The sequence below is a fragment of the Vallitalea maricola genome (genome assembly GCF_036985595.1).
In the GTDB taxonomy this organism is placed as follows: Bacteria; Bacillota; Clostridia; order Lachnospirales; family Vallitaleaceae; genus Vallitalea; species Vallitalea maricola.
In genome coordinates this window covers 1-57,671 of sequence record NZ_BTPU01000032.1, presented here as the reverse complement: position 1 = coordinate 57,671, position 57,671 = coordinate 1, and the positions used below count along the sequence as shown (strand labels likewise).

At 30.4% G+C, this 57,671-nt stretch carries 33 protein-coding genes (1 of these 33 running past the window's edge); 1 reads left to right on the top strand and 32 read right to left on the bottom strand.

What is annotated here, in order from left to right; genetic code table 11:
* The 18 genes from AACQ14_RS11105 to AACQ14_RS11020 all read right to left on the bottom strand — a co-directional run.
* Window positions 1–6,599, bottom strand: partial view of an amino acid adenylation domain-containing protein gene (locus tag AACQ14_RS11105; protein ID WP_339363661.1) — the 5' portion only. It extends 103 nt beyond the left edge of the window; only the first 6,599 of its 6,702 coding nucleotides appear in the window; it begins with the start codon at window positions 6,597–6,599; its stop codon lies off the left edge, out of view.
* Between the two features lie 27 nt (window positions 6,600–6,626).
* On the bottom strand, window positions 6,627–13,781 hold the full coding sequence (locus tag AACQ14_RS11100; RefSeq protein WP_339363660.1) for an amino acid adenylation domain-containing protein: 7,155 nt from the start codon (window positions 13,779–13,781) through the stop codon (window positions 6,627–6,629).
* A gap of 13 nt (window positions 13,782–13,794) precedes the next feature.
* Complete coding sequence (locus tag AACQ14_RS11095) at window positions 13,795–16,794, bottom strand: type I polyketide synthase (protein ID WP_339363659.1); 3,000 nt, start codon at window positions 16,792–16,794, stop codon at window positions 13,795–13,797.
* Between the two features lie 15 nt (window positions 16,795–16,809).
* The gene (locus AACQ14_RS11090; protein ID WP_339363658.1) at window positions 16,810–20,091 is read right to left on the bottom strand and encodes an amino acid adenylation domain-containing protein; all 3,282 of its coding nucleotides are present in this window, start codon (window positions 20,089–20,091) and stop codon (window positions 16,810–16,812) included.
* A 25-nt stretch (window positions 20,092–20,116) separates the two neighbouring features.
* Window positions 20,117–21,670 carry an amino acid adenylation domain-containing protein gene (locus AACQ14_RS11085; protein WP_339363657.1) on the bottom strand — a complete coding sequence of 518 codons (1,554 nt, stop codon included), beginning with the start codon at window positions 21,668–21,670 and terminating at the stop codon, window positions 20,117–20,119.
* Entirely contained in the window at window positions 21,667–22,941 is a 1,275-nt protein-coding gene (locus tag AACQ14_RS11080; protein WP_339363656.1) for an ACP S-malonyltransferase, read from the bottom strand. The genes AACQ14_RS11085 and AACQ14_RS11080 overlap by 4 nt, the downstream gene beginning before the upstream one ends.
* A 70-nt stretch (window positions 22,942–23,011) precedes the next feature.
* Window positions 23,012–24,142, bottom strand: a complete 1,131-nt coding sequence (locus AACQ14_RS11075; protein ID WP_339363655.1) for an acyl-CoA dehydrogenase family protein — start codon at window positions 24,140–24,142, stop codon at window positions 23,012–23,014.
* Between the two features lies 1 nt (window position 24,143).
* A complete protein-coding gene (locus AACQ14_RS11070; RefSeq protein ID WP_339363654.1) occupies window positions 24,144–24,398 on the bottom strand; it encodes an acyl carrier protein in 255 nt (84 codons plus the stop codon).
* The gene (locus AACQ14_RS11065; protein WP_339363653.1) at window positions 24,391–25,239 is read right to left on the bottom strand and encodes a 3-hydroxyacyl-CoA dehydrogenase family protein; all 849 of its coding nucleotides are present in this window, start codon (window positions 25,237–25,239) and stop codon (window positions 24,391–24,393) included. Before AACQ14_RS11065 ends, AACQ14_RS11070 begins: the two co-directional genes overlap by 8 nt.
* 24 nt (window positions 25,240–25,263) lie before the next feature.
* Entirely contained in the window at window positions 25,264–32,433 is a 7,170-nt protein-coding gene (locus tag AACQ14_RS11060; RefSeq protein WP_339363652.1) for an amino acid adenylation domain-containing protein, read from the bottom strand.
* Window positions 32,434–32,462: 29 nt separating this feature from the next.
* A complete protein-coding gene (locus tag AACQ14_RS11055; protein ID WP_339363651.1) occupies window positions 32,463–33,626 on the bottom strand; it encodes a pyridoxal phosphate-dependent aminotransferase in 1,164 nt (387 codons plus the stop codon).
* A gap of 15 nt (window positions 33,627–33,641) precedes the next feature.
* A complete protein-coding gene (locus tag AACQ14_RS11050; RefSeq protein WP_339363650.1) occupies window positions 33,642–34,844 on the bottom strand; it encodes a 7-cyano-7-deazaguanine synthase in 1,203 nt (400 codons plus the stop codon).
* Between the two features lie 2 nt (window positions 34,845–34,846).
* A complete protein-coding gene (locus tag AACQ14_RS11045) occupies window positions 34,847–35,560 on the bottom strand; it encodes a thioesterase II family protein (RefSeq protein WP_339363649.1) in 714 nt (237 codons plus the stop codon).
* Between the two features lie 31 nt (window positions 35,561–35,591).
* Window positions 35,592–36,257, bottom strand: coding sequence for a DUF4332 domain-containing protein (locus AACQ14_RS11040; RefSeq protein ID WP_339363648.1), 666 nt, complete (start codon window positions 36,255–36,257; stop codon window positions 35,592–35,594).
* A gap of 128 nt (window positions 36,258–36,385) precedes the next feature.
* Window positions 36,386–37,921, bottom strand: coding sequence for a serine hydrolase domain-containing protein (locus AACQ14_RS11035; RefSeq protein WP_339363647.1), 1,536 nt, complete (start codon window positions 37,919–37,921; stop codon window positions 36,386–36,388).
* Between the two features lie 60 nt (window positions 37,922–37,981).
* Window positions 37,982–42,469 carry an amino acid adenylation domain-containing protein gene (locus AACQ14_RS11030; protein WP_339363646.1) on the bottom strand — a complete coding sequence of 1,496 codons (4,488 nt, stop codon included), beginning with the start codon at window positions 42,467–42,469 and terminating at the stop codon, window positions 37,982–37,984.
* A complete protein-coding gene (gene loaP / locus AACQ14_RS11025) occupies window positions 42,466–42,990 on the bottom strand; it encodes an antiterminator LoaP (RefSeq protein ID WP_339363645.1) in 525 nt (174 codons plus the stop codon). The genes AACQ14_RS11030 and loaP overlap by 4 nt, the downstream gene beginning before the upstream one ends.
* Before the next feature lie 519 nt (window positions 42,991–43,509).
* Complete coding sequence (locus AACQ14_RS11020) at window positions 43,510–43,914, bottom strand: hypothetical protein (RefSeq protein ID WP_339363644.1); 405 nt, start codon at window positions 43,912–43,914, stop codon at window positions 43,510–43,512.
* 447 nt (window positions 43,915–44,361) lie between these two features.
* Here AACQ14_RS11020 and AACQ14_RS11015 point away from each other — a divergent pair, with 447 nt between their 5' ends.
* Window positions 44,362–45,054 (top strand): hypothetical protein, encoded by a 693-nt coding sequence (locus AACQ14_RS11015; RefSeq protein WP_339363643.1) that lies wholly within the window; start codon window positions 44,362–44,364, stop codon window positions 45,052–45,054.
* Between the two features lie 198 nt (window positions 45,055–45,252).
* Here the strand turns inward: AACQ14_RS11015 and metA are convergent, their stop codons facing one another.
* The 14 genes from metA to AACQ14_RS10945 all read right to left on the bottom strand — a co-directional run bounded on the left by metA (window position 45,253) and on the right by AACQ14_RS10945 (window position 57,416).
* Complete coding sequence (gene metA, locus AACQ14_RS11010) at window positions 45,253–46,179, bottom strand: homoserine O-acetyltransferase MetA (RefSeq protein WP_339363642.1); 927 nt, start codon at window positions 46,177–46,179, stop codon at window positions 45,253–45,255.
* A 124-nt stretch (window positions 46,180–46,303) separates the two neighbouring features.
* Window positions 46,304–49,927, bottom strand: a complete 3,624-nt coding sequence (locus AACQ14_RS11005) for a chondroitinase family polysaccharide lyase (protein WP_339363641.1) — start codon at window positions 49,925–49,927, stop codon at window positions 46,304–46,306.
* A 544-nt stretch (window positions 49,928–50,471) separates the two neighbouring features.
* The gene (locus tag AACQ14_RS11000) at window positions 50,472–51,653 is read right to left on the bottom strand and encodes an iron-containing alcohol dehydrogenase (RefSeq protein ID WP_339363640.1); all 1,182 of its coding nucleotides are present in this window, start codon (window positions 51,651–51,653) and stop codon (window positions 50,472–50,474) included.
* A gap of 18 nt (window positions 51,654–51,671) precedes the next feature.
* On the bottom strand, window positions 51,672–52,124 hold the full coding sequence (locus AACQ14_RS10995; protein ID WP_339363639.1) for a hypothetical protein: 453 nt from the start codon (window positions 52,122–52,124) through the stop codon (window positions 51,672–51,674).
* Window positions 52,125–52,382: 258 nt separating this feature from the next.
* Window positions 52,383–52,604 carry a hypothetical protein gene (locus tag AACQ14_RS10990; RefSeq protein ID WP_339363638.1) on the bottom strand — a complete coding sequence of 74 codons (222 nt, stop codon included), beginning with the start codon at window positions 52,602–52,604 and terminating at the stop codon, window positions 52,383–52,385.
* 23 nt (window positions 52,605–52,627) lie between these two features.
* Window positions 52,628–53,224, bottom strand: a complete 597-nt coding sequence (locus tag AACQ14_RS10985; protein ID WP_339363637.1) for a hypothetical protein — start codon at window positions 53,222–53,224, stop codon at window positions 52,628–52,630.
* A gap of 124 nt (window positions 53,225–53,348) precedes the next feature.
* Window positions 53,349–53,699: a hypothetical protein gene (locus tag AACQ14_RS10980; protein WP_339363636.1), complete on the bottom strand. Its 351-nt coding sequence runs from the start codon at window positions 53,697–53,699 to the stop codon at window positions 53,349–53,351.
* 31 nt (window positions 53,700–53,730) lie between these two features.
* Window positions 53,731–54,237 carry a hypothetical protein gene (locus AACQ14_RS10975; protein ID WP_339363635.1) on the bottom strand — a complete coding sequence of 169 codons (507 nt, stop codon included), beginning with the start codon at window positions 54,235–54,237 and terminating at the stop codon, window positions 53,731–53,733.
* Window positions 54,238–54,280: 43 nt separating this feature from the next.
* Window positions 54,281–54,937, bottom strand: coding sequence for a class I SAM-dependent methyltransferase (locus AACQ14_RS10970; protein WP_339363634.1), 657 nt, complete (start codon window positions 54,935–54,937; stop codon window positions 54,281–54,283).
* A gap of 14 nt (window positions 54,938–54,951) precedes the next feature.
* Complete coding sequence (locus tag AACQ14_RS10965) at window positions 54,952–55,644, bottom strand: hypothetical protein (protein ID WP_339363633.1); 693 nt, start codon at window positions 55,642–55,644, stop codon at window positions 54,952–54,954.
* A gap of 35 nt (window positions 55,645–55,679) precedes the next feature.
* Window positions 55,680–56,096, bottom strand: coding sequence for an NUDIX hydrolase (locus AACQ14_RS10960; protein ID WP_339363632.1), 417 nt, complete (start codon window positions 56,094–56,096; stop codon window positions 55,680–55,682).
* A gap of 32 nt (window positions 56,097–56,128) precedes the next feature.
* Window positions 56,129–56,647: a dCTP deaminase gene (gene dcd, locus AACQ14_RS10955; protein WP_339363631.1), complete on the bottom strand. Its 519-nt coding sequence runs from the start codon at window positions 56,645–56,647 to the stop codon at window positions 56,129–56,131.
* 32 nt (window positions 56,648–56,679) lie between these two features.
* Window positions 56,680–57,051, bottom strand: coding sequence for a hypothetical protein (locus AACQ14_RS10950; RefSeq protein WP_339363630.1), 372 nt, complete (start codon window positions 57,049–57,051; stop codon window positions 56,680–56,682).
* Window positions 57,052–57,125: 74 nt separating this feature from the next.
* Window positions 57,126–57,416, bottom strand: coding sequence for a hypothetical protein (locus AACQ14_RS10945; RefSeq protein WP_339363629.1), 291 nt, complete (start codon window positions 57,414–57,416; stop codon window positions 57,126–57,128).
* Window positions 57,417–57,671 lie beyond the last annotated feature (255 nt).

Sequence of the window (57,671 nt, the reverse complement as noted above, 5' to 3'; positions counted from 1 at the left end):
TTGTTAGTATTCATATAATCAGCTAATAATCGTATAGTAGGATATTTAAACAAATCAATTAATCGTAATGTATCATATCCCATTTCTTGTAGTCTATTAAATATCTGAATAATTGAGATTGAATCGCCTCCTTGGTCAAAGAAACTATCAATAACGCTCACTTTCTCCACCTGAAAAATATCTTGCCATATTGCTGTCAATGTATATTCCATTTCATTACGAGGAGCCTCATATTGTAGAAGTTCTTTATGTAACTTTGGCTGTTTTAATTTCTGTAACTGTTTATAATCTATCTTGCCATTACTTGTGATAGGAAATTCATGTACCCTATATATATCAGAAGGAATCATATATGAAGGTAAATGCATAGCTAGATACTCTTTTAATTGTATTTCTAATGAATGGTCATTAACTGTATTTTGCTCTTTCATAGAGTGGATACTATGCTCATAACGTCCCAATTCTTCCATAAAACCATCTTTTCCTATTTGATCTAAATCTATATTTCCACCTAATAGACAATGTAAATACACATGTGATTCATCCAGTTGGAAATGTTTTCTAATCTTATCAAAATCAATAGAACCTATCTGGCATAACCCTATATTATAATCAACAGAAGTCATTTCTAATAACTGGGTCATGATACCAGCTTCTAAATTCATAAATGCAAAACTCTCTTTTTTTCCATACATAGGAACAATGGCTTTTTCTTCACCAATTAAAAATAGTGAAAAAGCTGATTGTTCGAATATAGCTTGATTTCGTTCTACATGAACCTCTGGCTCTATTATTGTATCTGCAAGAGATACAAGCATATGATCTTTTGGATTATAATAATAAATACCTCCTGCTAAGTTTTCAATACGATTATTTTTTACATAAAGATATAATTGAACTGGATATAACCCTCCACTTGAACCGTACATATATTTATTGCTATGTTTATCCCCATCTGTTATTAATGACATACTTTCCATGAAGTGACTAAATGTATCAAATGATATAATGTTTTCACTAAATGTACGATAGCTTCTTCTCTTGAAAAAACGTTCATTATTATAAAACCGTTTCAATGGTATACTTGATTTATCTTTAGCTTGTCTAATTTGATGTTCACATAATTTAAACTCAAAGCGTTTAACAGGATCTACAATAATATCATCAGGTAACTGTACCTTGTCATCGTTTGTTTTGACATAACTTACGATCTTCTTCTTACCTGCATCCTCTACAGCAAGTGCAATCACGTCTTCTACAGATTCATGTTTTTTCAGAATTGACTCTACTTCTCCTAATTCAATTCGATACCCATTAATTTTCACTTGATTATCTTCTCTGCCTAATAATTCAATTGTACCGTCTGGTAGATATCTACCTAGATCTCCTGTATGATATAATCTCTCTCCTGTAACAGGATGTATTATAAATTTCTCTTCTGTTTTCTCATTATCCTTAAAGTAACCTATTGCAAGACCTTTTCCTCCTATATATAAATTGCCATATACCCATGTTGGACATATTTCTAACTTATTATTAAGAACATAAACACATTGGTTAACCATAGAATAACCATAAGGTATACGCTTCCACTGTGGATTCATCTCCTTAATAGGATATATAATAGACCAGATAGCTGCTTCCGTAGCTCCTCCTAAACTGACAACTTCTATATCATTATTTAATCTATGAATCTTATGAGGTAATGATATAGGAATCCAATCACCACTAAGCATAACTAACCGTAATGTAGGACATTCCATCTTTTTCACTTTCATACCTTCAATAAATAATTTCATAAATGCAGGTACAGAATTCCATACTGTTATGTGGTGCTGTTGTATAAGCTGATACCATTCCCAAGGATCCTTTTTCTGCTCTAAGTCTGGTATAATGAGTGTACCACCAGCTATCAAAATACCAAAGATATCATACACCGATAAATCAAAGCTCAAAGAAGATAATCCCAATATTCTATCTTCACAATTAACAGAAAAACGTTTATTAATGTCTAACAGTGTATTGATTACTGCTATATGGCTCATCTCAACTCCTTTTGGTTCTCCTGTTGAACCGGATGTAAAGATAATATACGCCAAACTATCAGTATTTGATGTTTGTACTACTGTCTTATTATAGTTATTATCTAAAAATGATTTATTAATTGTTACAATTGGTAATGGTATAGGCAATATGGTATCTTTATTTGAAGTATCTTGTATAATAACACATTGTACTTCACTTAATTTCAATATATACTCTATCCTATTTTGGGGTAATGACTTGTCTATTGGAAGATAAGCAGCACCTATCTTTAATATTCCACAAGCGGCAACAATCTGTTCCCAACCCTTATCCATGAATATACCTACAATATCGCCTTCTCTAACACCTTTATCCATAAGTTCTATAGCTACTCTGTTTGATGCCTCATCTAATTGTTTATAGGTAATATGGAGATCCTGATAAATAATAGCCGTTCTATTTGGTTGTCGTACTACTTGTTTATTTACCAAACCATGTAATGTATTTGATTCTAACAATTGAACATCCTTATGCTTATTTAATGTTTCAACCATACTTACGTCAATACATTGCAGAAGTCTATTACTATTCCATTGGGTACTATCTAAAACAAGTTTTTCTAGTAATTGACTATAAGCAGCAAACATATTATCTATTAACTTATCAGGGAATATATTTTCTAGAACATCCCAATTCAGATAAAGTGAATCCTCTCTTTCAATCACTTGATGATCTAACCATACTTGAGGTGTTTGTGATATAACAAAAACATCCTCTTCATTATTACTGTTTCCTAGATCAATCCCATCCTTTTCTTGATTATCTACATTTAACAGACTTGTAAAAACAATGGGTATAATAGCATTTGAGGGATCATTTGTCTTCTTAATAAGTTCACGTGTTACTTCTACGCCATTAAAATAACGATTATCCATATCTTGCCACAGCTGATTTTGAATCCTTGCAGCTCTTTCATTAAAAGTATCATCTAATCTGTTATTAATTTCTAATAACGTTAAGGATGTAAAATCTCCAACGATATTATTAATATGTGGATGAATTGGTAAACGGTTAAACACGGTCAAATTAATCAAAAAATGTGGATCACTAACCCATCTCCCAAGAATTTCAGAAAATGCTGTAATAAGAATACATGTTGGAGTAATATTTAATTTTTTCCCTTCTGCTTTTAATTGTGTCCACTTGCTTTTGTCTAATAGTTTCTCATATCTTTTAAAACGAGGCGTTTTAATTTCACTAGGTTTTGTATCAATAGGTAGTTGAGGTGCAGGTGGCAATATATCTATTCTATTTAACCAATAATCCCTAGACCTTTTATATAAATCAGTTTCTTTTATAGCCTCAAGAGCTTGAATATAATCTCTATAAGATAACTCTAATGGCGGTAATTGATGCTTAGGATAATTATATAATGTCATAAACTCTTTCAATAATAATTCTAGACTCCAAGCATCTGTAATGAGCAAATCAAAACTTATATGTATTCTTGTTTTGTCAGAACTTATTTGACTAAGACAAATATCAAATAAAGGCCACTTGTCAGTTGATATCATTTGGTGAGACATGGTATCTCTTATTTCTTGTAGTTTAGCATCCCTTACTTCTTCTTGAGCGAACTTTAGATTATGGATTCTCATATCATACTTAGGTACTTCCTTTAATACAACCTGCTTACCCTCTGGTAGAATAATGGCTCTTAGCATATCATGCCTTTGAATCAATTGGTTAAGAATGTGACTAAATGTATGATGATCCAACTGGGAAATATCTTTTTCAAAATATATGTGTGTGGATACATTCCCTAGCTTCATCCCCTCACTTCTACCTATCCAATAAGCCTTTTGTACATCAGTTAAATTAAAGGGCTGGTATCTATTTTCCTCGTCAATGACCAAACTAGGTATGTAACTATTTTGGACTTCTTCCTTATCTTGATGTTCTAATTTTGACCATATGCTATTAGAAAGTCCTTCAATAGATGGTTGCTCTAAAAAGCTCATAAGAGATATATCTACTTTAAATATTTCTTTTAGAGTAAAAAGTATCTGTGTAGCTAATAAGGAATGTCCTCCTAGGTTAAAAAAACTATCCGTATCATGTTCAATTTTAACACCCAATGCTTTTTCCCATACAGATTTAACCCTTTGATGTATTGAAAAGATACTATATTTTTCAGGAGATATTAGATCAATATCTTTCTCCTTATTAGATTGGTCATCACTTCCTGTTACAGGTGGATTGACCCAATGTCTTTTTCTTTCAAAAGGATATGTTGGTAAAACTATACGTTTCCTATGACTATTAGCATAGTACTTATCCCAATCTATAATACATCCCTTAAGCCATGTTTTACAAAATACATCAATTATTTCTTGGCTTGCATTGCTATTACTTTCTTCATCACTAGAACTTCCTGTACTATATATTCTAAGAGCCCCTATATCTATAGCTAAAGATTGTGAATTTAGAAGCCAATCCTTATTGCAGCTCATAATATTACAATTACAATTCTTTATTGTCTCTTCCCAATAATTAAAATTTCCTATAGAATCAATAGATATTTTTTCATGTGTACACCATGATATAACAGGTATTTTTCCATTACCCGCTTCTATATTTTCAACCTTATGAGGTAAATATAACCTTTCTATACATTCTCTCAAAGATAAAACAGAAGCAATTGCAGCCGCAACAAATAGACCTATACCATCTCCAACTAATGTTGATGGACATAAGCCCTTATCCATTAATCCTTTTGCTATAGCATATTGTATTATGAATGATTTGAGATGTAGATATTCCCTACTCACTTCATTCAATAATATATCCTTGAGATTCACACCATAATTATCCATCATCAATCTATGACAATTATCTATATGCTTAGAAATCTCCAAATTATTGTTACATAATTCTCTAATTTGATCATGACTTAATGAAAGTGTGGGTCCAAATACAAAATTCACCTTTGTATTTCGTGAATCTGATTTACACATATACTGAGGATAATCCTGAATATTTTCCAATATATGTATAATTGATTTACGCGTTTTAATAGGAATAGCACACTTATAACTAAATCTCTTTCTCCCCCTATTAAAAGTATAGGCTACATCATTTAGATGATGTTCTTCGTGTTCTTCTAAATGTTTGCCTAATTTCTCACAATATTTGTATAACGAAGTTTCTGTTCTAGCGGATATTGTTATCATATCTTTGTTCTCTTTTTTTATTCCCTCTTCTTTTATGAAGATAGAGGGTGGCTGTTCAATAATGATATGTGCATTATTTCCGCCAAGTCCAAAAGAGCTTACTCCAGCCCTTCTAGGACCCTCATCTGTATGCCATGGTTGTAAGAATCCATTGACATAAAATGGACTATTTTGCCAATCAGTATCAGGATTAGGTTCTTGAAAATGAAGACTTGGAGGGATTACACCATCTCTAACACATAAAGCTGCTTTTATAAGTCCTGTAACACCAGATGCCATTTCTAAATGACCAATATTGGACTTAACAGAACCTAACGCACAGTAACCTTTTCTATCTGTATAGTAACTATATGCTTGTGTTATGGCCTCAATTTCAATAGCATCTCCCATTGGTGTACCTGAACCATGAGCTTCAACATAACCTATTGAGTCAGGATGTATCTGAGCTACTTCAAGAGCTTCTGATATTACCGAACATTGACCATTAACACCTGGCGCTGTATAGCCAACTCTATCTGCACCATCATTGTTTATAGCCGAACTTTTAATAACAGCATGTACAGTATCCCCATCTTCAATTGCATCATTAAGACGTTTTAGAACGACAACACCTATGCCATTACTATATACTGTTCCAGTTGCATGAGTATCAAAAGGACGACAATACCCATCTTCTGAAACCAATCCTCCTGACTTATATTGATAACCCTCTTGTTGTGGAATCTTTAGAGTGACACCTCCAGCAATAGCTATATCACACTGACCATTAAGTAAACTTTCGCATCCTAAGTGTACAGCTACTAAGGAAGTTGAACATGACGTCTGAACCGTCATACAAGGTCCCTTCAAATTAAGTTTATATGCTGTTTGAGAAGTAAGATGATCCTTATCATTACTAATCATGACTTGAATATCTCCCAAGGATTGTATCAGTTCCTTATTTGGCAATAAATTATTAATAAGATATGAGCTTGCATTACATCCACCATACAAACCAATCGTTCCACTATAGTTTTCTGGGTCATATCCAGCTTTCTCTAAGCTTTCCCAAACACATTCCATAAAAAGTCTATGTTGTGGATCCATAATCTCTGCTTCACGTTTTGAATAATCAAAAAAATCTGCATCAAATAAATCAATGTTTTCTAATTGGGTCTTTACCTTAATTAATCCATCTTCATTGGTATTTCTTGATATATCCTCCCCTTTAGTAAAGTCAACACCATGCTTAACCTTATCCCAGAATATCTCTACTGTATCAGCACCTGCATACCTTCCATTCATGCTAATAATTGCAATATCATTTTCGTGTTCTTCTTTTACCCAATTATTCCTCTCCATCTTATCACCTCATTTCAAAAATATTATTTATCGTCGTGTTCTTCTTTTGGATAAGCGTAATTGAGCACGATTCATGCTTACCTTATGATTATTCGTTTTATTTCCCTCAAGATATCCAGCTAGACTATCTACTGTAGGATATCTGAATAAATCCACCACTTTGATGTTCATACCAAGTCTTTCCTCTAATTGACTATGAACCTGTACTATTAACAGTGAGTCACCTCCTAAATCAAAAAAATTATCGTAAGGATGGATATCTTCTAAATGAAAAATCTCCTTCCATATATTTATAATAGTATTACCTACTGGGGTTAACTCATTATTTAAAGGTTCTTTTGGTCTAGTTTTGTTTTTTTCATATGTTTTACCTAATGCTACCCGATCTATCTTTCCGTTAGGTGTCAATGGTAATTCATCCATTATGATAAAAGATGTTGGTATCATATAAAATGGAAGCTTTTTGATCAACATTTCCCTTATTTCATTAATATAGTCATTGATTTTATTTCTACTATTATAAGGGGTATATTGTCGAAATTCATTTAATAAACCTTCTTTTGTAGCCAATTGATTACTAATTTTCCCTCCCAATAAATGATGAAGGTACTGGGTATTCTCATTTAATTGAAAGTTATGAGAAATTGCTTCAAAATTAAAAGCTCCTATTTGACATAACCCTATATTATAATCTGGTCCTATCATCTCTAATAATTGACTAATCGCTCCTGCTTCCATTAAGCAGAATTTTTCCCCATGTTCTCTACCATACATAGGTTCAATTGCTTCCATCTGTGCAGCTAGAAAAATAGAGAATGCTGAATTATCATATATTGATTGATTTTTCGTTACATAAATACTACTATCCATTCTTTCCCTAGAAAGAAGTACAAGAGATTTTCTCTGTGGATTATAATAATAATAACCCATAGGTATATTCTCAATAGTTTTATCCTTAATATAAAGATAAACTTGTACTGGATATAAACCGCCACTTGATCCATATAAATATTTTGGAAATGTAAGATTTTCCAAAGTTATCTGAGATAGATGATTCAAAAAATGGCAAAAATCTTTATAGGTAATAGTGTCCGACTCAAATTTTCTGTAGCTTCGTCTTCTCATATAAATATTTTGTTCTGGTTGATATGCCAAATCAGCAATATCAATACGTGTACCATCCAAGTCCTTACGTATTGCTTTCTCTTGTAACTTAAAATCTAATCTTTCTCCTTTATCTGTAATCATTACTTCATTACTTTTTTCATTTTCATATTCTGGCACTACATATGCAACTAATTTCTTATCTTCAAAAACCTCACCTTCTGCCTTAACCACTATATTCTTAACCATAGGATGTTTTTTTATGGTGTTTTCTATTTCTTCTAATTCTATACGAAATCCCTGAACCTTCACTTGATTATCCTCTCTTCCCTGAAATTCAATACTACCATCTGATATATATCTACCTAGATCACCTGTATCATATATTCTCTCATGGGTATGAGGGTGAATAATAAATCGTTCACTGGTTCTAATTTCATCATTTACATATCCTTTTGCAAGACCTACACCACCTATATATATCTTACCTGTTGTCCATATGGGACATATTTGCAACTGGTCATCAAGTACATAGACCCTTTGATTAGTCAGTGACCAACCATATGGAATACTTCCCCATAGAGGATTAATCTCTTCAATCTCATAATAAATGGACCATATAGAAGCTTCTGTAGCACCTCCTAAAGAAACAACTTTTAATTGTTCATTTATCTTTTTAGACTGCTTAACTAACGAGATAGGTACCCAGTCACCACTAAGTAGTACAAGCCTTAAAGTCACTAACTCATCTACTAAATCCTTTGTATTGAACAGCATATTAAACAAAGCTGGTACAGAATTCCACAAGGTTATACCATAATCTCTTATTAAGTTAGCCCAATGTACAGGACTATATATTTGTTGTGCATTAGGAATAACTAAGACTCCACCTACTGATAAAATACCAAATATATCATATACTGATAGATCAAATGCGTAAGAAGATACTCCAAGTATTCTATCTTCTTTTGTTACTTTAAATCGTTTATTTATATCATATATTGTATTAACAGCACTTTTGTGACTTACTACCACCCCTTTTGGTTCGCCTGTTGAACCGGAGGTGAATATTATATAAGCTGTATCTTCTGGTGATTGTTCTATAGCATTATACGTCTTTATATTATGATTCTTTTCTTCTATCCTTAGTTTTTGAACATCTGGCAGGGTTAATCTATCTTGTGTTTGTTCTTGTACAATCACTGTCTTAGCATGTGCCTTATCTAGCATATATCTTATTCGTTCTATAGGTGTATTTGCCTCTATTGGAAGGTAAACATACCCTGCTTTTAAGATACCTATAATAGCTACAATCTGTTCCCAACCCTTTTCCATAAATATTCCAATAACTGTTTGTTCTAGGTTATACTCTCTTAATTTAGCTGCAACACCATTAGACATATTGTGTAGTTCACCATACGTTAATTCTTTACCATGAGCTACAATGGCTATTCTATTAGGATTATATTGAGCTTGTCTTATAAATGCTGAATATAGTAAGTCTTCTGATAAGATGTCTTGAGAATAATTCTCTATTAATAATTGATTCATTTTATCTTCAACGATTGAAATAGACTGTGCTATCCATATATCTTCATTAATAAGTTGTTGAATAAGCATTGTATAACTGCTAAACATCATCTCAATTAATCCTGAAGGAAATATATCTGCTACATAATCCCAATTATAGATAAGTTCCCCATCATGCTCTATCACTTGATGATCTAACCATATTTGTGGTGTTTGAGATATACCAAAAATCTGTTTACTTGAATTATGATCTTTTGTCTCATTATAATGGTCATTTTCAAAACCTAACATACTGGTAAAAACAATAGGTAAAACATTATCAATATAACCTTTTTTTATCATCTCATTCATAACTTTTGTACCACAAAATAAGCTATGGTCCATATCTTCCCATAACTGTTTCTGTAATTCACTAGCAAATTCAAGTAAACTATTACCTTTATCTCCAATTTCCAACACGATAAGCGATGTGAAATCTCCTACTACATTATATATATCTTTATGTAATGGTAATCTATTGAAATATGTAAGATTCAATGTAAAATTAGATTCTTTTGTCCATTTTTTTAATACTTGTGTAAAAGCAGTTAGCAAAAGAGCATTAGGTGTTATATTATAAGAATTTGCCACTTTCTTGAGCCTACTCCAATGAGATATCTTAATTCTACCTTCTATACGTTTAAAAGTAGGTTTTTTAATTGTATCAGGTTCTATCAAAAGTGGAAGCTTAGGACCACTTGGAAGATGCTGTACTCTATCCATCCAATATTTTTTATGATTAGCATATATACTTGATTCATAATATCTATATAACGCTATAACATAATCTCTATAGGATATTTCAATAGAAGATATGGTTTCTTGTTGATTATCATAATAAAGCATTAATTCATTAGATAAGATTTGTAAACTCCAGGCATCAGCAATTAATAAATCAACACCTATATGTACTCTAGTTATCCCATCATATTGACTAGCCCTAATATGAAACAGTGGCCATTTATCTTCTTGGAGTACTTTATGGGATAATTCATAACGAACATCATCTAGATATTGATTTTGTTTTTGAAGAGACATATCATCTAGATTTGTCACCTCTATAATATAATCTGGTACCTTATCTAATATTCTCTGAGTACCTTCAGGTTGTATAATAGCTCTTAACATATCATGTCTTTGAATTAATTGATTTACTGATTGATTAAACTTCTTAATGTCTACTTGAGACATTTCAATTTCATAATATATATGAGTTGCTATGTTTCCAAGCCCTATGCTGCTTTTTCTCCCTAACCAATAGGCTTTTTGTATTTCTGTAAGTTGAAAAGCTCTACCTCTATTGACTTTATCAGGAATAATCGATGGAAATCCCTGATTTTTTGTCTTTTCATACTGGATATTGTTATCATCTAGATATGTATTCAATCGTTTACACATATCCACCAGCTTAGGATAATGAATAATATCCGATAACTTCATTGATACTTTAAAAACACTTTCAATCTTATTTAATAATTGGGTCGCTAATAACGAATGGCCACCCATGAGAAAAAAATGTGATGTTAAATTAATTTTATCTTGGTGAAGTACTTCTTGCCATACCTTTATCATCTGTTCTTCAATATGATTATTAATCTTAATATCTATATCATTGGCTTCTAATGGTTCTGTACTAAGTATTGGTAATTGTTTTCTATCAACTTTACCATGTGCTGTTAATGGAAACTTTTCCATAAGTTGTATTTTAGTAGGCAGCATGTAATAGGGTAATTCACTACTTAAATGGGTATAGATAGACTGACTCGATATGGAAACTGATGATTTATTTATAACTACATAGGCTATCAATTTCTCTATCTTATCGTCATCTCTATATTTAGTTACAAGAGCATCTTTTACGCCATGGCATTTCTTTATCCTCTCTTCAATTTCTTGTGCTTCAATTCTATACCCTCTGATTTTTAATTGATCATCTTCTCTACCTAAATAATAGATATAACCATCACAATTATATTTTCCTCTATCTCCTGTAGCATATATTTTACCTGTCCTCCATTGATTATGAAGAAACTTATCTTGGTTCTCCTTAGGTAAACAATAATATCCCTGTGCAAGCCCTAGACCACCAATATATATATCTCCTGGAACACCAACGGGAACAGGATTAAGATACTTATCTAAAATATATACATAAGTGTTAGCGATGGGCCTTCCTATAGGAATTTCCTCTTCTTCTGTTACTTCATGAATCAGAGACCATATGGTAGTTTCTGTTGGCCCATACATATTCCATAGCTGCCCTTTGCTTACTAAATCTTTAGCTAAGTTTTTAGTAAGTTTTTCTCCACCACATAATATTTTGAGCTTACCATCTCCTTGCCAACCTGCATCAATTATCATTTGCCATGTAGCAGGTGTCCCTTGCATGATTGTAGGTCTGTATTGTTCTAATCTATTTCTTAATTTGCTACCCTCAAGGCGTTCTAGTCTAGATAATATATTCACCTCAGCTCCCACAATAAGTGGCAGAAACATCTCTAAAATTGATATATCAAAAGTATAATTCGTAACTGAAAGAAATCTATCTGTTACTTCTATTCCAGGACATTCAATCATAGAATTAAGGAAATTTATAAGTGATTGATGACTTATCATAACACCCTTAGGTTTTCCTGTACTACCCGATGTAAATAATATATAAGCTGTATCAACAAGATTTAATTGACGTTGTATAGGATTACATATAGATATTTTTTTGATATCCTCAATGTCAACGGTATTCGTTACTCCATTATTCCAATATGCAATACTTTCATCTTTTATTAGTAGTTTGGCATTAACATCTTCAAGTATCTTTGCTATTCTCTTAGGAGGCCACAGGGGGTCACAAGGTACATAACACCCTCCGACTTTCCATATACCTAAAATACTAGCAATTCGCCCTATACCAGATTCCATACATAGAACTATTCTATCTCCACTTATCACTTGACTATCTAATAAATAAGAAGCTACTTGATTGGATAACTGACTAAGTTTTTTATAACTTATTGTTTCATCCCCATACCTTACTGCAATTTTATTTGAATAAAGCCTAACCTGTTCATCAAAAAGTTGGAGTACATCTTTATCTGAATATATCTTATTGGTATTATTCCATTTAGTAATAATAATACTCTTCTCTTCTTCTGATAACATATTTATATCTGTAATTTTACTCTTAGGTGCATTTACAACATGATGAATAATATTCCTATAATGCCTAAACATACCATGAATACGTTCTTGTTTGAAGAGGTCATCACGATATTCAATATTAATTATTAAACGGTTATTATATGCTTCAATTTCAAAGGATAGATCAAATTTACTTGTTACTTTTTTCATATGCATCAGCTCATAAGATAACCCGTGAAATTCCTTTATATCCAACTTCTTATTTTGAAAACTAAAAAATGTTTCAAAAAATGGCATTTCTTCTGCAATTGTAGCTGGTTTAATTTCTTCTACTAATTGAGCAAATGGAATATCTTGGTGTTCATAGGCTTCTATAGTGTTTAGTGTCACTTTTTTTAGTAATTCTCTAAAAGTTAGACTTCCATCAACCTTTGACCGTATAACCAGAGTATTAACAAATAATCCAATTATAGATTCTACTTCATACCGATTTCTACCAGCCACTGGTATCCCAACTAAAATATCTGATTGATTGGAATAACGATACAATAGAATCTTAAAACACGTTAACAAAACAGCAAAGGGTGTGGATTTCTCTACCTTACTCAATTCCTGTATACACCTTGTTGTCTCTTCATCCATTTCATAACTTACATTCTTACCTCTATAGTTTCTTGTGGACGTTTTTGGAAAGTCTAATGGTAATATATCCCTTGTATTAACATTTTTTAGTTTTGAAGACCAATACTGAATATCTTTTTCATATAATCCCTTATTAAGACAATCATATTGCCACTTAACATAATCTCTATAACAGAATTCTAATTTAGGTAAAGTATGTTCTTTTCCTTTTTCCAGAGAATAATATACTTCAATGAATTCTTTCATGAATAGTTGTATAGACCAACCATCCGCTATAATATGATGAAAATTAAATATAAATATCTGCTCATCTAGTTGAGTCTCTAGCAAACTAACTCTTAATAGTGGTCCTTGTTCTAGATCATAGACAAATACGCTTTCTTCATACATATATTCATCTATAATTTTATCCTGTTCTGTTGTTTTTTTGTTTTTTAAGTCTCTATATTGAATTCCCATTTCTAGATTATCTATAATATATTGATAAGGTACTCCATTAATCTCTTTAATAACAGCACGTAACATCTCATGCCTATCTAACAATATATGTAAGCTTCGTTCCACAAGAGTATTGTCTAGTATACCTTTTATTTTAATTCCCATAATTAAATTATAGGCACTATTACCTGATTGAAATTGACTAATATGCCATAAACTTTTCTGTCCAATAGATAAAGGAAATTGATTATATAACATATCCTCTTTATAAATAGCCGTTTTCTTATACATTGTTAACCCTCACTTAATTTGTTCTACTCACACCATCATTTTCTTGCATTATTCTTACCATTTCTTTTATAGTAAAATTATAGAATATATCTTTCAATGATATTTTCACTTGAAACTTATAATATATTCTGGATAATACTTGGGTTGCTAATAAAGAATGTCCCCCTAATTCAAAGAAATCATCTTCTATTCCTATTCCATTTATACCTAAGAGTTCCTCCACTATTTTAGTTATTTCTTTTTCCATTTCGCTTACAGGTGGAATATAATCATTTTGGAGAGTAGGTCTTGGTTGAAAATGTTGATCAACGTATTCCTCTGTTACCTCTTTTGTATCATCGGAGCTTATTGCTGTATTCTCATCTTTTCCATACCAATAGCTTTTTCTTTCAAAAGGATATGTTGGCAATGGTAAACGATAGTACGTTTTATCTTTATAGAATGCTTCCCATAGTATCGTAATACCTGCTGTCCATAACTGAGCAACTGCTTTCATGAGTGCTTCTATTGAGGAACGCTTTCCATTTAGTGCATCCACACTTGCGATTACCTGCTGATTAGAATCCGTACAGAGATGTTGCTTTACTATAGTTGTAAGTGAATTACCAGGTCCTACTTCTAAAATTACTGTATTCTCTTCTTTTAATAGTTCTTGAACACCATATGAAAATCTTACTGTAGCTCTAATCTGATTTACCCAGTATTCTATATTCATTACTTCATCATCTGTTATCCACTTCCCGGTTACTGAAGAAATATAAGGTATTTGCGGTTTCTTAAATGTGATATCCTTTATTATCTCTGCATATTCTTCCATCATGGGTTCCATCATCATAGAATGAAATGCATGAGATGTGACTAGCTTACGACAGAAAATATCTTCTTTTAATAATTTGTTTCTCAATGACATAATAGATTCATCTTCTCCGGAAACAACACATAAATTAGGTCCATTAACTGCTGCTAAACATAAGGATTGTTTATAAGGTATTATCCATTCTTTTAAGGCATCCTCATTAGCAGCCACAACCATCATTGAACCTTTTACTTGCTTTTGCATAAGAAATGAGCGATAATGTATCATTTTTATACAGTCATCTAATGATATAACACCTGCTATACATGCTGCCACATATTCTCCTAAACTATGACCAATCATAGCATGAGGGTCTAATCCCCAACTCATAAGTAATTTAGCTAACGCATATTCAAATGCAAATAGAGCTGGTTGTGAAAACTGTGTTTGTTTAACAAGGTTAGTATTATCTCTATAGATAATATCTCTTAAGTCTTCTCCTGAGTATTTTTTGTATAGATCAGCACATAAATCAAATGTGCTTTTATATAACTCATATCTCATATATAAGTCCTGTCCCATTTTACTATACTGAGAACCCTGACCTGTAAACATAAAAGCTATCTTCTTTTCTTTATGTTGTATACCCGTATAAATTTCTTTTGATTTGTTTTCAATGGCTTCAATATATTCCTTACCACTACTGCATATAAGAGCTTGTCTGTATTCAAATTCATTCCTACCTACTGCTAAGGTATAAGCTACATCTTCTAATCTATTGTCTTTATTAGAACACAAATATGCCATAAGATTGTTAGTATAATTATCTAAGGCTTTTGGTGTCTTTGCTGAAAGCATTAGAATACATGGTTTATTATCCATAGCATGTATTTTATCAGCATTATTATCATATTCCTCCAAAATCATATGCGCATTTGTTCCACCCATTCCTATAGAACTAACACCTGCTCTTCTAGGAAAATCCCCAGATTCCCAATATTTTGCCTCTGTATTTACATAAAAAGGACTTGTTGCAAAATCTATATTAGGATTGGGCTCATTATAATGAAGTGATGGTGGTAATGTTTTGTTTTTTAATGCCATACATGTTTTGATTAAACCTGCTACACCTCCCGCCGTATCTAAGTGTCCGATATTAGTTTTAACAGAACCAATAGCACAATACTGTTTTTTATTTGTTCCCATTCTGAAAGCTTCTGTAAGAGCAGCTATCTCTATAGGATCTCCCAGATTAGTTCCCGTTCCATGAGTCTCTATATAAGTTATTGTATCAGGTGAAATTCCTGCAATTGTTTGAGCTTCTACAATAACTTCTGATTGTTTAGTTACACTTGGAGCTGAATAACTTACCTTATCATATCCGTCATTATTAACAGCAAAACCTTTTATAACAGCCCATATGTAATCTCTATCTTCAATAGCATCACTAAGCCTTTTCAACACAACCAAACCATAACCCATACCAGGTACAAAGCCATTTGCCTGTTTATCAAAAGCTCTGCAATGCCCATCAGGTGACATAATACCTCCTTCTTGGTATAGATATCCCCCTACACTTGGTGGTCCAACTGCTATACCTCCTGCAATTGCCATATCACATTGATACGTCAATAAGCTCTGGCATGCTAAACTGGATGCAACAAGTGAAGTTGAGGAGGAAGATTGTACTGTTACTGCTGGTCCAGACAGATTCATTCTATAAGCAATATTTGTTGTTAAACTATCTTTATCATTACCTATGGCAGCAATTAATGTTCCTGCTGATACTTCTTTCTTGATATAAGGATAAACATTAAGCAGCATATAGGAGTTCATAGCGCATCCTGCGTATACTCCAATTGACCCATCATATGTATAACTAGCATAACCTGCATGTTCTAATGCACACCATGCACCTTCTAATAATAGTCTATGTTGAGGATCTGTTAGTTTGGCTTCATTAGGATTGATTTTGAAAAAATCAGCATCAAAAAGATCCATACCTTCAAGAACCCCTTTAGCTTTAACATAATGTGGATTATGAAATAAGTTTTCATCAATACCTGCTTCTCTTAACTCTTCATCTGTGAAAAAAGATATGCATTCTTTGCCATCTATAATATTATTCCAATATGATTCTATATCTTTAGCTTTTGGAAATTGTCCTGCCATTCCAATGACAGCAATTCCATTTGTATCTATCTGTTTTTTATCCATGCTATCTCCACCACCTTATTGTTTTCCAAACAACTTTTCTCTTTGTCTCAGTGCTCTGTTTCTTACCTTAACATAAGTTATTTTATTATCATCTTGTTCCTCCAAATGCTTAGCCAAAGCATAGAGTGTAGGGTATTTAAACATATCAACTATATCTATTTTTTTGTTAAGACGTTCTTCAATGTCATTGCATATAGGCATTATTAATAAAGAATGCCCTCCAAGATCAAAAAAATTATCTTTAAGACCAATCTTATCAATTAATAAATATTGATTCCATATAGCCATAATTTCTTTTTCTAAAGGTGTTGATGCCATTTCGAATTTAATATCTAATTCTGGTCTTGTAAGTGTAGGCTTAGGTAATGCTTTTAAATCCACTTTACCGTTTACATTCCTAGGCAATTTATCAATAAATTCAATATGTGAAGGAATCATATAATCAGGCAATGTTTTTCTCAACCACATTTTTAATGAAGATGTCTCAACATATTCATTATCTACAGGAACAATATAAGCTATTATTCTTTTATCATCTTTTGCGACCTTATAATCTATAACAACAACATCTTCAATCTTATTATGTCTTCCTAACTGTCGTTCGATTTCACCAAGTTCAATACGATAACCATGAACCTGAACTTGTCTATCCTTTCGATTAATAAATATTATATTTCCATCTTCTAGCCATAATCCATGATCACCAGTCCTAAACATTTTTTCCCCTTTTATAAATGGATCTTCTATATATTTCTCAGAAGATAATTCCCGATCATTCATATAACCTCTTGTCATACCTAATCCAGCAATATATATTTCTCCTTGACATCCAATTGGTACAGGTTTCATATATTTGTCAAGAATATATATCCTGTTGTTAATTATTGGTTTTCCAACAGGTACACTACTATTCTTCTCCTTATCTTTATGACTCAGGACATAATATGTAGAACATATGGATGTTTCTGTTAATCCATATCCATTGACTACTGTAACTTTTTTTATTAGATTGTTAACATGGTGATAGTTTAATGTTTCTCCACCACATAACAATAATCTTATATCTTGAATACTCTTTGCTCTTGTATTTAATTGAACCGCCATAGAAGGCACAGTACTTAATATTGTGACATGGTATTTTGAAATTATATTACAAATTTCTTGTGTGTTTAACAGATTCATTTTATCCATTAGCACAACACTGCCCCCTACTGTAAGTAATGGTAATAATTCTCCTACATAACTAGCTGATGCAATAGATGAAAGTGGTAATATTCGGTCATAAGCTTTGACTTCATAAGAAGTTATAAAAGAATGTATTAGATTCATGATATTACCATGTTCTATTTGAACACCTTTGGGTTTTCCTGTTGTTCCTGAAGTATATATAATACATATTAAATCATCACACTTATTGACAAGCTCTAAAGGATATCTAGGTTCCTTATCAACTATTTCCCAATCTTTATCCAAACGAATAAGCTTATCTTCATACATAGTAAGTGTCTCTGAATCTGATGCTAGTGTTAAAATTACTTTCATTTTTGTATCGTTGATAATACTCTCTAATCGCTCATTTGGATAAGCAATATCCATAGGTATAAAGCAGCCGCCAGCTTTTAGTATACCAAGTATACCCACAACATATTCAAAAGTATTAGGCATATATATACCCACTAATTCATTTGGTTTTATTCCTCGTTTTCTCAATAAATGAGATATTTTATTTGATGCTTCATCTATTTGTCTATAAGTATATGAATAGTGTTTATCATATAGCGCTATGTTGTTTTGATATTGCATAAAACTAGACGTCAACATATGGACAACAGATTGATAATCTTGTTGTTCACAATAGGTATCATTAAACTGAGATATAAGTTGACTATATTCTCCCTGTTCAAGATAATTATATTCCCATATTTTATTATGAGGAGCTCTACATATTGCATTTAATAAGTTAACGTAGTGTTTTACCATTCTTTTAATAGTATTAGGTAAAAACATACCTACATCGTATTCAAAACTTCCTTTTAACCTTTGGTTCTCTTTCCATATGGTTAGGGATAAATCCACTTGTGCAAATCCATAATCAATAGATAAAGGTTTTATCTCTAGAGTATCCATACTCTCTGTAGGCATATCCATATTTTGCATTGTAAACATTATTTGAAAAATAGATGAATGCTTAAGATCTCGATCAGGATTAAGCTCTTCTATTACTTTTTCAAATGGCACATCTTGATTTTTGAAAGCTTCGAAAGTTTCCTTTTTCACAACATCCAATATATTATGGAAAGTAACATCCTCTGATATCTTTGCCCTTAGAACAAGCATATTCACGAAAGGTCCAATGATATCAGAGAATGCTTCAAGTTTTCTTCCCGCAACAGGCGATCCTATTAAGATATCTGTTTCTCCAGTATATCTAAACAATAATATCTTAAATACTGTTAATAGAATAATGAACGGTGTTACGCGATATTCCTTTGCCATATCTTTAATGGATTGGACTATTTCCTCATCTATATCAAAAACTTCAATGGCTCCATTACCTGTTTGGACAGCTGATAAATTGTCCATTGATAGATTTATTGGTTGAGGTAAACAATTCAGCTTATTATGCCAATACGCTAATTGTTTCTTATAAGTATCCTTTTGCATATACTCTTTTTGCCAATTAACATAATCTACATATCTATAAGAAAGTTTTGATTCGTTATAAATACCTTTTGATAAATTTTCATAATTATGTTTTAATTCTTTCAAGAAAATTCCCTTAGACCAACCATCAAAAATAATATGATGTATATTAATAATTAATATATGTTCATTCTCTGAAAATCTAAGAAGAGCACATTGAACTAAATTATCTTTATCCAATTTAAAGGCTTTATTCATATGAGTATGTATATAATCCTGTGCCATTTTTGTATAATTGTCATTCTTCTTTTCTAATGCCATAATAGGCAAAATAAATTCTTTTGGTACGATTATCATACCTATTGGTTTATTGCCATATTGTCTAAAATTGGCTTGTAAAATTTCATGTTTTTTTATAATCATCATAATGGCCTGTTTCAATAACTTTATATGTAATAAACCATCAATATATAATGCTGTTATATCATTATAAGCTAAACTATCTGGTGTAAGTTTTTGTAAAAAAAATATACCCTGTTGGGTATGGGTTAGTGGATACACATCTTGATCTCCTACTTTGTGGATACAATCTATGTCATACATATCAATATCTTGTTTATTCAGCTTATCATTAAATATTTTATCTTTATTCACAATATAACCTCTCAGTACATAAATATTATTTAAATGGATCAGGTAACTTATTGCGGTCTATTTTACCATTTATTTTGATTGGCATGGCATCTAATCTTTTATAGAGTGTTGGTACCATATATTCAGGTATTTCTTTTTTTAAATAAGATATTATATCTTGTACTTCTATATTTTGATTTGATACAAAGTAAACACATAAATATTGATTATCTAAAGGATCTTTCTTTAACATCACAACAGCTTCTTTAATATGGTTATATTTTAAAAGATGATATTCAATTTCTTCTAGTTCAATCCTTAATCCCCTTAATTTAACCTGGTGATCCTTTCTACCCAAGAATAGAATTTCTCCATCTTCTTCTTTTACCATATCTCCTGTTTTATATACTCTTTCACCTGATACTTGTGGAAATTTTTCTTTGTTTAATTTAGGTCTATTTAGATAACCAGATGCAACACCTGCTCCAGCAATACATAATTCACCTGTATTTCCTTTTTTGATAATTTTATTATCCTCATCTACTATATAGATACGTATATTGTCTATGGGTTTTCCAATTGGAACATCTCTATATTCTTTTTGTCTTTCACATATGTGAAAGGTCACATCAATTGTTACTTCTGTTGGTCCATATAGATTAATAAGCTTTATGGATGAGTTATCAAATATCTTGTAAAATCTCTTAACTAAACTAGAATCCAAACGTTCACCGCTCACAAAAACATGCTGTAAACTTATTAGTTCATTAGCATTTTTTTTCATTTCTACAAAATCAATAAATAAACTTAATACCGATGGTACAAAATGTATATTGGTTATGTTATTTTCTCGGATAAGTCCACATAGTTTTCTTGGATCATGAGCCTTGTTATATTCAATAAGACATAGAGAAGCTCCTGTTATTGACCACCAAAATATTTCCCATATTGATACATCAAAAGTCATAACTGTTTTTTGTATGAAACTGTCACTACTACATGCTGGAAAAGTTTTTTGCATCCATTCAATTCGATTAACTAAGGAGTGATGCTCTATCATAACACCTTTTGGTTTTCCCGTTGATCCAGATGTATATATGATATACGCTATATCATTAGGTTTAATTTTCTTTGATAATTTTTCACATGGGTAATCTTCTAGGTTTTCCTCCTCCAGATTAATCATGGCAACCTCTTTATGTATATCTTGTTTTTTGGCTGTAAGTATCCATTTCATTGAACTATCTTTAATAATTTCATGTATACGTTTGGAAGGATAATGAGGATCAATAGGAAGATAAATTGCCCCTGTATTCAATATAGCAAAAACACTAGCTATCATTTCAATTGAACGCTCCATCATCACGCCAACTATACTATGTTGTGTTACCCCTTTATTTACCAATAAATTTCCTAATCTATTGATTAGTTGGTTAAATTCTTTATAGGTTATATGCCTATCTTTCTCTATGATTGCTGTATTATTAGGTGTTTTATTGCACTGTTCTTGAAATAGCTGAACAATTGTTCTGTTATATGAATATTTAACACTGGTTTTATTTATATTATTTAAAGTATCTATTTTAATACTTCCTTTCAAGATTTTTGTTTTTGAAACTCACGATAGATTTCTTGTAATTGGGTTTGTTCTATTAATTGCTCATATCGATATTGCCTCTCTTGTTGAGAAGTTAATCTACTATCAAATATTTTATCAAGTGATGTAAATGCTTCTATCACATGAGTATCCTGTATTATACTTTTATCTTGAGCATACTTATCTCTAAGATTTTTGATGTTCTTATATGCTTCTAGATAAGTATTATGTGCTTCTAAATCATTATTATTGTTTTTAGTTGAAACAGCAATTCCTAGACACATAGCAATAGCTTTATGTTTCATATCTTGTAATTTATTCTTACCCATATAATTGGTTTGTTTTAATTCTAACAATTGCTCTAGATCTTGAATTTCATCCATAGCCAAGACCTTCATCTGAGGTATTTGATCTTTAATCAGATTTTTAAGGACGTTTGATGGACCTGCTTCTACAATGACATCTATACCTTGACATTTCATATACTCTATTGATTCCAACCAACGTACAGGCCTATACATATGCTGTATAAGATGCTCAGAAATCGTATCCTTACTCTCGTAAGGTCTAGCCGTAGTATTTGCAATAACAGGGTAATTTAGATCTAGATACTTATGCTTCCTAAGTTCTTCCTCTAATTCGTCAATAATATCTTTCATTAATGGACTATGGTAAGGCGGACTTCCAATAAAAGGTACTATTTCTCCATGTTCCTTAAGAATTTCTTTTTCCGCTAACTTAATGCCATCTTCATTCCCAGATATAAGTACTTGATTCTTTGAATTATAACAAGATATGCATACACAATAATTCTGCTTCTGTAACTCATCACATATTTTTTCTACTATATGGTGAGATACATTATTAAGAGCTGACATAGTACCATTTGTCAGTTTACATACTTTCTCTGCTAATGCTCCTCTTTTTAATAGTATCTTAAGTGCATCCTCAAAAGATATGGCTCCGCTACAGCATAATGCAGAATATTCGCCTAGACTATGTCCTGCTAAGATGCTAGGTGCTATTCCTATCTCCTCCATATAAACTCTGAAATAAGAAACACTGATGGTAAGTAGTGATGCCAGTACATGTCTAGGCTTATTTAAGTTTATTACACTTCCTTCCAAGCATATTTTACTTAGATCATATCCTAATACTTCACTGGCTTCTTCAAAAGTTTGACGTACACTGCCATAGTCATTGTATATTTTTTTCCCCATTCCAACATATTGTGACCCTGATCCTGGGAATACCAAACCTATTTTCTTGTTCATTATCTTCCTCTCCTAGTTAGAGGTAATCTGAATATTACCTTCTTACATTTGTAATAATTATATTAATAATCTATATATCTAAAGGTGCTTTTGCAATCTGTATCTCATAAAGTTGAGAAGAACCTTCAATAATTTCCATCATCTTAGCATCACGATAATATCTTTCCAAGTCTTTATCACAACTTGTACCAAGAGCACCATGTATTTGTATAGCATGATTGGCTACCATATTAGCCGTCTTAGAAGCATAGTATTTAGCTATAAGCGTTTCTTGAATATATCCAGGATCTTTTTCCCTACGCATATATCCTGCTCCATAGCATAGTTTTCGAGCTGCTTTAATATGAACAATCATCTCTGTAATCATTTTTTGTACCAACTGATGTTCCTTTAGATAAACATCAAACTGCTTTCTGTTGTTTATATAGTCATAACTTGCATCCAAACAAGCCTGACAAAGCCCAAGACTTCCACATGCTGTTGTATATCTACCTTCGTCTAATCCATAGGAAGCTACTCTTGAAAGCCCTCTTCCTACTTTTCCCAGTAAGTTCTTTTTAGGTATACAGCATTTATTAAAATGTAATTTTGCTAACATATTACCTTTTAATCCCATGGTACCAGACATAGGTTCAATGGTTAACCCTGGCGTTTCTCTCTCAATTAAAAAAGCTGTACTTCGCTTATTACATTTAGCAAATACGAGGAAAACATCAGCTATTTGTCCTAGAGTAATCCATTGTTTCTCACCTGTTATAACATATTTGTCTTGCTCTTCAAAAGCTGTTGTTGTAATATTCTTAATATCACTTCCAATAAGGGGTTCTGTCATAGCAAAAGCTGGAATGACTTCTCCCCTAACAATCTGTGGTAACCACTTATTTTTCTGTTCTAAGTCACCTACTGTAGCAATAGCTTTTATGACCATTCCATATACAGTTAATAGATTCTCAACAGAGGCATGACTCTTACCAAATTCTTCGTGTAATAGAGCTACTTCTATAGGATCCCATTCTAATCCTCCATATATCTTTTCTACTGTAACACCAAGATAGTTTTTTATTGCTAATTTCTTTATTATGTCTTTTGGTATCTCACACTCATCTTCTACCTGTTTAACATAAGGTAATATTGCATCTTGTACGAATTGCCGTATTTCAGCCTTTCGTTTTAAATACTTATCATCTAATTTTCCAACCATGTTAGACCTCCATTTTATTAACTACCAATGCAGCTATATCATTGATGGTTTTAATAGCATCCAAATCCTCATCATCTAATTCAATACTAAATTCTTTTTCAATAAATAAGATAAGATGCATTGTAAATAGAGAATGAACTAATCCTAATTCATACAAATCTTGATTTTCCCCAATTTCTTCATTTATTCTAAATCGTGCAAAATATTCTTTAATCTTATCTTTTATATCCTTTTCACTTACTATACATTTAGACATAATTATAAAACCCCTTTCCATTTTTCATACCTAGTAAATTAGCATCTACCATTTTTTTAAGTAATATATTAGGTCGATATTTGGGATCGTTATAGGACTTGTAGAGTGTCTCTAAAGAGTATAGTATTGTATCGATACCAATTAAATCAGCTGTTTCCAAAGGTCCCATTTTATGGCCAAAACATGTCTTAAAAAGCGTATCAATTTCCTCTGCTGTTGCTACTTGTTCATGTAAGGAACATATGGCCTCATTAATAAATATCATCATTGCTCTATTGGTTATAAAACCTGGAGAATCATTAACAACAATGCATTCTTTATCTATATCTCCCATTAATTCTCTAATTGTTATAATGGTTTCTTGTGAAGTATGATACCCCTTTATTACTTCTACCATCTTTTTAAGGGGTACAGGGTTCATAAAATGCATACCAATAACCCGATCAGGTCGATGTGTTAATGCTCCCACTTTTGTTATGGATATAGCTGAAGTATTGACACCAAAAATACATTCTTCCTTACAAATCTGATCTATTTTTTTGTATACTTCTTTTTTTACATGCCAATTTTCCGTTACATTTTCGATGATTAAATCACAATCAGCTAATGATTGATAATCCTCTGTGAATTGAATTCTACCCATAGTCACTTCTTGTGGTTCTTTTATCTCTGTCTTTTCTATATATTTATAGAATCGCATTGCTCTGTTAATGTTTTTCTTTGCTTGATTAAGAATTTCCTTTGATATATCAACTAATATCACGTTATATTTTTGCAATGCAAAACTATGGGCTACACCTGTACCCATAGTTCCTGCACCAATAACACCAATTGTCTTCATATAATCCATGCTCCTTATTAATAATTATCTATTATCTGCTTCATTATATAGTCGTGCTATAGCTTCAGTCTGCTCTCTTCCTCCACTTAATTCGACTAAATCTTTAACAATAGTATCTACTGTAGAATGATCTAAAAAATTATATAGAGAATAATCCACCTTAAATATATGCCTTATACGAGAAACAAATTTGGTAGCCATTAATGAATGTCCACCTAAAGCAAAAAAATCGTCTTCTTTAGTTACTTCTACACCAAGAAACTCTTTCATAAGTTTGATAATTGCCTTTTCAGTTTCATTACTGTTAATTGAATGAGACGATAATTGAGATGTTTTTTCATCCAAAAATGACGGTTCATCCTCATATTTTGTATAAGTCAACCATCGCTCCATTTGCTCCTCAAAATGCTCATCTGGAATGATAAGTTGCTTATGATAACCCACATAACCTGTAGCACGGATAAAAGCTTCTAGAGCTTTCTCTTTATTCAATTTATTTGTTCTAGATGAATCATCTGTTGAACTATTAATGTCCCAAGCACCCCAGTTAATACACATTAGTTTCTCATTATCACTAGACATAGTTAAATGATCGAGAAATCCATTAGCAATACTATAACCAAAGAAATTTAGCCCTCCCATAAAAGAAGATATTGATGAAAAAAAGATACAAAAATCAATGGAACGGTTTTGAATACATTGTTGTATGACCATTGAACCTTTTAATTTAGGTCTGAATTGTTCTAAACACTCTTCTTTTGTTATGTTAGATATAGGCTTGAAACTCTCTCTTCCGGTTACTCCTGCTGCATGTATGATACCGTCTATATGAGCAAATTTATCTTCTGATTGGTTAAATACTTTCTCCATCTGTGATAAATCGGAACAATCTCCTTGCATAAGAACATATTCTACTCCTTGTTTGCTGAGCTGATTTAGTTGATCTATCTTATTATAGCACTCATGTTCTGGCAAAATATTTTCCCACTGGCTTTTAGGAGGTATATCATTATGATGTACAAGAACCAACCGGGCTTGGTACTTCATTCCAAGATAATAAGCAAGTGCCAGTCCAATCTTACCTAAACCTCCTATTATCATGTAGACACCCTGTTCATGTATAATATTATCGTTTTTATTCCATTCAGCATTAGATTGCTCATATGTTCTTACCCAACGATTGTAATTCCTATAAGCTATTTCACCTTCTTTAGTGAAAGATATTGCTTCACAGAGTATCCTATGAATCAATCTATTATCATCTTTCAAGATTGAATAATTTCCGATGTCAATACTTTTACATATTATATTTTGATACTCTTGGGATATCACTCGACAAGCTGAAGGTATTACTGCTTTTATGGGATTATACTCATCATTACTTTCTATCTTGCTTAAGTAATTGGATATAACCCACATATCTATGTGATTCATAATGAGTTGTTTTTCTAAGGCTTTTACACATAGCATGATACTAAATATACTCTTATCAAGTTGTATTTCAATATTATCATCTTCCAACAATGATACTTTACACGCATCCAAGCTCCATAGATGCAGTATTTTATGAATACAAATATGACTTTCTTTAATATCTTTTATTAATTGTATATAATCATCTAGTACTTGATTATTAATAATATACTCCCTACTATTTAACTTACAATAGGATGAACCTTGTCTTACACTTATTACATGATGACCTTTTATAGTAAGATAATCTTCAAGCTTCTTATCTAAACTATCATTTTCAGAAAAAATGAGCCAAGTTTTTTTAATTAGACTTAAGCTTGATATAGGTAATATAGATTGTTTCCATACAGGTATGTATAGCCATTGTTCTTTCTCATTTTTAATTATATTGTTCTTGTTAGAAAGTGAATCTGGATGAATCCAATAACTTTTTCTCTGAAAAGAGTAAGGAGGTAACGAAATACGTCTGCCTCTTTCTTGATGATAATTGTTCCAATTAATGTTAACACCAGATAACCACAATTTACCTAATACACATAAAATGTTATCTTCATCTTGTGAACCCATATCTATTTGAATATCATAAGAATGGATATCCTGTTTATTATCACCAACACTTTCATTATTCTTTTGATAATCTATTACTTCATTAACATCTGAGGATAACAAATTAATAATATCCTCTATTGTATATTTATTCATACAATATGAAGCTGCATATCTTCCTATTCCATACCCTATGGCACCATCACAATTCACGCCCCAATAATCCCATAATTGTACGAGAGCAATTTGTATAATGCATATAACTACTTGTTCATGCATTATATTGTCTACCTCTCTCTTGCTTAATTTACTATTAATATAGGATGGGATATTAATATGTATATGTTGATTTAACATACCATTTATTTTATCTATTATCTCATGAAAATATTTATACTCTTCATATAGATTTCTGATAGCAGTCCAATCATTAAAACTGTCTGAAAATACATAAGCTATGGTTGGTTGATTCTTTGGCTTTATTACTAGATTTTTCTCTTGTTGTAATTGATCAATTGTTTCCCTGATACTCTTAGCTGTAAACATAAATCCATATTTAAATCTTTTACGTCCTACTTGTAGCGTATAGGCAAGACTCTCCATATCCATTGCAGGATTTTTTTCAAGAGTATGTAATAATGCCTGCCTACTATCTTCAATTGCTTTTTCTGTTTCTGCTGATAAAAGAATTAGTTGTTTGTTTGTTGTTTTATTTATGATATTAGGATTAGGAGCTTCTTCTAGTATCATATGCACATTGGTTCCTCCTATGCCAAAACTACTTATAGCTCCTCTTCTTGGATGATCTTTAAGCTTCCACTCTAATGGAGAATTATTCACATAGAATGGGCTATTATCTATATCCAATAAAGGATTTGGAGATACAAAATTAGCCATAGGCGGTATAATCTTATGCTGTAGCCCTAATATTAATTTAATCATCCCTATAACACCAGCAGCTACATCCAGATGACCAATATTAGATTTAACCGAACCTAATGCACAATATGACTTGTCTTTCTTCTGATTAGCATACCCTTTAGTTAAAGCCTTAAATTCAATAGGATCACCTAGTGGTGTACCTGTTCCATGAGTTTCAATATACTCAATCGAATCTGTTGATATACCTGCATTATCAATAGCTTTCCTAATAACATTTAGCTGTCCTTTTTCACTTGGACTTGTAAAGCCCATCCTCAAAGCTCCATCATTATTAACAGCTGACCCTTTTATTACCCCATATATATGATCATGATCAGCAATAGCTTCTGATAATCTTTTTAGCAGAACGACACCTACACCATTACTAAAGACCGTTCCCTTAGCTCTACTATCAAAAGGATAACAATGACCATCCGGTGACATATGTCCACCTTCTGTATAGAGATAGCCTGATTTTTGAGGAACTTTAATATACACACCACCAGCAAGTGCCATGTTACATTCATTGTTTAGAATTGATTCCTTTGCATAATGAATAGCAACTAGTGAAGATGAACAGGCTGATTGAATATTAATACTTGGACCTGTTAAATTCATTTTATATGCTACTTTTGAAGCTATGTAGTCTTTGTCATTGCATATCATGGTTTGTAATTCTCCTAAATTATCCACAACTGCATGATTTCTCATAATATTATTATAGAGATAAGTACTATATCCTGTTCCTGCAAAAACACCTATAGTACCATTATAATTATCTACATTATAACCAGCATCTTCTACAGCCATCCAGCAATGTTCTAAGAATATTCTATGTTGTGGATCCATTAGCTCTGCCTCTTTTGGGCTGTAATGAAAAAACTTAGCATCAAATAAGTCTATCCCTTCAAGAATTCCTCCTGCTAGAATATGTTTTCCATCATCTTTTGCATTTTTTTTCCATTCATCTTCATAGAATTGGATGGATTCTGTCTTATTCATAAGATTCTCCCAGAATACATCTTTATCTTCAGCACCAGGTACACGCATGGCTATACCAATTATTGCTATTTTATCTAAACATCTATTTTCATCATCTGTTGATGATTGCTTCACCTTTTTTTCAGGAATATGCTTTTGTCTTATGTACTCTGCTAAATGATGAATTGTAGGATAATTAAATATGTCAAGAATAGGTATCTCTTGATTTAACCTTTTTTCTAACATAGTTTTAAGCTTAACCAATAATAAAGAGTGACCTCCTAAATCAAAAAAATTATCATCCATACCAATTCTGTCTTTTTGAAGTAATGTTCTCCAAATCTCTGCAATCTTTTCTTCCAATTCATCTCTTGGAGCAACAAATACATTACCTATATCCAAATCATTACCCATCTTTAATAATTGCTTCTTATCTATTTTTCCATTAGGTGTAATTGGAAAAGAATCTAATTGCATATATTCCACAGGAATCATATAAGAAGGCATTTTTTCAAGTAAGAATTTACGGATATCTTTAACAGTGAGTTTTAATGAGGAAGTAAAGAATGCACTTAGGTATTTTTCTCCTTTATTATCAGTTTTAACAATAACTGATACTTGTTGAATATCTTCTAAATTAGCCATTATATTTTCTATTTCTCTTAATTCAATTCGATTACCACGTATTTTAACCTGATGGTCTAGTCGTCCTAAATATTCTACACTTCCATCTGGCAACCATCGACCTAAGTCACCTGTTCGATACATCACTTTATTATCTTTAAATGGGTTGACTACAAATTTATCTTGTGTTAGGTCATATCTATTCCAATAACCTTTACTCACACCATCACTTGATACACAAATCTCTCCAACGAACCCTATAGGCTGAATCTGATTATTACTACTCACTATATAAATCGTTGTATTTATAGAAGGATAACCAATTAATACTCTCTTAGTATCTGTGTCTATAGGAATATGATAATGCATTACATCATCTGAACATTCTGTCTGCCCGTAACAATTGATTAGTGGTATGGAATATTTACTATAGAACTTATTAACCAATGATGCTTTTGTTTCTTCTGAGGTTAATCCTATATACCTTAAGTTAGGAAGTTCTATTTTATCTTTATTTTCTTCTATTTGAAAAAGATAAGTATTTAATATTGATGGTATTAATTCTAAAACAGTAACACCATCCTTAGCTACAGCTTCAAATTGTTTGTATGGATCTGTTTCAATATCCTCTGTATGCACCACTACTTTACCACCTGAAAAAAGTGGTGTAAAAATTTGCCATAAAGAGGCAATAACATTCAAGCTAAAATTATTAGCTACACAATCTTTTTCACTTATATTAAATTCTGATTTTTTAATCATAGCATGACATATAACACCTTTATGGGTCAGCATGCTGCCTTTTGGATTACCTGTTGATCCAGAAGTATACATTATGAAAGCCAATTGAGTCGACATTATATGTCTATTCAAATTGTTATACGTATAATTGTCTATATCATCTGTTTTATAGGTAACCATCGTTAGACCACTTGTATCTAAGCTCTTATGAATATTTTTATCTTTTAATATAAATTTAGCTTGGCTATCGTTAATAATATAATTCATTCTATAGTCTGGATGAGATATATCTAAAGGTATACAGATAGCCCCAACTTTCAATATAGCTAATATCCCAATAATAGCTTCTATAGATCGAGGCATCATTAAGATAACTTTATCATTATCTTGCATACCTTGGTCAATTAATAATCTAGCTAATTGATTTGCTTTGTTATTTATATCACAATAAGTAAGTATCTTCTGTTTAAATTGTACTGCCTGTCTGGTTGGATTATTCATGGCTGCTTCTTCGATTAAACTTGGTATGCTAGATATATTGGGATATGCTTTTTTATTGTTATTAAATTCTTTAATAATCTTATCTTCTTCTCTTTTATCTAATAAACAGATTTCCTTTAACGTTATATAAGGTTTATCGATTATCTCATGAATAGCGTGTAAGAAATATGCAGCTAACCTGTTTATATCATCTTGGTCAAATAATCCACGGTCATAATGAAATACAAGACTAGCTTCATCTTCAATAGTAACTTGAAGCGTTAAATCAAAATTCGTTGTTTCATAACTTTTATAGTCAGTAATACTTAATATATCATTATCGCTCATATTATCTATTGGATAATTCTCAATAACAACTATGGAATCAAATAGATTCTCCTGTTGACCTAATTGAGTACATTTCTTAATTGTGGATATAGGACAGTGTTGATAATCATTCCTTTTACGAGAGTTTTTTTCAATTTCTTTTAATAAATCTATTATTTTCTGATTTTTTTGTCCTCTTATGCGTATAGGAATAGTATTAATAAATAATCCTACTATCTTATCTACATTTACAATAGAAGGAGGTCTACCTGCCACTGTTGTACCGAAAACTACATCATCCACATTATTATATTGTTGAAGTATTATCCCCCATATTGTAAATATTAATGTTGCGAAGGTTATGTTATTATCTTCTGACATTCGTTTTAAAGCTACCATCATAGGTTGTGTTATTTTGACTTTATAAGAAGAATACTCGCTTAATGGATACGTATATTTTCTAAAAGGTAATACTGTTTTTGTATCATAATCCAATAAATAATCTTCCCAGAAATGTTCCCATTCTTTCATATCTTGAGAATGATACCATCTAATGAATTCTTTATATGCTGTTTTCTTATTTTTTATAATTTGTTTTTCATCTAAAATGTTTTTATAATTTTCAAATAATTCTTTTATGATTATGGCATTACTCCATCCATCAAACAATATTCTATGAGCACTTAATATCAATACATTCTCCTGATGAAATCGACATAATGTTATATAATATGGATTTTTTTCCAAGCTTAACCTTGCTTTATCTTCTTCCATTGTTCTAATTACAATCTTCTGATTAATATGAAGTTCATCTATATCAATTACATGAAAATTAACTTCTTTTTCTTTTAGTATTATCTGTACAGGTTGTTTTAACCCATTCCAACGAAATATAGATCTAAGCACTTCATTTGTTTGACATACATGCTCCCATGCTTTCTTCATGATATTTTGATCAATGTAACCATTAATATGTATAGTTATTTGATCGAAATATTGTTTTGAAGAAGGTTTACGTATATGATTGACCAATAAACCTTCTTGCATACCTGTTAAAGATATTATATCTTCTATTGCATCCTTATTTAATTTATCTGGCATTTTTTATCACCCACTTACTAGATCGTTAATCATTTATAATGTTTAAAAAAATCTACCATACGATTAATTCCTTCATTATATTTGATACATGTATAAGATAATCTTATTGTTTCTGGCAATCCAAAATCTGATCCAGGTACCGTAGCTACATTAGTTTTTTCCATTATTTTAACTGCTAAATCTAAACTAGTTTTGATATTATGTTTTTTCATAAATTGTGAACATTCTAATGTTAAATAGAATCCCCCTTTTGAATGTATTGCTTTCACATCTTTTACATCAGAGAATTCTTCTACTGTATAATCTCGTCTACTTTTATATAAATTTCTAAGATAAGTAACTTCATCCTGATGATCTAGTGCTGCTATAGCACCAAACTGTACTACTGGATCTGTTGTTAGCAGAGTATGATGCTGAATGACAGTAAGAGGTGTAACCAGTTCATCAGGAACAATACAATAACCAACCCGTCTTGAATACATTCTATACCCTTTTGAAAAACTGTTCGTTGTTATAAACTGTGATTTAATACCATCTAATTCTAAGACAGAAGTTCCAGGTTCATCAAAACACATATTACTATATATCTCATCATTTATTATGGTAGCTTGACCATCTACAACAGAATCCATAAATAACAAATCATCTTTTGATAATATATTACCCAAAGGATTACCTGGTGTATTAATAACAACTATTTTTGTTTTGGAAGTAAAGTTTTGTTCAAAAGATTCTCTATCTAATTTTAATGTTTTTGTATCAATTTTATAATATCTTATTTTGACTCCACATAGTATAGCTGAAAATTTATAGAGAGAATAATAAGGTATTGGTAATAATACTTCATCACCTTCATTTAATAAAAGATAAAATAAATTTCTGAAAATAGTACTTGTACCAGTACTAATAATTATATTAGAAGGTTTTATATCCAACTTATTGTTTTCTCTATAAAATTCTGATAACTTAACTTGTAATTGAGGTAAACCTGGTGGAAACACGAGAGTACTTTTCTTAAAATCCATTAACGCATCAACCATAGCATTAGTGATATTCTCATGTAAAGGCAACTCTGATTTACCTAAAGTCATTCGAATAACATCTTTACCATCTTGTTCATATTCATATGCCATTTTATCCAATACAAACATTAAAAACTTATTTTGATTATAATCAATGTTTTCTTTCATCATTTTAATCCCCACCTTTTAATTATATATTTTTATATCAAAGAAATTTGCATAATATGGAATCTTAGATACATCTTTTATTAAGCAGTCACCAACATCATCTTTAAATATATTTAAATAAGTTGGTGCTAAGTCTATTAGATCTTTCTTGCGAGTATGCAGAATATCTTCCTCGCTCAATTTATTTTCCACTACATAATTAATCACTTTTATGTATTCATCCATGAGCTTCATGATATTGTCCTTATCTAGTACTTTATTGTTAGTATCATTTTCAGTTTTTAATTGCATTAGAACAGGTTCCTGTCTTCTAATTTCACTTGCATATTGCTTGACGTATGGTACACATTCGTATTTTTTTATCGTAAAATAAGAAATAAAAGGAAGAAGAGAACAGTTGGTATATATCTTATTAAACTTATTACTATTAAGCCCCATTTCTTCAATCTCATTAAGTGTTTTATTGTAATCATAATCTGTAAAAGTAAATGGTGAAATAATTGTTGGATAATTATCTGACATCATTTCTACAGAATCATAGTCGTAAATACTGCCCTTGTATTCATCCCCAAGAGCATCTGCTATAAGGTCATGTATCTTCCCATAGGGTTTATATCCTTTTTTTATATTATGTTTTATTTGATTGCCTTCTGTATAAAGAGGTCTTCCACTCTGTCCCAAGTCACTGCCCTCTAGAATAATTGGGATATTCATTTTCATTGCTATTTTAATAGGTATCCAATAATGAAAAAAACTACATATTGTACAACCAAAAAATTCATCTAATTGATATTTTTCACTCTCTAGCAATCCTTTTCGCATGACTTGTTTGTATACGTTTTCTTGTATATAGAATTGTATATGGTCTATTCCCATTTTTTTGGTTACATCATGCATATTTTTTTCTGAAACATCATTAACTACCGAATGCATAATAGAAACGGCCAAAACTCTTAATTGATATTCCTCTTTTGCTAACTTTAATAGATACGTACTATCTTTACCTCCACTAAATAGAACAATGGCATCGTACATATGACTTCTTTCTTTTACTTCTTTAAACAATTTATTCATTTTATGGGTGAGTACTTTTCTAAACCGCTTTTCATATACTTGATTTTCTTCATAGGTTGTACATAATCCACATATACCATCACTGTTAATTGTTACTCCAGGAATATTAGAATGTAATCCACAATGATTACAATATTGTTTTTTCATGCTTAGCCTTCTCCTTTCAGCAGTTTACTCTTAATAACTGAATATATAGGTTTTTCATATTCATGAATGAAAAAATGCCCCCCATCATAAGCCAGCAGTTCCATTTCACCATCTGTATGCTGTTTCCATTCCTGCATATCTTCTTCTTTGGTCATCTTGTCATTCTTTCCATAAAAAACAGTTATGTCACTGTGCATCTTATATTTTTTTTCAGTATATTGATATTCTTCTAATATTCGGTAATCCTCTCTAAGTATAGGTATAAAGATTGAAAGAAGCTCTTCATGCTCAAAAAACTCATTTGGAGTTCCATCACTTTGTCTTATTTTCTCTATAAAATCCTCTTGTGATAATTTATGTAATATCTCATCCTCCTTAAAATGTGGTGGTTTTCGACCAGATAAAAACATATGATCAGGTAATTGTTTATTATGGTGTTTCATCTTATAATAGATTTCATAAGCCAGTAAAGCTCCCATACTATGGCCGAATATACCATAAGAACAATGATTATTTAATGTATTTAATATATAATGATAAATGTCATCTACAGCACTATGTAGTGTTTCATACTGTTTTTCTCTTATTCTCTTTCCCTTACCAGCTAACTCAATAGGTACAACTGTTATCATACTATCACTACATCTCTTCCAACTTCCATAAGTACTTGCCGCCCCTCCTGCATGAGGTAAACAGAACAGTATTTTTTCTCTCATGATATTTCCTTTCTGTACGATATCTTACCTCTTATTCAAATTCAGCTTGAATAGGATATATTTTGGACCACATAATATGGGTTGCTAACTCTTTCTTTAATGGTGCCATTTTAGCAATTTGCGTATCCTTTACAAAAGCTTTTAGATACTCTCTTGTTTTATCCAAATCTAATCCTATAAATTTCTGAACATAATCAAATCCTGCTGCATAATAGAGATTTGCTCTAATATACTTGACTCCTGGTAATCTCATAAGATCCGCCATTTTTATGAGCTTAGTTACACAATCTACTGAAACTCCAACTTCTTCTGCTAATTTCTTTCTATCTTCTTTTGTTTTCCCTATTAGAAGAATCTGATCTGTTTTTTTATAACCCTTATTCAAAAACTTATCAATCTCTTCTTTACTTAAACTCTCTATTTTCTTTATAGGAAATGGTTTGTATTGATTAAAAGCTAGTAATTTTATTAAAGATTGTAGATAAGTCAATGGAATGCTAGTCTTTTGGCATAATTCTTCCATTTTATTATGATTGCTTTGAATGTCTAATAATTGATGAGTATATTTATAGCCTAATTCATCAAGCTTATTACAGTAATTTACTGCGTTGTCTATTAAATGATAATAACTTTGTGGTATCGTAAGTTCTGTTAATACTATGGGCATATCTTTGATTAAAAAATTATTAATAATCATACTTTACTCCTTTTCATATTTAAATTATGACATACATATAAGGTAATCCCTCTCTTTTATGTCATTTATTTTACCTAACTCCATCTTAATGATATGGTCTGCTATATGGAATATATTGTAAAATCCTATTATTTCTTAGGATATATTCTCTTTAAAACAAAATATATGCAAAATAATACAACAACTATAATAAGCAACATAATGGCTGTCAATATACTCTGTGGTGCCCATACTTTAATAAAACACCAAGGCAATCCATAAAATAGTACATGAGGTATCCTATAAAGACAATAACTAATAATTACAGTTATTAATAGAGCTCCAATTATTGTTGTTATTATTTTCTTCCCATTGTTTTTATGATTTCTTTTACCATTAATTAGTTCTAACACAAAACGTACTAATAAAAATAAAAGGATAAGAATCATCACAACTCCAATAATTATTACTATACATGCTTTTTTATCAATTGTAGAATAGATATCTTTTGTATAGTTAATAGGCTCTTCTTTGTTCAATATTCTGTAAATGCTTTTTCCCAGGTCCATTGTGTATGCAGAATTGATATTAGAAAGAACGCATATACCAAGGTTTTCATCAGGTCTTATAAGGATATACGATGAATAATTAGGATTATTTCCTGCATGTGTAAAAACTCCTTCACCTTCTTGATAAACTAACCATCCATAAGCATATGAAGAGCCATCTCCACCAGGTGATACGGTTGTATCGGGTATATGGGAAGTCTTAATGAGTTCTTCATCAAAATCTTGTAATGGATATATACCCAGTTGTATTTTTACCCATTTTTCCATATCATCCAAATTGGATATGAGGTATCCAGCAGGTGTATTTCCTTTATAAATAGGCGCATTGAAAGGACGAGCTTTTAAATATTGTACCTTATATCCTGTTGCCATATCCTTTTCAATATGGTTATTTTTATGTGTATATGTTTCATTAAGACCTAGGGGTTTTAGTATATTTTCTTTCATATAATTCTCATAACTCATGCTTGTTACATTTTGAATGACAAGCCCAAGAATATCATAATTAATTGTTGCATATTCAAAGTTTTCTCCTGGATAATGTGCAAGCTTCTTATTGACTTGGGTTTTAACGGTCTTCTCTAGTGCATCCTCTTCATTTGAAATAGGTATATCTGCTATTGATTTAGAAGTAATACCACTAGTATGGTGTAATAATTGGTTGATAGTTATATCAACGTATTCTTCTCTTTCTTCACCTTGGTACATACCTACATAACGCATTTTAAACCAGGGTATATATTTTGTCACAGAATCTTCTAGTTGTATCTTCCCTTCCTTCTCTAGCTTTAATATACCTAAGGCAGTAAATGCCTTACTATTAGATCCAATCTCAAAAAAGGTTTTTGATGTAACTTCCTTTTTCCTCTTAACATCTGCATATCCAAATCCCTTTTTATAGAAAACTTGCCCATCTTTGATAATAACTAATGCTAAACCTGGAATGTGCCCCTGTTGCATGTTGCTATTAATTAATTTTTCTAAATCTGCTTCTGTTGTTGGATCTAAACTTACTTGTTTTATTGAGTCAACTTTTTTATTTGCTTTTACCTGTGTACTAAACATACTCATCATTACTAATATTATTATTGTATAAATTATACCTTTTTTTCCCATTCGCAACCATCCTCTTACTAAATTATGAGATTGTTTAATTCTCTCTGAGATAAATAACTACTAGTCAAATAGATTATCCAGTTCATCTTGAGCCAACTCCACTGTATCAAAATCAGATGGTGTAAATACTTTACTATCTTTTTCACAACAATGTAGGATTATACCTTCTAAATTTGATTCATAATTTGCGATAAATTTCTTCATTTTATTCTCTTCAATTCTATATTTTTCACAACCAAATAATGTATGTAATTGATTATTTAATATGTAACAATTAATCTCTAATAAACAGGATAAGTGATTTTCTAAACCTATGTCTTCACCTAATCTTTCACTGATTAATTCAAAATTACTGTTTTCTGATATGTTACTGAAATGACCCATATAATTAAAACGAATCCTTTTTTTATCCGTATCTTTTAACCATTTCGTTAAATATTTAAGAATTCCAAAACCTATCCCTCTATGAGGTATTGTTCTTATTGATTCTTTTACATTCTTTATCTGGCTAGATAAATCATTATAAGGTAATGAGACATGCAATGGGTATAGGGCTGTGAACCACCCTACAGTTCTCGTAACATCTAATCCATCAGATAGCTCTTCTCGCCCATGACTTTCTAACTCCATAACAATGTCTTTACTCCCAGTTAATTGGTTAACGGTTCTGACAAGTGCTGTAATGAGCAATTCTTCCGTATTGGTATTATAAACTTCTTGTGCTTCTAACAATAGCTTCGTCATATCAATACTTAACTTACTTAATATAGTGTTAGTTGAATGTTCTTTGTGATCTCCTTCATAATCTATAAGTGGAAATTCAAATTGTTGGCATAATATATTATTCCAATAATCAGCTTCATTCATCAATTCTTCGCTATGCTTTAATAGTTGTTCTGACCAAACTTGATAAGAAACGGTTTTAGCTGGTAAGGTCAATTTTTGTTTGTTTTGAAGTTGTTCCATTAAAGTATCCATATCATCTAATATTATTCTCCAGGAAACACCATCGACTACTATGTGATGAGCAGTAAGTAGCATTATCCTCTGTTGACCGAGGTTAAAAATACATGCTTTTAATAAGATATCACGACCAATGTCCATACTTCCTTTTAATCTTTCAGCTATTGATGTCATTTTTTCCAATTGAACTGAATAAGTTAAATCACTTAACAGATATTCTTGAATCTTTGGGTGATAATCTAAATGTTCGTGATTATAATAGAGTTCATCTGTTTGTCGATTATAATTTAATCTTAATGCATCATGATGCCTTATAATTTTTTCTAGAATTTTTTCCATATCTCTAACGTCAATATTAGAATTTAATTTAATAATTATACTCTGATTATAATGATGAATATTTGTGAACTCTTGATTAAGAAACCAACATATTATAGGTGTAGACTTCACCTTTCCTCTTGCAGGTTGTTGATTACACTGTACCTCATTCTTTTTAACACATAGAACCATTTCTTCAATAATCGGATACGCCAATATATCCTTTACCTTTATCTTATATCCCAACTCGTGAAGTCTTGATGCCACTTGTATTGCCTTTATAGAATCCCCGCCTATATGATAGAAATTTTCTTTTATACTTGGATTTTTGATATGTAATACAATACTTATTGCTTCTACTAATACCTTTTCCTCTTGATTTCTGTAAGATATAAAATCAATCTCATCACCTGAACTTCTATTAGGCTTAGGCAGTAAGGTTTTATCAACTTTACCATTATTCGTTAATGGTATTGTTTCTATTTCTATAATGTATAAAGGTATCATATAATCTGGTAGTTTATCTAGTAGATATGCCTTTAACTCATTAACATTAATTTTGTTTTTGCAGACCACATATGCACATAAATTATTGACACCGTTATCCTCTACTATGTCTACTACTACCGTATCTACAATGTCTTTATGACTATTTATCTGATTTTCAATATCACCTAATTCAATGCGATAACCTCTTATTTTTACCTGTTGATCTATTCTGCCTACATACTCTATTAATGAATCATCTATAAACCTAGCTTGATCACCTGTTTTATACATCATCTCACCATCTCTAAAAGGATTGGGTATGAATTTCTCCTGAGTTAGCTTGGGATTATTCAAATATCCCCTTGCTACACCATCCCCTGATACATATAATTCTCCTAGAGCGCCTTTTGGTAAGAGCTGATGATGTTCATTAAGTATATAAATTTGAGCATTATCAATGGGCTTTCCTATTGGAACTGAAACACTCGTATCTTTCTCGTACTCATATCTATGAATCATACATCCTACTACCGTTTCAGTAGGTCCATATTCATTATATATGTCTATGCCTTTATTAAACACCTTATATATATCACTTGCTAATTTTACCGTCAGATTTTCTCCACCAACAATCAATTTTTTTACACTAGAGGATTCTATACTTCTATCTTTTAACAGTGATAGATGAGCAGGTGTAAGCTTTATAATTGTTGCTTGATGGTCTCTTAATATTCTAAAAAGAACATATTCATCTTCATCATTATCATTATAGATTATAATCTTGCTCCCACTAATTATAGGGGTAAAAATAGATGTCATAGTTAGATCAAAAGCTAATGATGAATATAATGGAAACACTTCATCTTCATGGTCAATATATACTTTTTTTGCCCACCAAATATAGTTGACTACCCCCCTGTGCTTTATCATTGTACCTTTTGGTTTTCCCGTTGAACCAGATGTATAGAGGATATAAATCAAATCATCAGGAGAACTTATTATAGTGAGATTAGATATATCTTCATTATTGTGCATATTATTAAGCTGAATGATTTTACCATCAAAAGATATATCTTTATGTATATTAGTAAGAAGAATTCGACAACCTGAATCCTCCAACATGTAGTTTATCCTTTCCTTTGGATAAACTGGATCAATTGGCAAAAATGCAGCCCCAGCTTTTATAATACTCAAAATACCAATGATTACTTCTATTGAATGGGTGGCTATCAACCCTACTACAGATTCTTTTGTAACGTCGTTTTTGATGAGGTATCTAGCTAATTGATTAGATCTTTCGTTGAGTTCCTTATATGTTATGTTTTTATCATTATGTTGTATAACAATTTTATCTGGTGTTTTCAATACTTGCTCTTCAAACAACTGGGATATTGTTTTAGTTTTTGGGTAATTCCTAGCTGTTGCATTAAAGGTATATGCCAAATCATTGCTTTCTATTTCTGATAGCATGGGTATTCCACTAATATGCTGTAATGGATTACTTATCAACTGCTTTAATAAGTACAAAATATGATTATTAAGATCTTCAATTTCTTGTTCTGTATAATCTTCTGTCTTATAATCAAAATCTAAAGTCAAGCACCCTGAACTGGTCCAATCTCTTATAATTATCTGCATGCCATAGATCTGATGTCCATTATAGAATTCAATATTCTCAACTTCACAACCATCCATCTCGGTATGATGTCTTGTATTATAGTAATTAATACAGATATTAAACAAATTGTCATATCCTCTTTTTCTTAGTTCTAGATCTTGGACTAATAAGTTATATGGATACTTCTGATTATAATAACACTTTTTTAACTGGTTACTTACTTCATCTATTATCTCCATAAAATTTTTATTACTGTTAATTAAGAATCTAAATGGCATTGTACTCGTAAACATACCAAATATATTTTTCTCTTTTTTGCCATGTCGATTAAATACAGGAATACCTATTACAATATCTTTCTGTCCTGTTATCTTATTATAGTAAATCAAATATAACGCAATGAATAATGTATTTAATGTTATAACGTTATTCGATGTGAAATCTTTTATCATAGAAGATACTGCTTCGTCTACTTCAAATGATTTTCTATTACCTATAATTATATCCGAGCTTTTATTTAAAAATAGGTCTTGTAAATCCTTGAATTTTTCAAGCCAAAATTTTTTGTGTTTTATGAATCTATCAGATGAAAGATATTCTTGCTCTTTCCATATATAATCCTCATATGTTGAAGATAAATCAGTTGTTACATTCTCACCAGCCATCAACTTTAAATAGATATCTCTTATTTGCTCAGTCATAATTTGAATAGACCATCCATCAGCAATAATATGATGAAATTTAACTAAATAACCACAATGGCTTTCTGAAACTTGATATAAAGCAAAATAAAAAAGCCTAGAATCAACTAATCTAAATGGCCTTTTTGCTTCATCCTCAACCCATTTATGAAATTTTTCTTTAGGTTTCTTATCACTGGCAAAATCTATAAAATCTAATTTAACACTTTCCTGACATATGTATTGCCTAACCCCTTTACTATTTTCACAAAATCTTAGATGTAAACTTTTATGCCTGCTAATGAATAACTGTATTGCTTGTTCTAATAACTCATGATTGATTTTTCCTTTTATCCTAACTGTTCCTCCGATATTATAAACAGGTGTGTTAGGATGTATCTTTTCAATATACCAAATACGCTTTTGTGGATGTGTTAATGGATATAATTTATTCTTTCCACTTTCTTTACTAGCATTCATATTTTTCTTACTACCTCCAAAGCAACCTTAATCCGACGTGTATCACCCATAAATTGCATCTGTACCTCAGCAATACGTTTATGTCTATCGATTCTTTTGATGACACTTTCAAATCCTTGTAAAGGACCAGAGATAATATATACCCTCTCCCCTTCAATATATCCAATAGATTCTCTTACAATATACTGATTATCACAGAATTTCAATAAAAATCTCTTTTCCTTATCATATACTCCCATATTCTTTGGATTGTCTTTACCTAAAAGATTATAGATTAATTTTGTTTTTCTTATCGTAGGCATTATTTCTTTTATAAATAAATCAGCTTGCATCTTAGTCTCAATAAAAACATAGCCAGGGAACATGGGGACTAATCCTTGTTCTTTTCTTTTTTTGTTATAATATATTTTTTTAATTTTTGGATAGAATGCTATATATTTATGCTTACATAATTTGTTTAATAATCCACATATGTTTTCTTCTTCTCCAGATTGTACAAAAAGTACATACCAGTTATGCATTATCTCAATCTCCTCACTAAGACATAGCTTCGCCATCAACACGTCTTGGATTCGTGTACTTATAAACTTATATTAATGCGACTGTGCGACAATTAATATTTTATTATTTAAATATTCATATTAAAAAACAACCATTTTTCAAACTTTATAATACTACAATAACTGTTGGCTATAGAGTTTTTAAAAAGGTCATTTATGTTTTTAATAAATTTTTTGTCCAATCAATAAGGGAGTAAAAAGAAGTTGTATTATAGGTTTAAATAAAGCGATAAAGTTTAATGATTTAATTCAAAAATTACATAGGCAATTCAAAGTCCACCTATCAATGTACTTTATTTGCAAGTATATTTGCTCTTTTATAGATTTTTTCTAATTTCCACAATCAATTCTACATTATTTTTAATAAAAAGTCAACTTTTTTAAATTATTTATAGTTTATATGTTTTTAATAACAAAAATCCTAAAGAATAGACTCTTTTTACCCTTTACTGGTCAAAGATTTTCTAATAACTATTGATTTTATTCTTCAAGTAGTTTATCTAAATAATTGTATATATCAGAGTATTTAATATTTAGTTTATAATATCTATTTTTAAACTTGCAATATGCTATATCTTTATCTTCTAAGAACCCTAGTTTAGATTTATTATTATCTGAATAATGCAGTATCATATAAAATGATGGTGCTAATTCTAAACGCCAGTTTTTAACAGTTTTCCACTCTTTAATATTTAAGTAATCAATTATATCTTTTATTACATTTTTATCTCCAACAGTAAATGATTCTGGTCCGTATTCTATAGTTATTTTTTTAATTTCATCACTTCTTATTATTTTTTCATTATTTTTTGTATTTCGGAAATACAATAATACTAGTATAATTATTAATAACAAGACTCCTACATAAATATGTTTAATTTTCATCTTCCACCTCACCTAACCTATTATTTATAAACTATTTATTTACTATACTATATAATAAGATAGATTAAAAGTTCCCTGACACAAAATTACTACCTTTTATTCTGTTTTAAAAGTAAAATGGAAAGTATAATGCTAGTTAATATGTAAATAGGCTGTCTCTTTATAACTTTAATCTTAGTTACAGACAACCTATTAGCAAATCAGATTAATTTTATTTTAAAAAATCTGTTCAGTAGCAAAATATGTACTAATTGATTTATCTTCAATAATCGCTGTATATTTAACATTAGTTTGAACTGGTAGTTCTTTTTCCCGATTGACAAATTATGTATATAAGAGTACTGTATAAATGTAACTGGCAAATATAGTAATAATAATTTCCTCTTAATATCTTATGAATTTTGATATACATATGTATATAGAATTATCGTAAAGAAAGGAATAAAGATGAAAAAAATTGCATTTATTATATTTACTACTGTAATATTACTTTGCTCATGCAGTAAAAAGGCTGATCCTGATTACCCGGAATTTTCAAAAACAAACTGGGGTATGAGCATGGCTGAAACACTAAATGCATATGGGATATCAGAAAAAGATACAAGTCACTATGTAGAGGATTCTGTGTTTTCCGTAAAAGGTTATGAATTATTTGGCGAGAAGACTTCTATAATAATATTTAATTTTATAAATTTTAAAAAAGGAAACCCTAAACTTTGCTCTGTCAAAGTAAACTATCCGGAAAGTGCGGATCTGAATAATGTATTGAAAGAAATGAAGAAAGTATATGGTGAAACGGTTTCTAATATTAGCATTTATGATTTATTTCAGGTATTCGAAGATAAATTACCTGTAAAAGAATATACAGAATCTGATCATTTAAAATTATGGGCTAATAATAAATCTGTTCTTCAATCTATTCCTGAAAATCAACATGAAAACTATCGCAATCTTTGGAAAAATTATCAAACTTCATTAAGGGATGATAATTGGGACACATTTTCTAAAAATGCTAAGATGGTGACAGTGGTTTGGTCAGATAATGGAGAGTTTCCTTCACTAGAAAAATATGCATTAGATTTTAATGGTTATAACTTAGTTGTATTTAATGAGATAAATAGTCAACTATCCAATCAGTAATAGAGGACATGGTAAACTTTAATTTATAAAAAGATCTTCAAACACTGAAGATCTTTTTATAAATCTATTTGTGAACCAAGTTACTTTTCACAATTTTGGTTAATAATTGCCTCCATTTGTCTCGAAATTTGCGCCAAAAGTTATGATAACTTACAATACTTTATGACACTTAGAAAATCTCGCAAACACCTGTAAACCCTAGCTTTCCTCCCCAATCTCATCCATAAGGTATGGTGTTTGCTGATATACATAATAATTCAACCAGTTTGAATATATTAGATGGGCATGTGCCCTCCAAGATACCTTAGGATACTGATTTTCATCATCGTAAGGAAAATAGTTCTTAGGTAGCTTAACGTCCATACCTTTTTCCTTATCTCTAAAATATTCTTGTTTCAACGTAAGAGGATCGTATTCTGAGTGTCCAGTAACAAATATCTGTTTTGCATCCTTGGACATAACAATATATACTCCTGCCTCATTTGATTCCGATAAAAGCTCTAGATTTGGATTGTTAATGATATCCTCTCTTTTAACTCCTGTATGTCTTGAATGAGGGACAAAAAAGCTATCATTGAATCCTCGTAATAATTTATAGTTAGGCTTTAATACATTATGTTCAAATATACCAAACATTTTATTAGAAAGCATATGTTTATTGACTCCATAATGATAATATAATCCTGCTTGTGCTCCCCAGCATATGTGAAAAGTTGATGTAACATTAGTTTTAGTCCATTCCATAATCTCTTTTAACTCATCCCAATATCCAACTTGTTCATAATCCATATGTTCCACTGGTGCACCAGTTATTATCATACCATCAAATTTCCTATGTCTTATCTCCTTAAAGATTGTATAAAAACTCAATAAATGCTCCTTGGATGTATTTTTAGACTTATAGGATTCAGGATGCAATAGAGTGATTTCAACCTGTAAAGGTGTATTACTGAGCAAACGTAATAACTGAGTCTCTGTAGCCTGTTTTAATGGCATTAAATTAAGTATAGCAATCTGCAAAGGACGTATGTCCTGACGCATAGCTCTATCTTCATCCATTACAAATATTTTTTCTTGCTTTAGCACTTGTTTTGCTGGTAAATTATTATCAACTTTAATTGGCATTTCAATCACCTTTTCTAGTAATAGTAAATAATCATAATATAAGTATAATTAAATACAAATCATTTATTAATTAACTATTATACTACAACGTGCTAAAAAACAAAAGGTGAAATGAATTTTTATACTAATATGTTATTGTTAATTGTGGACCATTAATATCTTCTCTACTATCAAAAACCAAAGTATTTCCTGATACAGTATCATCTACAAAGTATAATGTCATCACTTTATCTCCTTGCAATTCACTATTAACGAATTGAGTTATATCAAATGTATACCATTTATTTGGCTCATCTATATTAACAGTAGTAAGTTTGGTAGTCACATCTGGTTTATTATTATAGGATATACTGTTTTCATTCCATGAATCATCTGTTACAGCATAGATAGATACTGGTACTACTCCTGTGACTTTTGTAGAGTATATTTTAAGTTCAGCTGTTTTAGCATCTAAGCTAACATTAGTCATATCAAATTTCATAATAGTTTCTCTATTATAATTAGTAGTACCACCTTTTACTCTTAATGCTATAGTACCATAATTTTGATCTCCATATTCACCGTCTCTAACATAAGTATCTTCAGTAGGATTCAATGTTACTGGTGTTGGAGTTTGACCGCTTCCTGAACCTTTTACTAATTCTACTTCTATGTTTTTACCATCCACACAATCAAATTCAATTGTTGTATCTGTATTAGAAGTTATAATCCTAGCTTCATTAGATCGATTCTTAAGCTGCCATTCTCCTCTTAATGTAAGAGTAGCTATATTCTGAGTGCTTGGTACTCTAATGGCATCAGAAGTTATATCTTTATGTTTATCAAACTTTGGCAATCTAAGGTCTGGGTCACTCATACTAAGTACTATTTCATCTTGACTGAGCTCTTTAGTCATTACCATACAAGGTACACTTACATTTTTTAGATATCCATGATTGATAACATTGTTTTGATTCATTATTGCATATCCTGTAATATTTAAGGATGAATCAGTTACAATATGTGCATCACCGTCTTTTTTTAATACTTGATATGATGGATTACTAACAAATGTTTCCATCTGTTGTGGAGTAACGCCTAATTTAATAGCATATTCATAACCTTCACTATTAGGATCAGTTCCATGATTAATCCAAGCTGTTGTATAATTTCCTGAAGTATCTAAAGAATCTCTATTATTTCTAGAGTTTTGAACTCCTCTTTGTATAAAAAGACCACTGGCGTCTGGTATAAAATATCCGTTATTGTATGGGTCAATCAACCAAGCTGAGTCATGAGTATTTACTTCTTTAGAATAAGTATCACTAGTAATTTCGTTACTGGAATTATACCAAAATGGCATTGTACTATTGTTCATATATGATTGAAATAATGTTGTTTCAGTTGAATTGATACTATCATTGTTTTCAATATCTGAACCTAAACATACTATCGTATCTCCTAAGAAGAAAACTGATTTATTAGCTTTAAAACTTGTGTCATCATGGATGTCATGTAATTTCATACCAAAAACACCATATTGGTTCTGCAATGTACTTCCACCTACAAAAGTTTGGTCGCTGAAACGTCTATGATTCGCATGACCACCAGTAAATATAAGTTCTGATAATGGTAAATGTTTTGTAGTTGCTCCAGGCCATCTATTCCAATCCCAACCATTATCCAGGTTATAACCGCTTTCTATAGTTCCTATTGGATTACCGATTCCATTAATCTGTATACTTCCATATGATTGATATTTACCATATACATTCTCTTTTAATTGAGTTAACGTTTGTGGGTCAAATTTATTAGATGATTCATAATCCCAGACATATTGGCTATAACCTTTTACTGCTACCATAGCTTCCCCTTGTCTATTTATTGCTAGACCTGAATATGGATATACCCAAGTTCCCTGTGGTGTACTTTCTGCTTGATAACCGCTTTCTGATAATTCAACTGCTAATTGTAACCCACCCATTGTATTTAAGTAATGGACAGAATATGTATTAGCTAATGGGAACAATCCATCTTTTAGATATGTTGAATCAGGTTTCCATAATTTCATAAAAGCTGTAGCCATTTCTTCGTCAATAGGATTAGCTGCAAGTGCCATATAAGCATATGCTGGTACAAGTTTTGAAACTACTCCAGTAACATCTGGTAATCTACCACTAGCTCCTGCTGGTACGTTATACTGGTTTGCATATATACGCGCATGTAATAAAGAATTTTTTATATTTTTAGTACTGTTTTCTGATAAAGCGAATGTAGTATCACTTAACAAATAAGCGATTAATGATGCCATATGAATACCATTTACACCATATGCGGAAAGATAAGTACCTCTATGGTGATATAATGAATAATCACTCTTTATTGTATCAGAATACCCTGGTGCTATTGTAAGAGCTATATTATAGTAATTAACTAACCCTTTCATATAACGTACCTTCTCTGGAGTATCTTCCATGATAAGTACATATAATAGGTTATACATGAATTTTGTTCTTAATTCATCTGATGTTACTTCTTCTTGATCTATGTTCTCCTCAAATGTTTTACCAAAGATTGTTTGCCAAAAAATAGTCTCTCTTTCTCTTTCAAGTCTATTAGTTGTAGCTAATTCATTCTTCATCAAATAAATAGCATGAAAATATCCATTATGCTTATTTGTTTCATGATCAATTGTTCCAAGTCCGCTTCCATATGCCCAACCTTGGTCATTCATATAATCTAGAGTATCAAAGAATTTTTCTTTACTTGAAACATTTCCATTTATTTTATAATCATACACTAATGGTAGTAATACAGCTCTACTTACATCTACACCAAATTTCATTAAATGTGGGTCACGAGATGAAAAAAGTGGTTCTCCTGTAATTCTGCCATCAGCATGTTTAACAATATTTAATTTCTCGTATGCTTGCAAACCTTCTGTAATGAATTGTTGTAAAGCATTATTTCTAATACTTAGTGGTTCTTTTGTTAAATCTATATTTTCCCCAAAAATCCATTTTTCATATTTTGCTTCAATATTATTAAAGGCGTTAATTTGTTCTTGAGTAATCTCTGTCTCTTCTGGCAAAGATGGTGTTAACCCACTATAATAATAAGCCATATCCCAATACATTGCAGTCTCAATATCTGATACCCCTACTTTAGGCATTTGATAATCTGCACTACGACTTTTTGGCATTTCATTAACAAATTCAACAATATCAAAATAAAGACTTCCTGCTTCACTAGGAGCGACTATATCCATCATTTCTAGTGGATCATTATCATTACCACTATAATCTGGGTTATCTCCTTCTTGTTTGAATTTGACCCAAATAGCTCTCCAACCTTTGAAGTTAATATTTACATTGAATTTATAATGTGGATTGTCTGCATCTAGAAAAGATTTAACACCAAATTTAAAGGTAACCTTATCATTAATTGGATTTTCATTATATATCCATATTTTCATTCCGCCTCTTTTCTTAGCACCTGCTTCACTAAGATATAGTGGATTGTCTACCCTTAATTTAGAATCAGATACAAAGTTCCATAAAAGTGAATTAGTCCCATGTTTATAATGATTATCTGTTATTTCAACAGAACCACCATTAACAGTTTGCCAATTACTAGGAACATTAGTATCTTCGAAATCTTGGCATCTTGAATAATCATCATCAGCAGCCATTACTTTTATTGGTTCACTATATGCTAATGTACCTACCAGCATAATTAAAGCCATAAAAACTCCTACCATTTTCTTCATATAATTTTCCTCCCAAGCCTATAAATTTTGATATATCTATATGTGGAACAAACTGTGGAAATGGATAATTTGCAAATGTAATTTAACAACTTAATATTTTCATGTTCCTCCTTTCTACTTATCCATCTCAAAAGACAGTTCACATATAAGCAGTAACAAATAACTATATAACCTTCCCCATAAACAATTATTATGTATTTGTTTCTATTAAAAAATAATTATTTTATATTTAAATCTTTATATTTAATAAAAAAACCCTGCTTTATTCAAGTAGTATTATATACTTTTAGAAATATTTTACACAACCATAAGATATTAATATTATTGTTACATCTTAATATCTTATAATTATATAACAATATTAGAATTTTAATATATGATTCTAATTTATCCTGCTTAACTAGTGTTTTAGCAACTTATTATATAATAAAAAAAGACCATCTCATAATAATTATTCAACATCATCATATAAAATAAAAAATATTTCTTATACGATGATATTAAACTTATTATAAGACAGCCTAATAAAATTATGGCAATAAACTTAATAAGCTCTATTTAATATAGCAAGAACTGCTTCTTTATTTACATTTCTATAATTAGTAATAGCTGCTCCATCATTGATAGCATTTTCAACTATTTTTTCAAAGTCATCTTTTGAAACTTTCACATCTCTAAGGCGAATAGGTAATCCACCCACTTCATTCAATTTCTTCAACATTTCTCTGATTTCTTCAATGCATCTTTTTCCACGTTCACTACTTGGGGTTATAGCTGTTTCTTCTATTCCTACAAAATATTGTAAAAGTTCACCGTAAAGATTACCAACAGCATCATAATTATATTCCATACAGTAAGGAAGTAAAATAGACATTGCATATCCATGGGGTACATGACAAACTCCACCAATCGCATGACCAATCGCATGAACAATACCAACCATAGAATTAGAAAAAGCTGTACCCGCCATATATGATGCATTAGCTAAAGCAAGTCTAGCCTCTTCATCTTTACCATCAACTACTCCTTTTATTAGATTCTCACATATAAATTTTATAGCTCTTATAGCAAATACATCACTAATTGGATTCTTTTGTTTACATGTATAAGCCTCAATAGCATGAACTAAAGCATCAAAGCCAGTTGCCGCTGTTAATTTTGGTGGTAGTGTCAATGTCATTCTTGGATCCAGTATAGCTACATCTGGTACTAAATTATATGAGATAAATTCCATTTTTACATTTTGTAATTTATCAGCTATTACCGCTACTAAAGTTGCTTCTGAACCTGTTCCTGAAGTAGTTGGTATCATAATTGACGGTACAGTTTTTCTTTGTATGATTCCAAGTCCCATTATATCTAATAAGTTATCTGCTCCCGACGATATTGTCAGATTAACTCCTTTGGAAGTATCTAGAACCGAACCTCCTCCAAGTGCTATCAAGCAATCGCAATCATTATCTCTATATATACTGGCAATAGCATTACACACTTCTACACTAGAATCAGCTGGTACATCATCATATATAAGTGGCTTATCTATATCCCCTTCTTTTAAGGCTTTTAACAATATATTTACATGACCAAATTTAACTAGCATCTTATCAGTGATAATCAGCGGATTCTTACACATCATATTATTAAGTTCATAAGCTATATGATCAATAGCATTTTTCCCTGAAAGTAATTTCCCACGATTTTGATATTCAAAATACTCTGAATTCATATTATCTCTCCTCCTCCCTTATTTTAACCCTAATATGGCGGCAATATATATGTTCAATGTATTAGAAGTTAATTTAGGTTTTTCAACAATAATCTTTTTCCAAATAAATTTTGGAAATAAATAGCATTCACATATATAAAACATTCTAACTATCTTTAGAGTTTGAAATATATCTCCCTTCACAATCATTCTATTCTGGGCATATACCTTGTCAAGTCCAATCTGTCCTGTAAATATTTCATATACTATATTTGTATATTTAAAGATTATTCTAATATCAGTTTTCATATCATCTTGATATTTCTTTTTTAATAAACTTTTTCCCTGTTTGACAAAACAAACTTTAGGTCCATTCTTATAAGTGTCAATTACAATTGTGTAACCATCTTTCCATTTTACGATTTCTTCACGTGCATTGGAATCCATTCTGACTGTTGCTTGTAACCCTCTTCCTATAATCTTAGCTATCAACCAAATAATAATTTTTTTAATATAAACCACCTTCCTAATTAAGACACAAGATGAAAAAATTGAAAAATACGCAGATATTAATAATTAACTATAGAATAAAAAAACATATAATTGAAAATAAAAAAATGTTAGGTTTTATTTCAAATATATGTTTAATATATATATTAATATGTTATTTTTATCAAGTAATATGTTCGGACGTCTATTCCTCTTAAGATTATCACATAATACATTAAATGTCAATTCTCAATGTATTGACTATTTCAATCTATTCTCAAATATTTTTACATTTCCTGCAGTTACTTCAAAAGTACCTGTATCGAACTTCCCAGTAATGATAACCCCTGCAAAAGTCCATGCAAAAAGTATAACATAAATAAATAACGATGTGTCAAGGTGAAATACACTTAAAATTATTAGCAAAGTTATTGGTATTAAGTGTATAACATACGCAATAACCCACTTGATTTCTCTGTTCAAAAAATTAAAAATTCAGTATCATTCTAATCATTTATAAAACTGTTATTTTCATCATTAACTACAATTCCATAAACCTTGAATTCCATACTCCAATCATACTTATCACTTTCGTTATCACATTTTTCATTTTTAATATCATATTGATTACCAATAGCTATAATCCCATCCTCATCTAATATTCCGCTATCACATATAGTACCTGTATGACCCCCTACATCTAAAAATAAATCTAACGTTTCCATCTTCTTTGTGATTTCATCATGTCTTATAGTCCAGACAATTTTGTTATTATCTTTATCCCTATCTACCAACAAACCAAAAGTACCATCAATATCTGCAACATCTTCTTTGGTATCTTCTAATTCTATTGTACCTATTACTTCTTCTTTTTTCTTTATTATCAATTCCAACTTAATTTTATACTTTTTATCTAACTTATAATAAAAGCTATAACTAAAATCATCATTGTAAGTAAGTGATATAGTATTATTAGTAATCATATAAAACCTATTAGTTTCATATAATTTTTTATTATTAGTTGTATTTTTACATGCTGCAGCTGAAACAATTATAATAGTTACTAGTAGCATCAATATTAATTTTTTATTTATTTGTATCATTTATCCATCCCCGTATATTTATAATAATTAATTTACACTCTCAAAACAAGACAAACTGCAAAAGAAATCAAAATAATACTATACATCCTTAAAAATATCCATCTTAATTTTCTAATTCATTAATCTAATACCCCGAACATCCTCTTAATAAGAAAAAGATTACGATTCCTATTATCCCTAAAATCAGTGAAGCCTTTCCAAAATTATTTATACTTGTGTTATTCCAGACAAAAGCCAATAATACTAATACTATTATGTTCACTATAGGTATAGCTAATAGAATTAAGATTATTATCCATTCACCTAAGGTTACATCTTCAGAATAATTATAACCTACAGATTTCCCGCTAAATTTTATCGGTTCAATAGCATCTTCTTTCTTTTTTACATCTCTCAATGAACTATTACAATTATAACAATAAACGGCAGATGAACTATTAAACTCTCCACAGTTCTCACATATCTTATGTGCCATTATACTCACCCCTCAATAAAATAGTATCATATTAAAAAAACCAATCAATCATAACAATAAGTAAGGGTACCACGATGAATAATAGTATTAATATAAGTAAACCAGTTCGTCTCTTACTACTATTCTTTTTATCTAATTGATCTAGCTGTTCGTCTTCAAAAGAACTATTATCTTCAATTATATTCTCTGTTTGGATATCATCATCTAATTCTACATTATTTGAATAATCAATGATTTCTTTTGCTTTGATTGTTGCATCAGCAGGTACATAGATATCCACCCCCTGATAATTAATTCCAGTAGCTACTTGTAGATATTCTCCTGAACCTTTACTCTTATGAAATGTAGGTATGTCATAGGATTCTAATAAAGAAATTAGAATATTAGCTTCATTGACTGTTCCTACGTTGATTAAAAACTCAAAATTCTGATATTCAACCTTATCATTTTTCAATTGGTCTACTAATTCAACATTACATTCTTTGCACACTTTTACATTATCTTCGTATTCACTTTTACATTTTGGACACCAAGCCATTCTTTTCACTCTCCACTTTTTAATTATTTTAATATCATCATTATTATTTTTTAGCCACTAGAATTACAGTATTGTCTTTTTGCCATATTTTATCTACTGACTTAAACCCTGCTTTATATAACATATTCTTCTCATTTTCAAAGGTACAAGGAGTATCGTAATGATAATATCCTTCTTTTATACCTAATTCATCTCTTATTCTAATATTTTCGCTATAATGAAAATCTTCATATTCTTGATTAGGAGCAATATAATCTGTTTCTACATAAATACCATTATGCTTTAAGCTTCTAAATATCTTACTAAAAATATTTGTTTTCTCTTTGTGAGTAAAATGATGAAGTGTTTGAACAGATAGAGCGACATCATATATATCTTCACCTATATTATATTCTAGATAACTTTCATTGATTATATTAATTTGATTACTTCTATTTTTATACTTCTCTAAAAGTTTATCTGTCATTTTTTTTGCTATATCAATTCCTGTAACGGAGATTGTTGGATTCACTTTAAATATTTCATCCAATTCCAGTCCAGTTCCACAACCTAGATCCAGCAATTTCAATCCTTCTATTTTTGGAATTAACTTTGCTGTTTTAATATAATATTCTGTTGCTCCATCTACATTAGTCATCATATGTTCTTCATAACCATCTACCCTTTTATTAAAAAAGCTACTCATTTCTTCTAGCTTCATAAAATCATCCCCTCTCACTTACTTAATTCTTTTTCTTCTATTCCTGTTATTTCTCCATTTTTATAATAGTAGATAAAGGTATCTTCATCCTTTATTTTAACAAAGATTCTCTTTTCATTATCTTCGCTTGGATTTGATAACACAGTCATTTCAATAATATCATCATCATCAATTTTTTGTTCATTTATCAGATAATCATTCAGTATACGTTCTTGCTTTGTGCTTGTTAAATATGACTTAGGATAAATCATAGTCATGATACCTATTATTATAATTCCAATTATATTTGCAAAAATCATTGCTGTTCTATCATCTCTTTTATAAATATATCTAATATTAGTGATGAATGTTAAAACAATAAACATATAATTAAATGATATCAATAATCTTCCATTCATAATTCTAATTGAATAAAACATTATTACATAAAATACTGTAAAAAACCCAAAATATAAATATGTATTTTCCCGAGTCTTTTTTTCTAACAACGTTAATATAACTAAAAGCACAATAAGATAAATATTAATAAATATAAAATCATATATATAATCAGTTTCATCATAAAAAACACTTTCAATTATAATAATAATGGGAATTAGAATAAATACTATACCAAATATTTTTCTGTATTTTTCAAATCGCTTCAGCCTAATAAGAATACAACTAACTATGATAATTACAAATAAAATTATTACAAGTAAGTCCATAGTTACTCTCCTAAATCTATTTCAGAAATCTTCAATTAAATTGTAATGCTGGCTAACACTTTTTTATATAATATTGGTTGAATCTTATCGTAGGTTAATTTTTCAGGTAATTTATCTTTTGTAATTATCTCAGTGATTTCATAATCACCCAATTCACCAATATTTTTTACTTCTGCATAGTATAATCTACCAAAACTTTTGCTTTCATTAATTTCTACAGAGTAATTACAGATAGGTGATAAATTGTATTCTATAGCCCCTGTCTCCTCATATAATTCTCTAGCAGCAGCTTCATCTGGCATTTCCTCTTTTTCGATATGCCCACCTGGTATCTCCCATGTGTTTCTATCTTTATGTCTTACAAATATCCATTCATCCTTATATCTAGCTTGTATAACAACAAATTTCAAAGAGTTATTAAAATCATCTAAATTATAGAATTCTACTTTCATATCATTCTCCTAAATTCAAGTGTCAAAAATAATCATTCAAAATCCTTATATAATAAACTTGGCTGTATACCCTTGTTGTTTTGGTATTTTCCACTTGTATATTTATCATAATCACCATCAATAGTGTGATAATATATCTGACAAACTTCTACTTCTGGATAAACTTTTATAGGTTGAACACAGAATATTTCCAAAGTCCAATATCCACTAAACCCTACATCTCCAAAACCAGCTGTAACATGTATGAATAATCCTAATCTTCCTATAGAAGATCGTCCTTCTAACATTGGAACATAATTGTCGGTCTTGGTATATTCAACAGTTCTTCCCAAATATAATTTACCTGGCTCCAGTAATAATCCTTCTTCTGGTATAATCAGCTTTTTAGTATCATTACTCTTTTTCATATCCAATGTATTATTCTCATATACTAATAATTCATTATGTAATCTTAAATTATAACTATTGGGGTTCAATTGTTCTTCATTATATGGTTCTATAAAAATATCTTTTCCTAATCTGCTTCTTATTTTCTGTCCAGATAATATCATGCTATTCTTCCTCTCTTAATGAAATTAGTTATTTATTTTTTATTAAATTTGATTTTTAGATTTCCTTGAGCACTGTTATCTATGCTATTGAAATTAAGAGTCCATTTACCAACTACTTTTTCAAATTCTTTTGTTTCATTATAATTAATTTCACCTTCAACTACATTGCTCCATTCAATATCCCCATTAGGATTTTTTAATTCGAATTCAACTTTTCCTTCCTCAATATCTAACTGGATGTTTAACTTAATCCCTTCAAAATTTTCTTTAACCTCATAATAATAAGTATCCGTTATTTTCTTTCCTTTTTGTATATCGTATTTTGATTTACTTTCATCTTCCACATATATACAACTTGTTAAAGTTAATATAAAAATACATACTATCATAAATATTTTTTTCATCTATAGCTTCCTCCAACTTTATTAATTATCGCAAGATATAGTATATCATAAAAAAAACATCTCATATATAGGCATTATTTAATATCATTATTTTTATATAATATAACTTGGAATCCAATAAAAGACAAGAATATACATGGATATTTGACTAACCATATATATAATTGATTATCTGATATATCATTAAGATGATATACCCCACTTAGAACCATTACTGGTAATAAAATGGCAAAAGCTATACTAATAATTAATTTAAACCCTCTTAAGTCATTACTTATAAAAGAAGTTATATCAGTTGTATCAATAATGAAAAAGATGATACTTATTATTATAAGTATTACTGTACATATATAAATATAATTCATATATAATCCTTTCTTATATTCCCGATTAACTCAAATATAATATCAATCAGATTTAGGCTGATTGATATTATATAATAATCATATCTCTATTTAATATCAGGTTGTATTCTATGCTTAGTACCTTGTTCATAAGCATATGCCGCTTTTATTAATATACCTTCACTAAATTTAGTACTAGTTATTGTTAATCCTACAGGCTCACCAGAATCTCTATATCCTGCTGGTACTGTGATTGCAGGATAACCTGCTATAGGG

Bases quoted from the DNA above. Each gene is read 5' to 3' on its own strand.
- AACQ14_RS11100 (WP_339363660.1), bottom strand. From the start codon at position 13,781: ATGTATAAGAAAACGGCTATTTATAAAGAGGATATGTTATATAATCAA.
- AACQ14_RS11095 (WP_339363659.1), bottom strand. From the start codon at position 16,794: ATGGATAAAAAACAGATAGATACAAATGGAATTGCTGTCATTGGAATG.
- AACQ14_RS11080 (WP_339363656.1), bottom strand. From the start codon at position 22,941: ATGAACAAGAAAATAGGTTTGGTATTCCCAGGATCAGGGTCACAATAT.
- AACQ14_RS11075 (WP_339363655.1), bottom strand. From the start codon at position 24,142: ATGGTTGGAAAATTAGATGATAAGTATTTAAAACGAAAGGCTGAAATA.
- AACQ14_RS11070 (WP_339363654.1), bottom strand. From the start codon at position 24,398: ATGTCTAAATGTATAGTAAGTGAAAAGGATATAAAAGATAAGATTAAA.
- AACQ14_RS11065 (WP_339363653.1), bottom strand. From the start codon at position 25,239: ATGAAGACAATTGGTGTTATTGGTGCAGGAACTATGGGTACAGGTGTA.
- AACQ14_RS11060 (WP_339363652.1), bottom strand. From the start codon at position 32,433: ATGCCAGATAAATTAAATAAGGATGCAATAGAAGATATAATATCTTTA.
- AACQ14_RS11055 (WP_339363651.1), bottom strand. From the start codon at position 33,626: ATGATGAAAGAAAACATTGATTATAATCAAAATAAGTTTTTAATGTTT.
- AACQ14_RS11050 (WP_339363650.1), bottom strand. From the start codon at position 34,844: ATGAAAAAACAATATTGTAATCATTGTGGATTACATTCTAATATTCCT.
- AACQ14_RS11045 (WP_339363649.1), bottom strand. From the start codon at position 35,560: ATGAGAGAAAAAATACTGTTCTGTTTACCTCATGCAGGAGGGGCGGCA.
- AACQ14_RS11040 (WP_339363648.1), bottom strand. From the start codon at position 36,257: ATGATTATTAATAATTTTTTAATCAAAGATATGCCCATAGTATTAACA.
- AACQ14_RS11035 (WP_339363647.1), bottom strand. From the start codon at position 37,921: ATGGGAAAAAAAGGTATAATTTATACAATAATAATATTAGTAATGATG.
- AACQ14_RS11030 (WP_339363646.1), bottom strand. From the start codon at position 42,469: ATGAATGCTAGTAAAGAAAGTGGAAAGAATAAATTATATCCATTAACA.
- loaP (WP_339363645.1), bottom strand. From the start codon at position 42,990: ATGCATAACTGGTATGTACTTTTTGTACAATCTGGAGAAGAAGAAAAC.
- AACQ14_RS11020 (WP_339363644.1), bottom strand. From the start codon at position 43,914: ATGAAAATTAAACATATTTATGTAGGAGTCTTGTTATTAATAATTATA.
- AACQ14_RS11015 (WP_339363643.1), top strand. From the start codon at position 44,362: ATGAAAAAAATTGCATTTATTATATTTACTACTGTAATATTACTTTGC.
- metA (WP_339363642.1), bottom strand. From the start codon at position 46,179: ATGCCAATTAAAGTTGATAATAATTTACCAGCAAAACAAGTGCTAAAG.
- AACQ14_RS11005 (WP_339363641.1), bottom strand. From the start codon at position 49,927: ATGAAGAAAATGGTAGGAGTTTTTATGGCTTTAATTATGCTGGTAGGT.
- AACQ14_RS11000 (WP_339363640.1), bottom strand. From the start codon at position 51,653: ATGAATTCAGAGTATTTTGAATATCAAAATCGTGGGAAATTACTTTCA.
- AACQ14_RS10985 (WP_339363637.1), bottom strand. From the start codon at position 53,224: ATGATACAAATAAATAAAAAATTAATATTGATGCTACTAGTAACTATT.
- AACQ14_RS10980 (WP_339363636.1), bottom strand. From the start codon at position 53,699: ATGGCACATAAGATATGTGAGAACTGTGGAGAGTTTAATAGTTCATCT.
- AACQ14_RS10975 (WP_339363635.1), bottom strand. From the start codon at position 54,237: ATGGCTTGGTGTCCAAAATGTAAAAGTGAATACGAAGATAATGTAAAA.
- AACQ14_RS10970 (WP_339363634.1), bottom strand. From the start codon at position 54,937: ATGAAGCTAGAAGAAATGAGTAGCTTTTTTAATAAAAGGGTAGATGGT.
- AACQ14_RS10965 (WP_339363633.1), bottom strand. From the start codon at position 55,644: ATGGACTTACTTGTAATAATTTTATTTGTAATTATCATAGTTAGTTGT.
- AACQ14_RS10960 (WP_339363632.1), bottom strand. From the start codon at position 56,096: ATGAAAGTAGAATTCTATAATTTAGATGATTTTAATAACTCTTTGAAA.
- dcd (WP_339363631.1), bottom strand. From the start codon at position 56,647: ATGATATTATCTGGACAGAAAATAAGAAGCAGATTAGGAAAAGATATT.
- AACQ14_RS10950 (WP_339363630.1), bottom strand. From the start codon at position 57,051: ATGAAAAAAATATTTATGATAGTATGTATTTTTATATTAACTTTAACA.
- AACQ14_RS10945 (WP_339363629.1), bottom strand. From the start codon at position 57,416: ATGAATTATATTTATATATGTACAGTAATACTTATAATAATAAGTATC.